The sequence below is a fragment of the Streptomyces sp. B15 genome (assembly GCF_018070605.1).
GTDB classification, from domain to species: Bacteria; Actinomycetota; Actinomycetes; order Streptomycetales; family Streptomycetaceae; genus Streptomyces; species Streptomyces smyrnaeus.
On the sequence record NZ_JAGPXJ010000004.1, the window covers coordinates 1 to 56,049 of the forward strand.

51 protein-coding genes and 2 pseudogenes (1 of these 53 only partly in view) are annotated in these 56,049 nt (G+C 71.1%); 32 read left to right on the forward strand and 21 right to left on the reverse strand.

What is annotated here, in order from left to right; genetic code table 11:
- Positions 1-235: 235 nt before the first annotated feature.
- Together KBY19_RS03395 and KBY19_RS03400 are read right to left on the reverse strand one after the other, a co-directional pair.
- The gene (locus KBY19_RS03395; protein WP_180289804.1) at positions 236-403 is read right to left on the reverse strand and encodes a hypothetical protein; all 168 of its coding nucleotides are present in this window, start codon (positions 401-403) and stop codon (positions 236-238) included.
- 112 nt (positions 404-515) lie between these two features.
- Entirely contained in the window at positions 516-3,170 is a 2,655-nt protein-coding gene (locus KBY19_RS03400; RefSeq protein ID WP_210965117.1) for a polysaccharide lyase family 8 super-sandwich domain-containing protein, read from the reverse strand.
- 289 nt (positions 3,171-3,459) lie between these two features.
- Here KBY19_RS03400 and KBY19_RS03405 point away from each other — a divergent pair, with 289 nt between their 5' ends.
- The 8 genes from KBY19_RS03405 to KBY19_RS03440 all read left to right on the forward strand — a co-directional run bounded on the left by KBY19_RS03405 (position 3,460) and on the right by KBY19_RS03440 (position 11,715).
- Positions 3,460-3,810, forward strand: coding sequence for an NADH-quinone oxidoreductase subunit A (locus tag KBY19_RS03405; protein WP_099886894.1), 351 nt, complete (start codon positions 3,460-3,462; stop codon positions 3,808-3,810).
- Entirely contained in the window at positions 3,801-5,021 is a 1,221-nt protein-coding gene (locus tag KBY19_RS03410) for a hypothetical protein (RefSeq protein WP_210965118.1), read from the forward strand. Before KBY19_RS03405 ends, KBY19_RS03410 begins: the two co-directional genes overlap by 10 nt.
- Positions 5,014-5,943, forward strand: a complete 930-nt coding sequence (locus tag KBY19_RS03415; protein ID WP_099885188.1) for an NADH-quinone oxidoreductase subunit H — start codon at positions 5,014-5,016, stop codon at positions 5,941-5,943. The genes KBY19_RS03410 and KBY19_RS03415 overlap by 8 nt, the downstream gene beginning before the upstream one ends.
- An 89-nt stretch (positions 5,944-6,032) precedes the next feature.
- Positions 6,033-6,593, forward strand: coding sequence for an NADH-quinone oxidoreductase subunit J (locus KBY19_RS03420; protein WP_099886895.1), 561 nt, complete (start codon positions 6,033-6,035; stop codon positions 6,591-6,593).
- Positions 6,590-6,895 (forward strand): NADH-quinone oxidoreductase subunit K, encoded by a 306-nt coding sequence (locus KBY19_RS03425; protein ID WP_099885189.1) that lies wholly within the window; start codon positions 6,590-6,592, stop codon positions 6,893-6,895. The genes KBY19_RS03420 and KBY19_RS03425 overlap by 4 nt, the downstream gene beginning before the upstream one ends.
- The gene (locus KBY19_RS03430; RefSeq protein WP_210965119.1) at positions 6,892-8,787 is read left to right on the forward strand and encodes an NADH-quinone oxidoreductase subunit L; all 1,896 of its coding nucleotides are present in this window, start codon (positions 6,892-6,894) and stop codon (positions 8,785-8,787) included. Before KBY19_RS03425 ends, KBY19_RS03430 begins: the two co-directional genes overlap by 4 nt.
- 7 nt (positions 8,788-8,794) lie before the next feature.
- Entirely contained in the window at positions 8,795-10,300 is a 1,506-nt protein-coding gene (locus KBY19_RS03435; RefSeq protein ID WP_210965120.1) for a NuoM family protein, read from the forward strand.
- Positions 10,297-11,715 carry an NADH-quinone oxidoreductase subunit N gene (locus tag KBY19_RS03440; protein ID WP_210965121.1) on the forward strand — a complete coding sequence of 473 codons (1,419 nt, stop codon included), beginning with the start codon at positions 10,297-10,299 and terminating at the stop codon, positions 11,713-11,715. Before KBY19_RS03435 ends, KBY19_RS03440 begins: the two co-directional genes overlap by 4 nt.
- A 22-nt stretch (positions 11,716-11,737) precedes the next feature.
- Here the strand turns inward: KBY19_RS03440 and KBY19_RS03445 are convergent, their stop codons facing one another.
- The 4 genes from KBY19_RS03445 to KBY19_RS03460 form a co-directional block, all read right to left on the reverse strand.
- Entirely contained in the window at positions 11,738-12,145 is a 408-nt protein-coding gene (locus KBY19_RS03445; protein ID WP_210965122.1) for an SRPBCC family protein, read from the reverse strand.
- Positions 12,146-12,210: 65 nt separating this feature from the next.
- On the reverse strand, positions 12,211-12,429 hold the full coding sequence (locus KBY19_RS03450) for a DUF397 domain-containing protein (RefSeq protein WP_210965123.1): 219 nt from the start codon (positions 12,427-12,429) through the stop codon (positions 12,211-12,213).
- Entirely contained in the window at positions 12,422-12,634 is a 213-nt protein-coding gene (locus KBY19_RS03455; protein WP_185018496.1) for a DUF397 domain-containing protein, read from the reverse strand. The genes KBY19_RS03450 and KBY19_RS03455 overlap by 8 nt, the downstream gene beginning before the upstream one ends.
- Positions 12,631-13,473, reverse strand: a complete 843-nt coding sequence (locus KBY19_RS03460; protein WP_185018497.1) for a helix-turn-helix transcriptional regulator — start codon at positions 13,471-13,473, stop codon at positions 12,631-12,633. The genes KBY19_RS03455 and KBY19_RS03460 overlap by 4 nt, the downstream gene beginning before the upstream one ends.
- Before the next feature lie 126 nt (positions 13,474-13,599).
- On the opposite strand from KBY19_RS03460, the gene KBY19_RS03465 reads away from it, so the two are divergent.
- Positions 13,600-13,845: a hypothetical protein gene (locus KBY19_RS03465; protein ID WP_210965124.1), complete on the forward strand. Its 246-nt coding sequence runs from the start codon at positions 13,600-13,602 to the stop codon at positions 13,843-13,845.
- Positions 13,842-14,060 (forward strand): hypothetical protein, encoded by a 219-nt coding sequence (locus KBY19_RS03470; protein WP_210965125.1) that lies wholly within the window; start codon positions 13,842-13,844, stop codon positions 14,058-14,060. Before KBY19_RS03465 ends, KBY19_RS03470 begins: the two co-directional genes overlap by 4 nt.
- 23 nt (positions 14,061-14,083) lie before the next feature.
- On the opposite strand, the gene KBY19_RS37155 is transcribed toward KBY19_RS03470, so the two are convergent.
- Positions 14,084-14,218, reverse strand: a complete 135-nt coding sequence (locus KBY19_RS37155) for a hypothetical protein (protein WP_280635082.1) — start codon at positions 14,216-14,218, stop codon at positions 14,084-14,086.
- Positions 14,219-14,319: 101 nt separating this feature from the next.
- On the opposite strand from KBY19_RS37155, the gene KBY19_RS03475 reads away from it, so the two are divergent.
- Together KBY19_RS03475 and KBY19_RS03480 are read left to right on the forward strand one after the other, a co-directional pair.
- On the forward strand, positions 14,320-14,610 hold the full coding sequence (locus KBY19_RS03475; RefSeq protein WP_099885195.1) for a hypothetical protein: 291 nt from the start codon (positions 14,320-14,322) through the stop codon (positions 14,608-14,610).
- Between the two features lie 180 nt (positions 14,611-14,790).
- The gene (locus KBY19_RS03480) at positions 14,791-15,309 is read left to right on the forward strand and encodes a hypothetical protein (RefSeq protein WP_210965126.1); all 519 of its coding nucleotides are present in this window, start codon (positions 14,791-14,793) and stop codon (positions 15,307-15,309) included.
- 120 nt (positions 15,310-15,429) lie between these two features.
- On the opposite strand, the gene KBY19_RS03485 is transcribed toward KBY19_RS03480, so the two are convergent.
- On the reverse strand, positions 15,430-16,623 hold the full coding sequence (locus tag KBY19_RS03485) for an aldose epimerase family protein (protein WP_185018500.1): 1,194 nt from the start codon (positions 16,621-16,623) through the stop codon (positions 15,430-15,432).
- 300 nt (positions 16,624-16,923) lie between these two features.
- On the opposite strand from KBY19_RS03485, the gene KBY19_RS03490 reads away from it, so the two are divergent.
- Positions 16,924-17,757: an SAM-dependent methyltransferase gene (locus tag KBY19_RS03490; RefSeq protein WP_210965127.1), complete on the forward strand. Its 834-nt coding sequence runs from the start codon at positions 16,924-16,926 to the stop codon at positions 17,755-17,757.
- Positions 17,758-17,802: 45 nt separating this feature from the next.
- Here the strand turns inward: KBY19_RS03490 and KBY19_RS03495 are convergent, their stop codons facing one another.
- Entirely contained in the window at positions 17,803-18,159 is a 357-nt protein-coding gene (locus KBY19_RS03495; protein WP_099885199.1) for a hypothetical protein, read from the reverse strand.
- Between the two features lie 146 nt (positions 18,160-18,305).
- Positions 18,306-20,111, reverse strand: coding sequence for a thiamine pyrophosphate-requiring protein (locus KBY19_RS03500; protein WP_099885200.1), 1,806 nt, complete (start codon positions 20,109-20,111; stop codon positions 18,306-18,308).
- A gap of 190 nt (positions 20,112-20,301) precedes the next feature.
- Between KBY19_RS03500 and KBY19_RS03505 the strand changes: the two genes are divergently transcribed.
- The 6 genes and pseudogenes from KBY19_RS03505 (at position 20,302) to KBY19_RS03520 (ending at position 27,157) form a co-directional block, all read left to right on the forward strand.
- Positions 20,302-21,459 carry an enolase C-terminal domain-like protein gene (locus KBY19_RS03505; RefSeq protein ID WP_307842266.1) on the forward strand — a complete coding sequence of 386 codons (1,158 nt, stop codon included), beginning with the start codon at positions 20,302-20,304 and terminating at the stop codon, positions 21,457-21,459.
- 67 nt (positions 21,460-21,526) lie between these two features.
- Positions 21,527-23,506: pseudogene (locus KBY19_RS36150) on the forward strand (FAD-linked oxidase C-terminal domain-containing protein); the annotation flags it as partial.
- A gap of 442 nt (positions 23,507-23,948) precedes the next feature.
- Positions 23,949-24,047, forward strand: a pseudogene (locus tag KBY19_RS37420) (hypothetical protein); the annotation flags it as partial.
- 519 nt (positions 24,048-24,566) lie between these two features.
- On the forward strand, positions 24,567-24,746 hold the full coding sequence (locus tag KBY19_RS37425; protein WP_307843431.1) for a hypothetical protein: 180 nt from the start codon (positions 24,567-24,569) through the stop codon (positions 24,744-24,746).
- A gap of 306 nt (positions 24,747-25,052) precedes the next feature.
- Positions 25,053-26,771, forward strand: coding sequence for a cytochrome c oxidase subunit I (gene ctaD / locus KBY19_RS03515; RefSeq protein WP_185018503.1), 1,719 nt, complete (start codon positions 25,053-25,055; stop codon positions 26,769-26,771).
- Positions 26,768-27,157, forward strand: a complete 390-nt coding sequence (locus KBY19_RS03520; RefSeq protein ID WP_210965128.1) for a cytochrome c oxidase subunit 4 — start codon at positions 26,768-26,770, stop codon at positions 27,155-27,157. The genes ctaD and KBY19_RS03520 overlap by 4 nt, the downstream gene beginning before the upstream one ends.
- Here the strand turns inward: KBY19_RS03520 and KBY19_RS03525 are convergent.
- On the reverse strand, positions 27,102-28,799 hold the full coding sequence (locus KBY19_RS03525; protein WP_099885204.1) for a ubiquinol-cytochrome c reductase cytochrome b subunit: 1,698 nt from the start codon (positions 28,797-28,799) through the stop codon (positions 27,102-27,104). The genes KBY19_RS03520 and KBY19_RS03525 overlap by 56 nt on opposite strands.
- Before the next feature lie 203 nt (positions 28,800-29,002).
- Positions 29,003-29,419: a CBS domain-containing protein gene (locus tag KBY19_RS03530; RefSeq protein WP_099885205.1), complete on the reverse strand. Its 417-nt coding sequence runs from the start codon at positions 29,417-29,419 to the stop codon at positions 29,003-29,005.
- Positions 29,420-29,701: 282 nt separating this feature from the next.
- Between KBY19_RS03530 and KBY19_RS03535 the strand changes: the two genes are divergently transcribed.
- The 3 genes from KBY19_RS03535 (at position 29,702) to KBY19_RS03545 (ending at position 33,949) form a co-directional block, all read left to right on the forward strand.
- On the forward strand, positions 29,702-30,532 hold the full coding sequence (locus KBY19_RS03535; protein WP_247690566.1) for a Rieske (2Fe-2S) protein: 831 nt from the start codon (positions 29,702-29,704) through the stop codon (positions 30,530-30,532).
- Between the two features lie 151 nt (positions 30,533-30,683).
- Complete coding sequence (locus tag KBY19_RS03540; RefSeq protein ID WP_210965129.1) at positions 30,684-32,951, forward strand: catalase; 2,268 nt, start codon at positions 30,684-30,686, stop codon at positions 32,949-32,951.
- 95 nt (positions 32,952-33,046) lie between these two features.
- Entirely contained in the window at positions 33,047-33,949 is a 903-nt protein-coding gene (locus tag KBY19_RS03545; RefSeq protein ID WP_099885208.1) for an SDR family oxidoreductase, read from the forward strand.
- 29 nt (positions 33,950-33,978) lie between these two features.
- Here KBY19_RS03545 and KBY19_RS36160 read toward each other — a convergent pair whose 3' ends face one another.
- Together KBY19_RS36160 and KBY19_RS03555 are read right to left on the reverse strand one after the other, a co-directional pair.
- Entirely contained in the window at positions 33,979-34,293 is a 315-nt protein-coding gene (locus KBY19_RS36160) for a CDGSH iron-sulfur domain-containing protein (RefSeq protein ID WP_307842264.1), read from the reverse strand.
- Positions 34,274-34,906, reverse strand: coding sequence for a HemK2/MTQ2 family protein methyltransferase (locus tag KBY19_RS03555; protein ID WP_307842263.1), 633 nt, complete (start codon positions 34,904-34,906; stop codon positions 34,274-34,276). Before KBY19_RS03555 ends, KBY19_RS36160 begins: the two co-directional genes overlap by 20 nt.
- Positions 34,907-35,098: 192 nt before the next feature.
- Between KBY19_RS03555 and KBY19_RS03560 the strand changes: the two genes are divergently transcribed.
- From KBY19_RS03560 to KBY19_RS03600, 9 genes are all read left to right on the forward strand, one after another.
- Positions 35,099-35,665 carry a hemerythrin domain-containing protein gene (locus KBY19_RS03560; RefSeq protein ID WP_185018506.1) on the forward strand — a complete coding sequence of 189 codons (567 nt, stop codon included), beginning with the start codon at positions 35,099-35,101 and terminating at the stop codon, positions 35,663-35,665.
- Between the two features lie 117 nt (positions 35,666-35,782).
- A complete protein-coding gene (locus KBY19_RS03565) occupies positions 35,783-37,438 on the forward strand; it encodes a hypothetical protein (RefSeq protein ID WP_210965130.1) in 1,656 nt (551 codons plus the stop codon).
- On the forward strand, positions 37,410-38,015 hold the full coding sequence (locus KBY19_RS03570; RefSeq protein ID WP_099885211.1) for a hemerythrin domain-containing protein: 606 nt from the start codon (positions 37,410-37,412) through the stop codon (positions 38,013-38,015). Before KBY19_RS03565 ends, KBY19_RS03570 begins: the two co-directional genes overlap by 29 nt.
- Complete coding sequence (locus KBY19_RS03575; RefSeq protein WP_099885212.1) at positions 38,012-39,103, forward strand: hydrogenase expression protein HypE; 1,092 nt, start codon at positions 38,012-38,014, stop codon at positions 39,101-39,103. Before KBY19_RS03570 ends, KBY19_RS03575 begins: the two co-directional genes overlap by 4 nt.
- 51 nt (positions 39,104-39,154) lie before the next feature.
- Positions 39,155-40,969 carry a nickel-dependent hydrogenase large subunit gene (locus KBY19_RS03580; protein ID WP_099885213.1) on the forward strand — a complete coding sequence of 605 codons (1,815 nt, stop codon included), beginning with the start codon at positions 39,155-39,157 and terminating at the stop codon, positions 40,967-40,969.
- Positions 40,962-41,510, forward strand: coding sequence for a NifU family protein (locus tag KBY19_RS03585; protein ID WP_099886898.1), 549 nt, complete (start codon positions 40,962-40,964; stop codon positions 41,508-41,510). Before KBY19_RS03580 ends, KBY19_RS03585 begins: the two co-directional genes overlap by 8 nt.
- Positions 41,507-42,115 carry a DUF5947 family protein gene (locus tag KBY19_RS03590; protein ID WP_099885214.1) on the forward strand — a complete coding sequence of 203 codons (609 nt, stop codon included), beginning with the start codon at positions 41,507-41,509 and terminating at the stop codon, positions 42,113-42,115. The genes KBY19_RS03585 and KBY19_RS03590 overlap by 4 nt, the downstream gene beginning before the upstream one ends.
- 22 nt (positions 42,116-42,137) lie before the next feature.
- A complete protein-coding gene (locus tag KBY19_RS03595) occupies positions 42,138-42,344 on the forward strand; it encodes a hypothetical protein (protein WP_099885215.1) in 207 nt (68 codons plus the stop codon).
- Between the two features lie 10 nt (positions 42,345-42,354).
- Positions 42,355-42,675 (forward strand): hypothetical protein, encoded by a 321-nt coding sequence (locus tag KBY19_RS03600; RefSeq protein ID WP_099885216.1) that lies wholly within the window; start codon positions 42,355-42,357, stop codon positions 42,673-42,675.
- A 3-nt stretch (positions 42,676-42,678) separates the two neighbouring features.
- On the opposite strand, the gene KBY19_RS03605 is transcribed toward KBY19_RS03600, so the two are convergent.
- Positions 42,679-43,815 (reverse strand): YihY/virulence factor BrkB family protein, encoded by a 1,137-nt coding sequence (locus KBY19_RS03605; protein WP_210965131.1) that lies wholly within the window; start codon positions 43,813-43,815, stop codon positions 42,679-42,681.
- Positions 43,816-44,074: 259 nt separating this feature from the next.
- Positions 44,075-44,512, reverse strand: coding sequence for an SPW repeat protein (locus KBY19_RS03610; protein WP_099885217.1), 438 nt, complete (start codon positions 44,510-44,512; stop codon positions 44,075-44,077).
- A 332-nt stretch (positions 44,513-44,844) separates the two neighbouring features.
- Here KBY19_RS03610 and KBY19_RS03615 point away from each other — a divergent pair, with 332 nt between their 5' ends.
- Positions 44,845-45,111 (forward strand): WXG100 family type VII secretion target, encoded by a 267-nt coding sequence (locus tag KBY19_RS03615; RefSeq protein ID WP_099885218.1) that lies wholly within the window; start codon positions 44,845-44,847, stop codon positions 45,109-45,111.
- Between the two features lie 120 nt (positions 45,112-45,231).
- Here KBY19_RS03615 and KBY19_RS37160 read toward each other — a convergent pair whose 3' ends face one another.
- The 5 genes from KBY19_RS37160 to KBY19_RS03640 all read right to left on the reverse strand — a co-directional run.
- Entirely contained in the window at positions 45,232-49,632 is a 4,401-nt protein-coding gene (locus KBY19_RS37160) for an FtsK/SpoIIIE domain-containing protein (protein ID WP_210965132.1), read from the reverse strand.
- 21 nt (positions 49,633-49,653) lie between these two features.
- Positions 49,654-49,902 carry a hypothetical protein gene (locus tag KBY19_RS03625; RefSeq protein WP_210955161.1) on the reverse strand — a complete coding sequence of 83 codons (249 nt, stop codon included), beginning with the start codon at positions 49,900-49,902 and terminating at the stop codon, positions 49,654-49,656.
- Positions 49,903-49,916: 14 nt separating this feature from the next.
- Positions 49,917-51,932: a hypothetical protein gene (locus tag KBY19_RS03630; RefSeq protein ID WP_210965133.1), complete on the reverse strand. Its 2,016-nt coding sequence runs from the start codon at positions 51,930-51,932 to the stop codon at positions 49,917-49,919.
- 156 nt (positions 51,933-52,088) lie between these two features.
- A complete protein-coding gene (locus KBY19_RS03635; RefSeq protein ID WP_185018512.1) occupies positions 52,089-53,630 on the reverse strand; it encodes a serine/threonine-protein kinase in 1,542 nt (513 codons plus the stop codon).
- Positions 53,627-56,049, reverse strand: partial view of a DUF3488 and transglutaminase-like domain-containing protein gene (locus tag KBY19_RS03640; RefSeq protein WP_247690559.1) — the 3' portion only. Its footprint extends 184 nt past the window's final position; the window shows 2,423 of its 2,607 coding nt (coding positions 185-2,607); the start codon falls outside the window, past its right edge; it ends in the stop codon at positions 53,627-53,629. The genes KBY19_RS03635 and KBY19_RS03640 overlap by 4 nt, the downstream gene beginning before the upstream one ends.

The following is a 56,049-nucleotide window of genomic DNA, read 5'->3' on the forward strand; positions in this document are numbered from 1 at the left end:
TTGTTCCTCCTTCGCCGAGCCGACCGGGCCCTGGGCCAAGCCCGAAACCGCGCAAACCCCACCTGAAACCGCACCCCGCAGGGGCGCGGGGAACGGCGCGCTCAGCCACAAACCACCGGCACCCGGCAACGCCACAAAGCCACAACGGCGCGAAGCCGTCAGGCGCCGGTGACACCGTCCTGACGGCCGAGCGGCTACGGAAGGTGCACTCGGGCGGCTGACCGGGCGTCGCCTCTCAGCCGGCGTCCTCCTCGCGCTCCCCCTCGGCCTGGGAAGGCGTGGTGCGCGGGCAGTCCGGGTGCTCGGCCTTGCGGCGCTCGTCGGGCAGCATGGAGCGGGTCTCGGCGAAGCCGTTGTCGCGCTCGCCCTCGGCCTGGGACGGCATGGGGGTCTGGTCACTCATCGTCATGCTCCTCTCGCTCACCGCGGCGGGGCGCGGCACCGCGCGGCCCCTCGGTCCGCCGGGTACCCCGCGCGGCGAGCCGTCTAGCGTCCGGCGCGCGGTGAGCGGAGCTTCAACGCAGAGTGACTGTGAAGGTGCGCCCGTACGCGTGGTGGGTGCGGACACGCAGCAGGGTGCCGCCGGCGGTGTGGCCGACCCGGATGCCGGGATCGGAGGAGACGGGACGCAGTCGGCGACCCCGCACCAGCAGCGTGAGCCGGTCGCGGCGCATGGTGGGATCGGAGACGGCCACGGTCACCCGGCGCCCGCCCCTCTCGCGGCGGACGAGCACCGAGGCCGGGCCGTCGATCCGGAGACCCGCGACCGTCTGCCGGCCCCGGGCGAAGGAGTTGACCGCCAGCAGGTCAAGGCCGGTGTGGCGGACGGCCTGGAGGCGGGTGGTGTTGGCGAGGACGGAGAGGGGCCCGCCGTCGGCGCCGTATCCGCGCAGGGCCCGTTCGGTGGCGTGCGGGACGAGTGCGTAGGCGAGGGAGCGCGGCTCGGTGCCCGCGTCCTGCCGGAAGGCGGTGTGGAAGACCTGCCGGGTGACGGCGGTGTCCGGGTTGGCGGTGCGCACGACCCGGCGGCTGCGGGTGACGGTCTCCAGCCCGACGGTCACGGGGTGGCGGTCGGCGCCGGGCGAGCGGAGGAAGAGGTAGCCGACGGCCGTGCCCCGGCTCTCGTTCGCGTACCGCAGCCAGCGCAACCGCGCGGTACCGCCGCGCGGCGCGTCGCCGTCCGCCGCCTCGCCGCGCGGCCACGCGCCGCCCGACCACGCGCCGCCCCCGTGCCGCTCCCCGCTGATGAGGAGCCTGTCGTCGGGGTCGGCGGTGCGGGCGTCCACGGTGGTGGTCACCGGCCGGCCGTGTCCCTCCCCGCCCCGGTCCCCGACGCCCGCCGCCAGCACCACGATCTCCTCGTCCAGCAGGAACCAGGACTTGGTGGCCGTCGCGTTCCGGTACACCGCGAAGTCCTCGGGCAGCCGGTCGCGTTCGGCGTACGCCACATCGTCGGACTGCACCATCGCGGCGGCCCCGTACGCGTCGAGCACGGCGCCGCCCGAGTGGTGGTCGGTGCCGCGCGGGAAGTACACATAGGTGTTCTGCGACTCGGACGAGGCCGTGAAGTGCAGCGGATGGTCCGGGTTGTCGTAGTACGGCTTCCCGTACAGCTCCGGGATCGTCTTCCGTCGCTCCTCGGGCGCCGTGACACCGGCGAGTCCGTAGGGCGGGACGGTGGTGAAGTAGTCGACGCCGAAGGCCTGCCGCTGGTCCTCGCCGGCCAGATAGAGATAGTAGGCGCCGTCGCCCTGGAACCAGGGCAGCAGATTCTCGCCGTTCATGTACTCGTACTTGCTGATCCGCTCCGAGCTGCGGGCGAGCGCGAAGGCGTGGCCCGGGCGGCGGTGCACCGTCCGGTCCATGGCGTTGAAGGCGGTGCAGCGGGCCGCCGGGTTGAGGTCCGCGGCCGGTACCGAGCCGTCCGCCATGATCTCCGCATGGCGCACCACCGTGAGCGGTGACGCGAAGCGGGCCGGATCCGGGGGCGCGGCCGAGGCCGCGTCCAGGTGTTTGACGTAGCTCTTGAGCGCGGCGGCCCGCTCGTCGTCCGCGTAGGCCGACAGATCGGTGACGGCCTCGGCGACCGCGGCGCTGTCGGCGTAGCCGCTGCCCGTGCGCGAGACGGCCCGGCCTTTGACGATCTCCATCATCCAGCCCTCGAAGATGACGGGTGCGAAACCGTCGGTCACCCACCGGTGCACCACCGGCACCAGCGCACCGGTGTCGGCGTACCCGGTCCCGTCCAGGAACTTCAGCACCTGTACGGCACGGGCCAGCAGGCCCTTGCCGTACGACCCCGTGTAGGCGACCGAGGCGTGCTGGATGAAGGAGCCGTCCGCGTAGTGCCCGTCGGTGACGCCGTGCCGCAGTTGGTACGGGTCGATGGTCGCGTAGACCGTGAGCTGGTCCTCCAGGGCCTTGCGGATCCGGGCCCCGTCGTCCAGCAGGGCGCCCTGCAGGATGCGGTTGGTGGTGATGTCGGCCAGGTTGGCGCCGGTGTGGAACCGCGAGTCGAGGTCGACGTCTCCGTCCTTGCCGTTGCGCAGATACGCGTCCATGGAGGCGACGTAGCGGCGGGTCAGCTCGGGCTGTTCGTCGGCGACCTCGGCGGCGAGCAGCAGGAGGGTGGCGGTGACGCTGGTGGAGATGCCGATCTCCCAGTGGTGCCAGTTGCCGTAGTAGCCCTGCGACTGGTCGCCGTAGTAGCGCTCGTGGAGTCGGACCAGCCCGTCGACGACCCGGCGCCGGGTGGCCGGGTCGTTCGGTGGGCCGCTCGGGGGGAGCCCCGGAGTGCGGGAGGCGAGGGCGATCTCGTACAGCCGCCGGAAGGTCGTGTTGAGGTTGGCGTCGCTGGTGCCGAGCGGCAGTCCGCTGAACAACTCGTTCTCGCCCGCGGCAGCCATGTCCGCCAGATGACCGCGCGCTGTTCGGGCGACCGCCGCCAGCTTCGCCGCCGTCTCGGGACGGGAGTTGGACTCGGCCGTCCCGGCGAGCACGGCACGGGCGTTGCCGAGCAGCCGCTCGACCCCGGTGCCGGTGCCCGCGCCGGTGTCGCGGAGTCGGCCCGGTGGGGCGCCCGACGCGGAGGACGCCTCCGAGGCGGGAATCACCGCTGCCAGCCCGGCAGCGGACAGGAGGGACAACACATGTCTACGCGTGATCTCCATGGGGCCTCCCCGGGAGAGCCGGACCGACGTGGCGCAGCCGAACACGCAGTCAAACAGCAGCCGGGGACCCCGACAAGCGTCCGCGCACCACAGATCGTCGCTCGTTCGTCGCGGGCGTGGCGTGCGGTCCAGCCGGTCCGGCAGCGGGCACCCTCGAGAAGCCGAGGTGGGAATCGGGGCGATTGAGTATGCCCCCTAGGGGTACGCCGGGCCACCAGCGGCACGAAAGGAAGTGAGCAACGAGCATGGCGGTACGGCACGAACGGCGTACGGAAGCGGCGAGGATCCGATGAACGGGACCACCGCTGCCCTGGCGCTGCTGGGGGTCGCTCTGCTCGGGGTCGGCACGGTGTACGGGGCCGCCCGGGCGCTGCGGAGCACGTCCGAGCCGCTGCCCGCCGGTCCGTTCGAGTCAGGAGTGGAACCGAGCGAGCACGCGGTCAGCCGCTTCCATGTCCGCTGGTACACGATCACGATGCTCTTCCTCGCCTTCGACATGGAGATGGTGTTCATGTATCCGTGGACGCGCGTCATCTCCGCCATGGGACCGGGCGCGGTGACGGAGATGTTCGTCTTCCTCGCGGTGCTTGTCGCCGGTGTGCTGTACGCCTGGCGGGAGGGCGCGCTGCGATGGACCTGACAGCTGGTGTGCTGCGGGCCGTGGCCGCCCGGCCGCATGTGCTGCTGGTGGCCACGCCGGGAGGAACGGCGGCCCGGCTGGCCGCCGAGCGCCGTCTGCGGCTCGACGACCTGCCACTCGCCCGCACTCCGGCCGTGGCCGACATCCTGCTGGTCGCCGGTCCCGACCGCCCCGGCCTGCGGCCCGCCGTCGACCGCCTGTGGGAGCACCTGCCCGCCCCTCGCGCCCGAGCACATGCCGCCACCCCCGACGCGATCGGCCCCGCACTGGACCGCTGCCGCACAGATCTCACCCGCCCCTCCCGAGCCCACGCCGGGCACTCCTCCGACGGCAACGGCAACGGCAACGGCGCCCGCACCGGCGACCACAGGAACCATGACGTGGACCACCACGGCGGCCACGGCGGGATGGAGATGCCCGCAGGGTTGCCCATGGCCGGGACCGGGCCGGATCGGGACGGGCTGGAGCTGGACCAACTGCATGTCGCCTTGGGGCCGTTCCTCATCGACTGGCCCACCGGATTGACCGTCCGGCTGACGCTGCAGGGGGATGTGATCCAGCGGGCCGAGCTGGAGGAGCCGGCGGAGCAGCTCGGTGACGGCGGGGACGTGCCGTTCTGGGCGGAGCCGTGGGCGCTGGCTGCCGAGGGGGAGCGGATCGGCACCGGGCAGGCGGCCCGGCGCCGGGCGGCTGCCCATCTGGACAGTCTGGGGCGGCTGCTGGCGGTCGCGGGGTGGGCCGGTGAGGCGACGACGGCCCGGCGGCTGCGGGACGCCCTGCTCGACGGCGTGCCGGGTGCCGCCCTGCGGCCCGGGGTGCGGCGGTTCGCGCGCCGGGTCGGCCGGTCCCGGACGCTTTACTGGCTGACCCGCAGGCTGGGCCCGCTGGCCGGGAGCCGGGCACGGGCGGCCGGGGTCGGCGGCCCTGCCGCGCGGGCCGACGGGGATGTCCCGGCCCGCTACCGCACCTGGCTGGCGGACGTCGTTCGGGACGTGGACCGGCTGGCGGAGACGGCGCCGCTGCCTGCGGACGAGGAGGGCCCGCGCGGTCGGCCTGCCGGCGGGGAATGGCCGTCGGCAGCACTGGCGCGGCTGCTGCCCGACCTGTTGGAGGGCGCCGAGCTGGCGGCGGCCCGCTTGATCGTGGCCAGCCTCGATCCGGACCCGGACGAACTGGCCGCTGCCGCACGGGGGGTGACGGCGCGTGACTGAGACGGCGAGCTGGTGGTCGCTGCCGGCGGCGCCCGCACTGCTGCTCACCGGGGCGGTGCTGGCCGTCGCCGGGGACGCGCTGTTCGCCGCGCGGGACGCCGGTCGGCCGCGCACTGTCGCGGCTGCGGTGCGTCCGCTGCTGGAGGTGGTGCGGCTGCTGGCGGCGCAGCCGCGCCGGATGCCTGCCCCGGACCGACTGCTGTGGCGGTCGGGCGTGGTGACCGTACCGGTGGCGGCGGTGCTGTCGGTGCTGGTGGTCCCGTTCGGGCACCGGGCGGTCGCCGATCTGTCGGTGGGTGTCGTGTGGTTCAACGCCATGGAGGTGTTGACCTGGGCGGGCCTGTGGCTGGCGGGTTGGGGTCCGAACGCGGCGTTCTCCCTGATCGGCGGCTACCGCTTCGTCGCTCAGGGGCTCGCCTACGAGCTGCCGCTGATGTTCGCGCTGATCTCCGCCGCGACCGGGGCCCAGTCGCTGCGGGTGGGCGAGATCGCCGAGGCGCAGCAAGGGTTGTGGTTCGCCGTGTGGATGCCTGTGGCCTTCGTCGTCTATCTGGCGGGGGTGCTGGCGTTCAGTTTCCTGGGGCCCTTCGGCTATCCGGCCGGCCGGGACATCGCCTCCGGGGTGCTCGGTGAGACCTCGGGCGTCGACCGGCTGCTGTTGCAGGCGGGGCGATGGCTGTGGCTCACCTCCGGTGCCGCCATGGCGGTGCCGCTGTTCCTGGGCGGCGGGGCGGGTCCCGGCCTGCCGGCGTGGGCGTGGTCGGCCCTCAAGACGCTGCTGGTCCTCGCCCTCCTGGTGTGGGTGCTGCGGCGGCTGCCGGTGCTGCGTGCGGACCGGTACGTGGAGCTGGCCTGGGTCGTCCTCGTCCCGCTGAGCATCCTGCAGGCGCTGGTCCCCGCGCTGGTCGTACTGAACCGCTGAGGACGGACAACCGGACGGCGAGAGACGACCGACCGGCGACAGACAACCGACCGACGAGAGACAACCGCGGGAGGCAGAGCGTGGACACGGTGCAGTTGGCGGTGCTTGCGGCGCTGGGTGTGCTCGCCCTGGCCGGTGGCGTACTGGTCTTCACCTGCAACTCGATGGCCCGGGTCACCTTCGCCCTTATGGGCTCCCTGTGCTGCGTCGGGGGCGTGGTGACGGTGCTCGGGCTGCCGTATCTGGGCGTGGTGATCGTGCTGATGATGGTCATGGAGATGGTCGTCATGGCCGTTTTCATGATCGCTTACATGATGAACCCGGCGGGGCTGATGCCGATGTCGATGCTGCACAACAAGCGTGGCTCGCTCGTCGTCAGCGGTGCGGTCTTCGTCGCGCTGGTCACGGCGGTCTTCGTGACGCCCTGGCCGGCCAAGGTGGGCGAGCCGCCGGCGGACACCACCTTCCAGGTCGGCAAGGCGCTGATGGGCGAGCAGATGCTGACGATGGTGGTCCTCGGCTTCGTGCTGCTGGCCACCATGGTCGGCGCCACCGTGCTGGCCACCCATCGCGGCCGCTACGACCGCTTCGGCGACGACCTCGACCAGCGCCCCGCCCGGGACCCGGTACGAGGAGGGGTGGGAAGGTGACCTTCCAACTCGTACTCGTCCTGGCGGCCGGGCTCTTCTCCGTCGGGCTGTTCGGTGCGCTGTCCCAGCAGTCCATCGTCATGATCATGATGGGCATCGAGTTGATGATCGGCGGGATCATCGTCGCCGCGGCCGCGTTCTGGCACTTCCTCGCCCCGGCCACCGCCGGTGGGCAGGTGATCGTCGTCGCGGCGGTGGTGGCGATGGCGGTGGAGATGGCCATGGGCTTCGCCGTCACCACCGCGATCTACCGCGCCCGCCAGGTCGACATGACCGACATGGCCGAGGACCTGAAGGGATGAGCGCACTGCTGTGGGCGCTGATCGCCCTTCCGCTCGGCGCCGGGACCGTGCTGGGGTTGGGCGGGCGGCGAGTGAACGCCGTCGCCCCCCTCGCCGCCACGGCGGTCGCCGCGGTCACCCTCGGGCTGGCCGTGGCCGTCGCCCTGGCCCGCCCCGGCGCGGAGGCCCCGCTGTTCACCGGTGTACGGGCGGGGCTGCGGGTGAACGGGCTGTCGGCCGTCATGGTCGTCACCGTCGCCGCCGTCACCACCGCCGTACTGGCCTTCTCGACGGCCGAGTTGGGCAGGGACGAGAACCGGGGGCGCTTCTACGGCGTCATGCTGCTGTTCGCCGGTGCCATGCTCGTCACCGTCACCGCCACGACGCTGCCCTTTCTGCTGATGGCCTGGGAGTTGATGGGCGCCACCAGCTGGGCGCTGATCGGCTACTGGTGGCGGCAGCCGCACCGGGCGGGCGCCGCGGACACCGCGTTCCTGACCACCCGCGCCGCCGATCTCGGCCTGTATCTGGCGGCGGGCGCGGCCATGGCGGGTGGCGTCGGCTCCCTGCGGCTGGACGCGCTGCCCCACACGGGTGGGGCGTGGCTGCACGTGGTGAGTGCCGGTGTCGTCGTGGCCGCGCTGGGCAAGTCGGCGCAGCTGCCGTTCTCGTTCTGGCTGTCACGGGCGATGGAGGGCCCGAGCCCGGTCTCCGCGCTGCTGCACTCGGCCACCATGGTCGCCGCCGGCGCCTATCTGCTGCTGCGGCTGCATCCGCTGCTGACCGCGACGGACTGGGCGGGGCCGCTGGTGGCCTGGACCGGCGCCGTCAGCGCACTGGCGCTGGGCCTCGTCGCCGTCGCCCAGCGCGACCTCAAACAGCTGCTGGCCGCCTCCACCTCCGCGCAGTTGGGCTTCATGGTGCTCGCCGCGGGCAGCCGGGGCGTGGCGGCCGGCACCGTGCAACTGGTCGCGCACGCCGCCGTGAAGTCCGGGCTGTTCCTGGTCGCCGGGGCCTGGCTGACGGTACTGGGCACCGAGCAACTGCCCGCGCTCAGGGGGGCGGCCCGCGGTCGTCCGCTGGTCGGCGCGGCCTTCACCGTGGGCGCGCTGACGCTGGCGGGGCTGCCGCCGCTGTCGCTGTGGGCGGCCAAGGACGAAGTCCTGGCCGCCGCCCGCGCCGAGAGCCCGGGCCTGTACGCGGTCGGCCTGGCGGCGGGGGCCGTCTCGGCCGTCTACAGCGTCAAGGCGCTGTGGTACGTCACCCGGCCGCTGCCCGCCGGACCGGCCGCCGGGCACGGCGCCGAGCAGAGCGCCGGGCGCGGCACCGCACAGCGCGGCACCGGGCACCTCGCCCGCTGGGCCCACCTGCCGCTGTGGGTCCTCACCGTCGCCGCTGCCGTGCTGGGGGTGCTGGCCCTGCCCGGCCCGGCCGACTGGCTGCGCACGCTTCTGGGTGCGCGGGGCGAGCCGTCACCGCACCCGTGGGAGGCAGGGGTCTCCGCTGTGCTCGCCCTCGGCACGGTGGCCGCCACCTGGTGGTGGCTGTCCCGTACGCCGCGTACCGAGCGGGCGGCGGCTCCGTGGGCCCAGGACTGGCTGCATCTCGAACGGACCGCGCACGCGCTGCTCGTCCGGCCCGTCATGGGGCTTGCCCGCGCGCTGGCCGCCTTCGACGACCGGGTGGTGGACGGCGCCGTACGGCAGCTCGCACGGGGCGGGTCGGCCCTGTCCCGGCTGGCGGGCCGCGTCGACGACGGCGGGCTGGACGCCGCTGTGGGTGCCGTCGCGTCCGGGGCACGCCGTCTCGGTTCCTGGGCCCGGCGCCCGCAGACCGGGCTGCTGCACCAGTACTACGCCCAAGCAGTCGTCGGTTTCGCACTGCTGACCCTGATCGTGCTGTTGGTGAGGTGATCCACCCGTGCTGACCGTTGTCGCCTTCCTGCCTCTGCTGGCTTGCGCCGTACTCGCTCTGCTGCCGCGTACGGTCGGCGACCGGGCCTGCGTCCTGGTGTGGATCGGCACGGCCGCCGTCGACCTCGCCCTCGTCGTCGCACTCTGGGCCGGCTTCGACCCGCACGGCGGTATGCAGTACGAGCAGCGGGTGCGCTGGATGCCCGGCGCGGGAGTGAGCTACCACGTCGGCGTGGACGGGCTGTCGCTGCCGCTGGTCGCGATGGTCTGCGTGCTCTTCCTGGCGGTGGCCGTCTACTCGCTGCGCGAGACGCGCCGGGTGCGTGCCGCCGCGTGTCTGTTCCTGTTCCTGCAGACCGTCAGCGTCGGCCTGTTCGTCGCCCTCGACCTGATCCTGTTCTTCGTCTTCTTCGATCTGTCCATCGTTGGCATGTACTTCGTCATCGCGGGCTGGGGCCACGGGGAACGCGCCCGCGCGGCGGCGCTGAAGTTCTTCCTCTACACCTTCACCGGCTCCCTCGCCCTGCTGCTCGGCTTCATCGGCCTGTACCTGGCGGCCGACCCGCACACCTTCGACCTCGTGGAGCTGACCCGTAGCAACCCGCTGGCCGGACAGGGCCTGTACGCCGGGCTGGTGCTGCTGGCCGTCGGTGTCGGACTGGCCGTCAAGACGCCGACCGTGCCCCTGCACACCTGGTTGCCTCCGGCCCACACCGACGCGCCGGCCGCGGGCTCGGCGATCCTCGCCGGGGTGCTGCTGAAGATGGGCACCTACGGCTTCGTGCGCATCGCCATGCCGCTGCTGCCGGGCAGCTGGCGCCAGTACGCGCTGGTGTTCGTCGTCGTCGGCGTGGTCTCCGTGGTGTACGGCGCGCTGGTCGCCCTGGCCCAGACCGACTTCAAACGCATGATCGCCTACACCTCGGTCAACCACATGGGGTACGTCGTCCTCGCCGTCGGCGCCGCCGGAACCCTGGCCGGCTCCGACGCACAAGCGCGCTCCCTCGCGGTCACCGGAGCCGTCGTCCAGATGGTCAGCCACGGCCTGCTGACGGGTGCCCTGTTCCTGCTCACCGGTGTGCTGTACGACCGGGGCAGCACCTACGCGATCGGCTCCTACTCCGGACTGGCCGCACACACCCCGCGCTTCGCCGCCGCCACCGGGGTCGCCGCGTTCGCCAGCCTCGGTCTTCCCGGCTTCTCCGGCTTCATCGCCGAGTTCCAGATCTTCACCGGCAGTCTCGCCTCCCAGACCACCGCGACCGCCATCGCGCTGCTGGGCATCCTGTTGACCGCTGCGCTGTTCCTGCGGGCCCTGCGCGCAATCTTCCTCGGCCCGCCGCGCCTGCCGGCCGGTATCCCCACGACCGGCGTCGTCGACCTGCGCCCCAGTGAGGCGGCGGCCACCGTTCCGCTGCTGGGCCTGGCCCTGGTCATCGGAGTCGTCCCGCGGTTCCTGCTGGACGTGGTCGAACCGGCCGGCCGCGCCGTGACCCAGCTGGTGGCCCGATGAACGAGAACGTCGCCGCCCTCATCCCCGAGACAGCACTGGTCGCCGCCGCCGTCTGCGGTCTGCTCGCCGGGAGCTGGCTGCCACGCCGCCGCCAGTGGGCCATCGCGGTGCTCGCCGCAGCGGCGTGCGTGACCGGGCTGGTGGCCACCGCACTCACCATGGCAACCGGCCGCGAACAGGCCGTCTTCTCCCACACCTTCGTCATCGACACCGCCACGGACGCCGGACGGCTGACGGTGCTGTCCGCGCTGCTGCTGATCGTGGCGATGTCCTCGGACGCCGTACGCGGCCACAAGCGCGAGACCGAGTTCCACGTCCTGCTGCTGCTGACCGGCGCCGGCACCCTGGTCATGATCGGCGCCAACGACCTGCTGACGCTGTTCGCCGGCTATCTGCTCGCCAGCCTTCCCGGCTACGTCCTGGCCGCCTTCGCCAAGGACGCCGCAGGCACCGAAGCCGCCTTGAAGTACTACCTGTTCGGTGCCCTGCTGGGCACCACCATGCTCGCCGGTATCGCGCTGCTGTACGGCGCGGGCGGCGCCACCCTCTACGGGCAGCTGCGCATCGGGCTGCCCACCGCCGGCTACGGCCTGGTCGCCGTCGGCCTCGTCGCCGTACTGGCCGGACTGCTCTTCAAGATCGGTGCGGTACCCGCGCACTTCTGGGTGCCCGATGTCACGCAGGGCGCCACCGCACCGGTCGCCGCCTATGTCACCACGCTGCCCAAGATCGGCGGGCTCATCGCCGGCTACCGGCTGCTGCACCAGGCGCTGCCGCTGAGCGAGGTGAACTGGCCCCTGCTGCTGGCCGTCCTCGCGGCCGTCTCCATGACTTGGGGCAACCTGGCGGCGTTCTTCCAGACCAGCGCCGAACGGCTGCTCGCCTACTCCACCATCAGCCAGGTCGGCTATCTGCTGATGGCCCTCTCCGTCGCCACCCGGAGCGACCTCGCGCAGCGGAGCCTGCTGTTCTACCTGGCCGCCTACGCGCTGACCAACCTCGGCGCGTTCGCGGTGGTCACCGCCCTGCCGGGCGCCCGCTCGCTGGAGGACTACCGCGGACTGGCCCGGCACCGGCCCGGCCTCGCCGCCGTCCTCCTGGTCTGTCTGCTGGGCCTGGTGGGCACCCCGCCGACCGGCGTCTTCCTCGGCAAGCTCGAAGTCTTCAGCGCCGCCGTGGACGGCGGCTGCACCTGGCTCGCCGCTCTGGCCGTCGCCAACACCGTCGCCTCGCTCTTCTACTATCTGCGCTGGCTGGCGCCGGTGTTCCGGCCGCCCGGGGATACCCCCGACCGCCATGCCCTGGCGGGTACTTTGACGGCCTGTACGGCCTACACCGCCGGCGCCGCGTCTTTGCTCCTCGGACTGGTGGGTGGCGCCGTCCTGCCCCTTATGACGGGACCGCTGCTGCGGTGACGCCGAGGGTGACGCCGAGCGTTCAGGCGCGCTCCACCAGCTCCTTGAGCCGGGCCAGGTCGGCGGCGACCATGCCCGCGTCACGCTCGAAGTCGGCGTCGCTCATCCCCGGCCGCCGGCGCAGGGTGAACACCACCTCGCTCCCCGCCCCGTCAGCGATGACCCGGACCGGGTTGTAGACGGTCTCCCCGGAGGGCAGGGTGACGTCATGGTCGAGTACCCCCCACTCGTTCCGGGGAGCGGGATCGACCACGACTCGTCCCATGGGGGAGGAGTCCGCCACCCACCGACCGCCGCTCTTCTCGATGGAGCCGCCCAGACCCTGGGCCCACGCCGGAAGGTTGGCGGGGTCGGCAGCGTAGGCGTAGACCTCCGCGACGGGACGGTCGATATGGACGCTCAGGTGTCGGGATTCCTTGCTGTCGTTCATGACGGCGACGTTAATCGCTGCCCGGCGCCACCATCTTGAACGAATCGGACCTCCCCCGGCGTGTCTCAGCCCCGCCCGAAGCCGTCCGCCCGCGCGTGCGCGATGAATGCCTGCCAGGCGTGGGGAGCGACGAGGAGTGCAGGGCCGTGGGGGTTCTTGGAGTCCCGGACGGGGAGGGAGGGGCCGGGGTGGCCGACGGCCACCTCCAGGCAGTTGCCGCCGTTCTGGCCGCTGTAGCTGCTCTTGCGCCATGACTTGCAGGGGAGGCTGCTTGCGTTAGTCATGGGTGAGTGCCTTCAGCTGAGTGATGAACGCTTGCCAGGCGTGGGGAGCGACGAGGAGTGCAGGGCCGTGGGGATTCTTGGAGTCGCGGACGGGGAGGGCGGGGCCCCGGTAATCGGTAGCGACTTCGAGGCAGTCGCCGCCGTTATTGCCGCTATAGCTGCTTTTGCGCCAGGTGGTGCAAGGAAGGTTGCTTGCGCTGGTCATCGGGCTAGTTCCTTCGCTGTTGCTGCCATGAGGTCGACGGAAGCCTTGGGGGACAGGGCGTCAGCCATCAGAAGATCATAGGCTCGTCGCGTGGCCTTGACTTCCTTCGGACGTGCCAGGACATGGCCGCGGACGATGCCGTCCACATACACCACGTCAGGGCCGTCTTCCTTGTCCATTGTCAGCCCGGCGAAGGCTCCGTTGACACCCGCGTGAGCACCCGAAGTAAACGGCAGCACCTGAAGAACGATGCGGGGGTTGGCCGTATACCTGAGGAGGTGTTCGAGTTGCCGAAGCATGATGTGTGGTCCGCCGATCGGCCGCCGCAGGATGCCCTCATCGAGAACTGCCCAGATCTCCGGCGGTGACTCCTGCTCCAAGACCTGCTGCCGGGTGAGGCGTGCGGCGATCAGGTCCTGTGCATTGGGGAGGCGGGCGCCCTCAAACACAGCACGGACGTACTCTTCCGTCTGCAACAAGCCGGGCACTACCTGATTCTGGAAGCTCCAGACCTCTTTGGCCTCCTTCTCCAGCTCCACGAACGGCCGGAACCAGTCCGGGTACGCGTGCTCGATGACGATGGGCCACAGACGGGTGAAGGTCCCACTTGTGCCGAGGACGCAGTCACAGCGCTGGGCGAACTCTTCGCTCGGGACGCGGCTCGCGGACTCGATCCGCGAGATGTACGAGTGGGTGCAGAAGGTGCGCCGTCCCAGCTCGGCCTGGCTCAGTCCGGCCTCTTCTCTCCTGATCCGCAACTCGGTGCCGAAGTAGGCGAGGGTCGACACCTTGGGGTCGGCTTTCGGGTCGCCGTCGACCCGGGGGCGCTCTGCCGTCATTCCGTTCTCCGGTTCTCCGCCTCTTGACAAGCGCAGGTGCACAGCGGTTGCTCTCCACAAGGCTATGTCCGGAGCGCCACGCTGGGACCACAGAACGTGAAAGTCCCTCAAGAAAGGCGCAGTTCCATGGCAGAGAGCCGTCACGAGAACCCGACACTGGCCAAGCTCCGCGACGCGGAGGAGACATGCGAACGGCTCCGCGTCGCGCTCGTCGGGGCGGACATCGTGTTGCCCTCGCTGCGGGTGGACCTGGCCTCCTGTGTGGACGCCGCGAACAGCACCTTGCGGGGGCCGCTTCTGGAGCTGGGCGGGTGCAATCTGGCGACGGCCGAGAAGCTGGCCAAGGCGCTGTGCGCGCCGCACGCGCGTTGAGCCGTATCGGATGGCGTCGGGGCGAGGTCGTCGCCGACCTCGCCCGTCGTACGGCGGGTGTAGTTCACTCGATCGAGCAGGACGGCACGGTGCGGTTCGTACGCCCTGGCGAGCCCGCGTGGACGGCTGATCCGCAGCAGTTGCGGGCAGCCACCCGTGCCGAGGTGATGTCGTTGAAGGTGGCGACGGCGAACCACCGCTGGGGGCTCCGATGAGGTGGGCGCGGCCGCCTACCGGTTCAGCGCCGGTGTTTGCGGCGCTGCTTGATCGCCTCGCGGGCGATCCAGACGGAGGTGATGGTCCCGATCGCGATGATCACGCTGGACAGTGCTGAGATTGCCGTGAGGATGAGGGTCACGTCCCCTTTGCTCATGAAGACCCCCTACCATCGGCGCATCCACCTTTTTTAGAGGGGGGCTAGAAGGAAATCAAGAGGGGGTAGAAGAGGTCTGCGGAGGGTCGTAGGCTTACCGTATGACCGACACGCCCGCTCCCCTCCCGAAGGTGGCGCCCGGAGTGCGCGCGGCCATGGCTGCTCATATCGAAGCCGCGCTTGCCTGCCTCGACTCCATCCCCGACCCGGTCGACCGCGAGGTCACGGCCCGGGCGTTGGCCGACGACCTGCTGCCCGAAGCGGCCCGGCGCGTGAAGTCGGTACGGGGTGAGGCGGTGGTCGAGTTGCGGGAGAACATGAAGCTCCGGGAGATCGCGGAGTTGCTCGGCCTCTCGGTGCCGCGGGTCGATCAGCTCGCCAAGGGCAAGTGACCCCACCGCGCGACCGGCTGCCGTGCTGCCTGGGAGCGAGGTCGACGTGCTGTTCGGATACCTCACAATGGGTGTGTGGCCGGGGGGAAGCAGTCGGGCGGTAAACAGTCCAGGAGCGCGGTCCGAGCCTGGGGCAGGGCGTGGAGCGGGGGAGGGATCGCGGTCGGTCCGCTGTTGTGGATGTGGCTGCTGATCTGTCTGCCCCTCGCCTGGTTCTTCGGGCATCTCATCAATGACGTACCCGTGTACTCGGCCAGAGTCACGGCGGCCGGACTCGACTGGTCGGGGGAGCGGGGCACCGTCATCGTCAACCGGTCCCAGCGGGTGGTCGAGGGCGGCGGCCGGGGCGGCAGCAGCACGGTCACGCACTGCTTCGGCGACTTCGCTCCCGCGGCAGGCGGCGCGCCCCTGAAGGACATCCGCGTGCATGTGGAGGGCGGTTGCGAGGCGGGCCGCACGGTCGAGGCCCGGCTGATCCGCGCCGAGCCGGACAACTGGCTCACCGGCACCGATCAGGACCAAGCCTACGCCGGCGACGGCTGGGGCAAGGCTCTGTTCATCGTGCTCTTCATGGGGGCGTTCCTGCTGATCGTCGGGGGGCTCCCGATCAGCTGCGCCGTGCTGTTTCCCGTGCTGATCCTCAAGGGCCTGTACGACAGAGCCAGGGCCCGCGTCAGGGGGCGGACTGCCGACGGGTGACGCAGCAGTGCTGCCGGACGAGCAGCCGCGTGCGATGACGGTCACGGGGAGGGCGCGGGAGTCGGGCCGGACGGTTCGCCGTCCGGCCCCACCGGGGCTCGAACCGCTTCGGGAGCCCCCTCAGCGCCCTCCGTCCGTGCCGAAGGAGTAGACGGTGGAGGAGCGGTACGTGTGCCCGGGGCGCAGCACGGTCGACGGGAAGTCGGGCTGGTTGGGGGAGTCGGGGAAGTGCTGGGTCTCCAGGCAGAAGCCGTCCCCCGCGCGATAGACGCGGCCGGAGCTTCCCTTGAGCGTGCCGTCGAGGAAGTTGCCGCTGTAGAACTGCACTCCCGGCTCGGTGGTGGCCACCCGCATCGTGCGGCCCGAGTCGGGCTCGGTCACCGAGATCACCGGACGCGGGCGGTCGGTGCGGCCCTTGTCGAGCACGAAGTTGTGGTCGAATCCCTGGCCGCGCAGGATCTGCGGATGGCCGTCGCGAAGGTCCTTCCCGATGGGCTTCGAGCGCCGGAAGTCGAACGGTGTCCCGGCGACCCGCGCCAGCTCGCCGGTCGGGATGAGAGTGTCGTCGACCGGGGTGTAGCGGGAGGCGGCGATGCGGAGCCGGTGGCTCTCGATGCTGCCGCTGCCCTCGCCGGCGAGGTTGAAATAGGTGTGGTTGGTGAGGTTGACGACGGTGGCCTTGTCCGTCGTCGCCGTGTAGTCGATACACAGCTCACCGCGCGGCGTGAGGAGGTAGCGGACCCGGGTGCGCAGCGTGCCGGGGTAGCCCATCTCCCCGTCCTTGCTGACGTACCGCAGGGTGAGGCCGACATCGCCGCCGCTGCGGTACGGCTCGATGTCCCACACCCGCTTGTCGAAGCCCTTGGTGCCGCCGTGCAGGCTGTTGGGCCCGTCGTTGGCGGGCAGTTGGTACGTCTTCCCGTCCAGGGCGAACTTCGCACCCGCTATGCGGTTGCCGTAGCGGCCGATCAGGGCACCGAAGTACGGGCTGTCCGCCACATAGCCGTCCAGGGAGTCGAAGCCGAGCGACACGTTCGCCGTCCTGCCCCGCCGGTCGGGGAGTTCCAGGGACTGGACGATGCCGCCGTAGGAGAGGATCCGCAGCAGGATGCCGCCGTTGGCGAGCGTCCACCGGTCGACGCGGTCGCCGTTCTCCAGGGTGCCGAAGTGCTCACGGGTCGGGGGTCGGTGGCTGCCGGTCCGTGAGCCTCGGGCGGCTGTCGTGGGGGCGGCGGCCGTGGCCGCCGTCGTGGTGGCGGCTGCCGTCGCGATGCCGGTGGTTGCCGCCAGGAGGGTGCGTCTGCTCGTCGTCATCGGTGCTGTGGCTCCTCGGCCTGGGCGAATGTTCGATATTTCGTTCACCGTTCGATAACGCGGCACCAGTGAAGAGCTCCACCTTCGGGCTGTCAACACCTGCGGCGCCTGAAATCGGGTTCCGTGCAGCCCATCCGGCCGTACCGCCACCGCGCTGTCGGGACTTGGGCCATCGTTCCGAGGGGGGCTCCCTGGATTTCAAACCCCGCGTGTACGAAAGTAGTTGTCTCGAACAGGCCCGCATATGCCAGACGGGCCCGGAGAGTTCATGCTCGTTCCCCTACCCAGGAGCCGCCGCTCATGAGCCACCAGATGCCCGAGTCGACCGGAGCCAAGGCGCACTCGGCCCGGATGTACGACTACTTCCTCGGGGGCAAGACCAACTACGGTCCGGACCGCCAGGCTGCGGCACAGGCGATGGCGGCGTTCCCCAACGTGGCCACCGCGGCCCGGGAGAACCGCGAGTTCATGCACCGTGCGGTCCGCTATCTGGCCCGTGAACAGGGCATCCGGCAGTTCCTGGACATCGGCACCGGTATCCCCAGCGCCCCCAACCTGCACCAGGTCGCCCAGCGCGAGAACCCGACCTGCCGGGTCGTCTACGCCGACAGCGACCCCATCGTGCTCGCCTACGCCCGAGCGCTGATGAGCGGTACCCCCGAGGGCGCCACCGACTACATCGAAGCCGACGCGCGGGACCCCAAGCGCATCCTCGACCACGCCCGCGGCACCCTCGACTTCGACCAGCCCGTCGCCCTCTCCCTCGTCGCCCTGCTGCACTTCATCGGTGACGCGGACGATCCGCAGGGCATCGTGCGCACCCTCGTGGACGCGCTGGTACCGGGCAGCGCGCTGATCCTGTCCCACGGCACCGACGAACTCGACGTCACCCTGCGCAAGGTCGTCGACATCTACGGGGCGCAGGGCATCACCGTGCAGCTGCGCGGCACCGAGGACGTCCGCGAGTTCTTCACCGCGACAGGGCTCACCCTCGTCGAGCCCGGGATCGTCGCCACCTGCGACTGGCGCCCGGAGATGGTCGACAGTCAGGACGGCATGCGCCGCCCGCCCGGCTCCATCAGCCCCGAGGAGGTCGGCTGCTGGGCGGCGGTGGGCCTCAAGCCGACGGCGTAGCGGTCGGCCGGGAGCCGGGGCCCGTCGTGCGGCGGTGCCGCCGCCTCACAGCAGATCGACGATGCTGGGTGGGGCGAACAGATGGCGGGCCCGGTGCTCCAGGACGAAACGCTCGGGGAGATGGACCAGCTCGGGGGAGACGCACTTGGCGCACGCCGGGTCCTTGTCGGGGACCTCTTCGGTGTGCTGGGTGGCCAGGTGCTCGGCGAGGCGGATCTGGCTGGTGAGAACCGTGTCGAACGGGTCGCAGTCGAACGCCGGCCCGTACTCCTCACGAGCGGCGTTGGTCACCTCGCAGGCGTGCTTCATCGCCTTGTACAGCTCGATGCACTTCTCGCACCCCCACATCCACACGGGAGGGAGCGGCCAGGCGTCGGCGGGGTCGGCGTCCCTGTCGTCCATGGCGTTCACGGTAGCGAGGCGGCGACGACCCGTCAGTCAGACGGCTGAATTGGCGAAGGTCCGGGGGCCCACTTCCAGCCCCCGGACCGTGTCCGCCACAACCGGCCTGCTACGAGACCCGGTTGAGTTTGCACGTTTGCGTCAGGTCAGTCGTGCTTGCGGCCCGGCAGATTCTCGTAGACCTCCGTCAGCTTCTGCCGGAAGCCCCGGGTGGCGATCCCGGTACGTTCGGGATCGCGAACTGCCGCCTTGGCAGCCTTCTTGCCCTGCTCCTTCATGATGTGCGGCGGGATCGGCGCGATCTCGTTGTCCACCACGAACTCGAGGACGACCGGACGGTCGGCGGCCAGCGCCTCCTCCCAGGAGGAGGTGACCTTCTTCGGGTCGTCGCAGCGGATGCCGCGCAGCCCCGCGAGTTCGGCGTACTCGGCGTACGGGAAGTCCGGCAGATACTGGGAGCCTTCGTACTTGGGGTCGCCGCCCATGGCGCGCTGCTCCCAGGTGACCTGGTTGAGGTCCTGGTTGTTGAGGACGCAGAAGATCAGCGGCGGCGAGCCCGCCATCCGGTCCGCGTACCGCTTGACGGTGATCATCTCGTTCATGCCGTTCATCTGGAAGGCACCGTCGCCGACGAAGGCGATCACCGGCCGGTCCGGATAGGCGAAGCGCGCCGCGATGGCGTACGGGACCCCCGGGCCCATGGTGGCCAGAGTGCCGGAGAGGGATGCCTGCATTCCCTTGCGGAGCTTGATGTGGCGCGCCCACCAGTTGGTGGCCGAACCCGAGTCCGCGGTGAGGATGGCGCCGTCCGGCAGCATCGAGGAGACCTGGTGGGCGACCGCCTGCGGGTTGATCTTGCCGTCGAAGGTCTGCGAGGCCCGCTTCTCCAGCACGGTGTTCCAGGTGCGGATGTTCTCCTCGATCTTCTCGCGCCAGGAGCGGTCCTCCTTGCGCTGCAGCAGCGGGATCAGCTCCCGGAGCGTCTCCTTGGAATCGCCGACCAGGTGCGCGTCCATGGGGTAGCGGATGCCGATCATCCGGCCGTCGATGTCGATCTCGACGCCCTTGCACTGGCCCTCGTCCGGCAGCCACTCGGCATACGGGAAACTACTGCCGATCATGAACAGGGTGTCGCAGTTCATGATCATGTCGTCACTCGCCTTGCTGCCCAGCAGCCCGATCGGGCCGGTCACGAACGGCAGATCGTCCGGGACAACTTCGCGGCCCAGCAGCGCCTTGGCGACCCCGGCGCCCAGCAGCTCGGCGACCTCCACGACCTCGGCCTCGGCGTTGGCGGCGCCCTGGCCGATGAGGATGGCGACCTTTCGGCCCTCGTTGAGGATGTCGGCGGCCTTGCGCAGCTCCTCCTTGTTGGGCAGCACCCGCGGCTGGCTCCAGCCGACGCTGGAGTAGACCGAGCCGTGGGTCTTGGGCGGCGACGGCTGGGCATCCGACTCCTGGATGTCCTCGGGAATGATGACCGTGGCGACGGAACGGGTCGTCAGCGCCGTCTTGAACGCGCGGTCCATGACATGCCGCATCTGGCCCGGGTGCATCACGATCTGGCAGAACTCCGACACGTCGGAGAAGAGCTGTTCGAGCCCGACTTCCTGCTGGTAGTGGGTGCCTTGTGCGAGCCGCTTCTGCTGCCCGACGATCGCCACCACCGGCTGGTGGTCCAGTTTGGCGTCGTAGAGCCCGTTGAGCAGATGGATCGCGCCGGGCCCGGACGTGGCTGCGCAGACTCCGACCTCGCCGGTGAACTTGGCGTGCCCGCACGCCATGAACGCCGCCATCTCCTCGTGCCGGGCCTGGATGAACTCCGGGTCCCCCTTGGCGCGGTCGAAGGCGCCCAGCATGCCGTTGATGCCGTCGCCGGGGTACCCGTAGACCCGGTGCACACCCCACTCGCGGAGGCGCTGAAGAACGTAGTCGGCTACTTGCTGCGCCATTGCTACTCCCCATTCACATGGTCGACGCGACGGTCCGCAGCCGGGTCCCACGCTGCGCAGGGCTGCAAACAAGTCGCTGCTCAGCCACCGGTGCCGTTTCACGGGCCGCCGACGAGGTACCCCTGACCCCGCGCGGCCCGTGCCGCGCGGGGTGGAGGAGGACGCCGACAGCGGAAGGGGACAGCACAGGGTGACCACCGAAGGTGCAGCGCGGCAGGTGGCCGGGTCGGGCCGGGTGACCGTCGACGATCTGACCCTCCACGCCTTCCGGGTGCCCACCGACGGCCCCGACGGCGCGGAGGAGGACGGCACGCTGCGCTGGGAGGCCACCACGGCCGTCGTCGTGGAGGCACACGCCGGGCCGTTCACCGGATTGGGCTACACCTACGGTGACGACTCGATCGCCGGGTTCATCCACTCCCAGCTCGCCCCCGTCGTCCGCGGCGGCGACGTCTTCGCGCCCGCGGCCCAGTGGCACCGGATGTTCGCCGCCGTACGCAACGCGGGCAGGCCCGGGCTCGGCGCCATGGCCGTCTCCGCCGTCGACATCGCGCTGTGGGACCTCAAGGCGCGGCTGCTGGGGCTGCCGCTCCACCAGCTGCTGCCCGCCCTGCACGACCAGGTGCCCGTCTACGGCAGCGGCGGCTTCACCAACTATCCCCCGGTCCGGCTGGCCGAACAGCTCTCCGGCTGGGCGCAGCAGGGCATCCCCCGGGTCAAGCTGAAGACCTCCCGCCACCCCGAGCAGGACCCGGCCCGGCTGGCGGCGGCGCGCCAGGCCATCGGCCCGGACGTGGAGCTGTACGCCGACGCCAACGGGGCGCTGACCCGCAAGGAAGCCCTCTACTGGGCGCGGCGGCTGGCCGAGGAGTGGGACGTGCGGTGGCTGGAGGAGCCGGTCAGCTCCGAGGACACCCCGGGCCTTCGACTGCTGCGTGACCAGGGCCCGGGGCGGCTGGAGATCGCGGCGGGGGAGTACGGATTCGTCCTGGGCGATTTCACCGCACTGCTGGACGCGGGAGCCGTGGACTGTCTGCAGGCGGACGTGACGCGCTGCGGCGGTATCACCGGGCTGCTCCAGGTCGCGGGGCTGACCGCGGCGCACCGTGTGGACCTGTCGGCGCACTGCGCACCCGCCGTCTCGGCCCACGCCTTCTGCGCCGTGGAGCGGCTGCGCCATCTGGAGTACTTCCACGACCACGTGCGGGTCGAGGAACTGCTCTTCGACGGGGTGCGGCGGCCGGTCGACGGGGCGCTGCGCCCGGCGCGGGACCGGCCGGGGCTCGGCCTGGAGATGCGGTGGGCGGACGCCGAGCCGTACCGGGTCCGCGGCCGTCGGCCCGGCTGAGCATCACCGCCACCGGGCGAACGCCCGCACGAAGGGAACGACCGCACGCGACCGAAGGCGACCCGCTATGGCCAAGACGCCCGACCGCACCCGCCCCCGCACCTCACGTACCGAGGAGGTCCCCGCGAAGACCGACCCCGCGGTGGCGGGGCCGCCCCGCGCCCGTCAGGTGATCGCCGTCGGAAAGCTGGCCAGGGCGCTGGGCAAGGAGATCGAGGGCGAGGTCCGCTTCGACAGCTCCGCCAAGGGGCTCTACGCCCACGACGCCTCCAACTTCCGCCAGGTGCCGATCGGCGTGGTGGTCCCGAAGACACCTGAGGACGTCGTCGCCACCCACCGGATCTGCCGCGAGTACGGTGCCCCGATCCTCAACCGCGGCGGCGGCACCAGCCTGTCGGGGGAGACCGTCAACTACGCCGTCGTCATCGACCACTCCAAACACCTCACCCGCATCGGCGCGGTCGACGCCGAGGAGCGGCATGTCACGGTCGAGCCCGGCGTCATCAACGAGGAGCTGAACCGGCACACCGGTGCCTGGAACCTCGTCTTCGGCCCCGACCCCTCCACCCACTCCCGCTGTGTGCTCGGCGGAAACATCGGCAACAACTCCTGCGGCATCCACTCCGTGCAGTCCCAGCTGTACGGGCCGGGGCCGCGCACCTCCGACAACGTCGAGGCGCTGGAGATCGTCACCTACGGCGGCGACCGCTTCTGGGTCGGCGTCGACGAGGAGGAGGGGCTGGAGTCGATCATCGCCGCGGGCGGGCCCAAGGGCGAGATCTACGCCAAGCTGCGGGACCTGCGCGACCGGTACGCTGACGCCATCCGGGCCGGCTTCCCCTCGGTGGCCGAGATGCCCCGCCGCGTCTCCGGCTACAACCTGGACGAACTGCTGCCCGAGAACGGGTTCAACGTCGCCCGCGCCCTGGTCGGCACCGAGTCCACCTGCGCCACCGTCCTCCAGGCGCAGGTCAAGCTCACCCCGGCGCTGCTGCAGCGGACGCTGGTCGTCGTCGAGTACGAGCAGATCGCCGCCGCGGCCGAGGACGCGAACATCTGCGCCCACCAGTTCCGCCCGATCGGCCTGGAAGCCCTGGACCAGCAGCTCATCGAGGACCGAAAACTCCAGCACATGAACCTCGCCTCCCTCGAACAGCTGCCCAGGCAGGGCGGCGCCGCCTGGCTGCTCGTCGAGTTCGGCGCGGACACCAAGGAGGAAGCACACGCCCAGGCGCACCGCTTCCGGGACTGGCTGACGGGCGAGCGGGGCTACGCGGCCGACCGCATCACCACCAGCGACGAGGACGAGGAGACCGCCAAGAACCTGTGGAAGGTCCGCGAGAGCGGGCTGGGCGCCACCGCCTTCCCGCCCGACGGCGACCACTGGCCCGGCTGGGAGGACTCCGCGGTGCCACCGGCCCGGCTGGGCGAGTACGTCACGGCACTGCGCGGACTGCTCGACAAGCACGGGCTGCGCGCCGCCATGTACGGGCACTTCGCACAGGGCTGCATCCATTCCCGGATCAGCTTCGACCTGCTCAGCGCCGAGGGGATGGCCGACTACCGCGCGTTCATGGAGGAGGCCGCCGACCTCGTCTCGTCCTTCGGCGGCTCCCTCTCGGGCGAGCACGGGGACGGACAGCAGCGCGGTGAGCTGCTGGAGCGGCAGTACGGCAGCGAACTCGTCCAGGCCATGCGGGAGTTCAAGCAGATCTGGGACCCCGAGGCCAAGATGAACCCCGGCAAGGTCGTGGACGCCTACCGGCTGGACGAGGACCTGCGGCTGGGCCCCGACTTCAACCCGCCGAGGCCCGAGGTCAAGTTCGCCTACACCGAGGACGACGGCGACTTCGCCCACGCCAGCCTGCGCTGTGTGGGGATCGGCGCCTGCCGGGTGCCCGACGCGTCCCAAGGACAGACCATGTGTCCCAGCTACCAGGTCACCCGGGAGGAGAAGCACACCACCCGCGGCAGGGCCCGGCTGCTGCACGAGATGCTGCGCGGCGAGACCGTCGAGGACGGCTGGCAGTCCAAGGAGGTCTACGACGCGCTCGATCTGTGTCTGGCCTGCAAGGGCTGCACCAACGACTGCCCCGTCAACGTGGACATGCCCACCTACAAGGCCGAGTTCCTGCACCACCACTTCAAGTCGGCCCGCAGGTGGCGCCCCCGGTACGCCTACGCCTTCGGCTTCATCGACCAGGCGTCCCGCCTCGCCTCCCGGCTGCCCGAGGCCGCCAACCTGGCCACCCACGCACCGCTGCTCGGCCGGATCGCCAAGCTCGTCGCGGGCATCGACCGGCGCAGGCCGCTGCCGACCTTCGCCCCGATGACGCTTCAGCGGTGCGAAGTTCCGGCAGCGCGGCGGCACGGCCAACCCCGGCGGTCGCCCGGTCGTCCTGTTCCCCGACACCTTCAACAACTACTTCGACACGGACGTCGGCGTCGCCTGCGTCGAGGCGATCGAAGCAGCCGGCTGGTCGGTCGTCATGCCCGAGCAGCACGTGTGCTGCGGGCGCCCGCTGTACGACTACGGCTTCCTGGACGCCGCCGAACGCTATCTGCACAACGTCCTGGACACGCTCCGCCCCCACCTGCGCGCCGACACCCCCGTCGTCGGTATGGAACCCAGCTGCCTGGCCGTCTTCAAGGACGAGCTGACCAAGCTGCTCCCGCACGACAACGACGCCCGCCGGCTGGCGGCCAACGCCCTGCACTTCGCCGAGTTCTTCGACACCTACGGCATCACCCCGCCCCGGCCGGCCGGGACCGGCGCGGCCCCCGAGGACCAGGACACGGCTCCGGACACCACCGGCGCCGGCGACGCCCTGCTGTGGGGCCACTGCCACCAGCTCGCCACCGGCGGCACGGAAGCCGACCGGAAACTGCTGGACAAGCTCGGCCTCCGCACCGAGAACCTGACCGGCGGCTGCTGCGGGCTGGCCGGGTCCTGGGGCTTCGAACAGGGCAAGTACGGCATCTCCATGGACTGCGGCGAACAGGCGCTGCTGCCCGCCGTCCGCGACGCCGCCCCGGGCACGACAGTGGTGGCCAACGGGTTCTCCTGCAAGACCCAGCTGGCCGCCGCCGGTTTCGGTAGTGAACCGGTGCACCTCGCCGAACTGGTCAAGCGTGCCTACCAGGGCACCAGTGGTGCCGCCGAGCCGACCCGGAAGCCCGCGCCGGCCTGGCCCCGCCGCGCCGCGCGCCTGGCCGCACCCGCCGCCGTGGCCGCGGGGGCAGCGTTCGCCGCGGGCCGCGCCCTGCGCGTCGCCCGGGGCCGCTAGCCCGTACGGGCGACGGGCGGGCTGGTCCCGTGCGGGCACACGCTCGCCCGCACGGGGTGGTTCACAGGCAGCGGTGTTCATCTCACGCCGATCCGGTTTCGGTATCGGCGAGTGGGCTACTCCTACCTGAGCCTGAGCCCGTCCGGCGGGTCGGCCGAGCGCGCCGATCGCGGTGCTCGCAGGTTGCCGGGGCGGGGGCGCGGCCCCCGTGACCTTCCCCCGGCACGGCGACGCGTGACCACGGCGAGGGCCCGGCGGACGAGCCGACGGGCCGGCCACACTGTTCGGCCAAATCACGGAGGCGGCATGGTGCTGCGGTGGTTGACGACGACCGACCACAAGGTGATCGGCAACCTGTATCTCGTCACGTCCTTCTGCTTCTTCCTCGCCGCGGGCGCGATGGCCATGGTGATGCGGGCCGAGCTGGCCCACCCCGGGATGCAGGTCGTCTCCCAGGAGCAGTACAACCAGTTGTTCACGGTGCACGGCACCATCATGATGCTGCTGTTCGCCACGCCGCTGTTCGCCGGGTTCGCCAACGCCATCATGCCGCTGCAGATCGGTGCGCCCGATGTGGCCTTCCCACGGCTCAACGCCTTCACCTACTGGGTCTATCTGTTCGGCGGCCTCATGGTGATCGGCGGATTCCTGACGCCCAACGGCGCCGCGGACTTCGGCTGGTTCGCCTACGCGCCGCTCAACGGGCCGAAGTACAGCCCCAGTACCGGCGGTGACCTGTGGACCATGGGGCTTTCCGTGGCCGGGCTGAGCACCATCCTCGGGTCGGTCAACTTCATCACCACCATCATCTGCCTGCGCGCCCCGGGGATGACGATGTTCCGGATGCCGCTGTTCACCTGGAACGTGCTGTTCACCTCGATCCTGGCGCTGTTCGCCTTCCCCGTGCTGTCGGCGGCGCTGCTGGCGCTGGAGGCGGACCGGAAGTTCGGCAGCCACATCTTCGATCCGTCCAACGGCGGGGCGATCCTGTGGCAGCACCTGTTCTGGTTCTTCGGGCATCCGGAGGTCTACATCGTCGCGCTGCCGTTCTTCGGCATCGTCAGCGAGATTCTGCCGGTCTTCAGCCGCAAACCGCTGTTCGGCTACATCGGGCTGGTCGGCGCCACGGCCACCATCACCATGCTCTCCGCCGTGGTGTGGGCACACCACATGTTCGCCACCGGGGCCGTGCTGCTGCCGTTCTTCTCCCTGATGTCCTTCCTGATCGCCGTGCCGACAGGGGTGAAGTTCTTCAACTGGATCGGCACCATGTGGAAGGGCGCGCTCAGTTTCGAGACGCCGATGCTGTGGGCCGTCGGATTCCTCGTCACCTTCCTCCTCGGCGGGCTCAGCGGCGTGCTGATCGCCTCCCCGCCGCTGGACTTCCACGCCACCGACAGCTACTTCATCGTGGCGCATCTGCACTACGTCCTCTTCGGCACGGTCGTCTTCGCCATGTTCGGCGGCTTCTACTTCTGGTGGCCGAAGCTGACCGGGCGGATGCTGGGCGAACGCCTGGGCAAGGTGCACTTCTGGCTGACGCTCGTCGGCTTCCAGACCACGTTCCTGGTGCAGCACTGGCTCGGAGCCGAGGGCATGCCGCGCCGGTACGCCGACTATCTGCCCGCCGACGGCTTCACCGTGCTCAACACCGTCTCCTCGATCGGCGCGTTCACCCTCGGCGTCTCCACCCTGGTCTTCCTCTACAACGTCTGGTGGACGACGACACACGCCGAGCAGGTCACCGGGCACGACCCCTGGGGCTTCGGGCGCTCCCTGGAGTGGGCCACCTCCTGCCCGCCGCCCCGGCACAACTTCGTCGCACTGCCCAACATCCGCTCCGACTCGCCGGCCTTCTGGCTGCACCACCCCGAGGCACAGGAGGACGTGGCCATCGTGGCCCCGGACGCCCCGGAGAGCCCAGGAGTGCGTCCCGACGCCGACGCCGGACCACCCACCTCCGGAACGCCCGGCCTGCAGGATCCCGCCTCCAAGAACACACCGACAAAGAGGCTGCCCTCATGAAGCTCGAAGCCATTCTCTTCGCGGGCGTCGCACTCTTCTTCGCCTGCGTCACCATTCCCTACGCGCTCTACGGCGACGACCCGGCGGGCACCGCCGCAGTGCTGATCGCCTGCCTGATGGCCTCGCTGGTCTCGTTCTTCCTCATGGTGCAGTACAAGCGCCGGGGCATCCGCCCCGAGGACCGCAGGAGCGGCGAGATCCACGAACGCGGCGGGCCGATGGGCTTCTTCCCGGCGGGCAGCCCCTACCCGGTGCTGACCGCGCTCGGCGTGGCGGTGCTGGGCACCGGCACCGTCTTCGGGCTGTGGCTGGCCCTGATCGGTGCCGGTGTCACCGGCGCCGGAGTGTTCGGCTTCGTTTTCCAGTACGCGCAGACCGATCGCTGACCGAGCGGCCCGCGCGCTGCTCGGCCCGCAGCCCGGAGACCGCGGTCTGGGCGCGCTCGCGCTGGTGGTCGATGGTCCGCCACTGGCGGGCCGGTGAATCCGTGTAGTACCACCGGCTGAGGGCGGCCCGCAGCCGGGCGGAGCGGCTCGCCGCCGCGTCCACCTCCAGCGGAGGCGGGAAGCGCTGGGCCGCCAGCCGGAACTTCTCCCCCTGGGGCAGCGGTTCGTGATCGGCGCTGAAGGTGCCTTCCACCGACTGCCGCACATGGCTGGTCTCCTCGCCCTCGATGACGCGTTCGGCGTCCCGTTGCTGCAAGGACAGGCACAGCCGTTTCGTCAGCAGGTACGCCAGTGGTGGGCCCACCACGAGCAGCACGCGGAATGCCCACGTCAGCCCGTTCAAGGAGATGTCGAAGGTGAAGGCGAGGACGTCGTTGCCGCCGGCCATGAGCAGAACACCGTAGAAGGTGATTCCGGCCACGCCCAGCGCGGTGCGCACGGGGCGGTTCCTGGGCCGGTCGCACACATGCGGTGTCTCGTCCCCGCCGGTGATCCACCGCTCGAAGAACGGATACATGTACAGCACCAGGAACAGCAGCGCGGGCAGGATGACGGCGGGCACCAGCACGTTCCACATCACCGTGTGCCCGAACAGCGTCGTCTCGAACGGCGGCATCAGCCGCAGCGACCCCTCCAGGAAGCCGACATACCAGTCCGGTTGCGCGGCGGTCGAGACCTGGTGGGTCTTGTAGGGCCCGTAGTTCCAGACCGGGTTGATCTGCGCCACCGCGCCCAGGACGGCCAGCACCCCCGCGACCATGAAGAACAGCCCCGTCGAACGGGCGGCGAACTGCGGCACCATCGCATGCCCGACCACGTTCTTGTCGGTTCTCCCCGGCCCGCTCCAGTGCGTGTGCTTGAGGACGACGACGAGGATGAGGTGGACCACGATCAGCCCGACCAGCAGCCCCGGGATCAGCAGGATGTGCAGCGGATAGAGCCGGTCGATGATCTCGTGGCCGGGGTACTGACCGCCGAAGACGAACAGCGCGATGTACGTACCCACCACGGGGATGGAGAGCATGATGCCCTCCGCGATACGCAGCCCCGTGCCCGAGAGCAGGTCGTCGGGGAGCGAATAGCCGGAGAAGCCCTCGGCGAGCGCCAGGACGAAGAGCGTCAGCCCGATCACCCAGTTGACGTCCCGGGGCTTGCGGAAGGCCCCGGTGAAGAAGATCCGCAGCATGTGCAGCCCGATGGCGCCCACGAAGATCAGCGCGGCCCAGTGGTGGACCTGACGGACCAGCAGCCCGCCCCGCACCTCGAAACTGATCTTCAGCGTCGACGCGTACGCCGCCGACATCAGCTCGCCGCGCAGCGGCCGGTAGGCGCCGTGATAGCGGATCTCGGTCATGTTCGCGTCGAAGAAGAGGGTGAGGTAGACCCCCGTCAGCAACAGCACCACAAAGCTGTAGAGAGCCAGTTCCCCGAGCAGGAAGGACCAGTGCTCGGGGAACGCCTTGCGCAGCAGTGCCTTACCGCCCGCCGCCACGGGAAGTCTTTGTTCCGCGGCCTCGAAGCCGCGCTCGGCGGTCTTGCGCAGCGCGGCCCGCCGGGCGGCACGGGCCCGAGAGTGTGTCATGCGGTCGCCCTCCTTGAAGACCGCATACCTCAGTGCCCCGCCGCCCCGGGGGCAAACTTCCCGGGTAGCCCGTTGCCTCGTACGCCCCCGCCGTGGCACACCAACGGCGGCCCACCGGATCCGGACAGCCCGAACCCGCGGGCCCGAGCGGCCCGCGGGGGAGGAGCCCGGTGTGCCGAGCGACCGCGGCCGGTGCTGCCCGCTCAGTCCTCCGAGAGGGCGTCCACCAGCCGGCCCGTGTCCGTGTGCGGAAGGGAGCGGGCGACATCGGCGACCGCGACCATCCCGACGAGCTGATCGCCGTCGATCACCGGGAGACGCCGCACCTTGTGCTGCGACATGGTCTCCAGGATCTCCTCGGCGCTGTCGTCGGCGCCGATGGTGACGGCCTCCGCCTGGTTCAGGCTGCCGGCGGGGAAGGTGGCCGGATCGCGGCCGGGCCCCAGCACCTTGACCACCAGATCGCGGTCGGTGACGACGCCCTTGAGCTTGTTGTCCTTCCCGCAGATGGGCAGCGCGCCCACGCCCAGCTCGGTCATCAGTTCCGCCGCGTCCGCCGCTGTCTGGTCGGACTGCACACAGTCGGCGCCCGGGGACATGATGTCGCGTGCCGTAGTCATCTCGACTCCTCTCTGCTCAGTGGACTTCAGCCGGGTCCCCCGGCGTGCGGCGCCGAAACAGGGGGCGGGCCCGGCCAAGGGCGTGTCGGACCGGCGGCTGACGGAGTGGTGCGCGCCGCAGACCGTTTGTCCGCGGCCAGGTGTGGCAACCGGAGCGGTATGTCGTCCGAAGCGCTGAGTAACGAAAATCCGGTGAGCGACGAGCAGGAGAAACCCCCTCCGGCCGTTCGCGCCGTGGAGAACGGCCTGGACCGGCTGCCCCTCACCGGGCCGCTCGACGCGCTGGGCAGGGCCAGCGCTCTCGATCCCGCGATCAGCTCGCTGCAGAACGCCGTCAGGAAGCTCCCGCTGGGCGGACTGCGCGACGTACTGCACGGCCGATGGCTCGGCCACCCGCTGCACCCCGCACTGGTGCAGCTGCCCATCGGCGCCTGGATGTCGGCGGGAGTGCTCGACCTGCTGCCCGGCACACGCCGCGCCAGCCGGGTGCTGATCGGCACCGGGATGGTGGCCGCGCTCCCGGCCGCCTGGACGGGCGCCGCCGACTGGGCCGAGCTGCACAAGCCGCAGCTGCGCACCGGTCTCGTCCACGCGCTGGCCAACTCCGCCGCCCTGGGACTGTACGCGGCCTCGCTGACGGCCCGGATGCGCGGCCGCGAGTGCCGGGGACGGCTGCTCGGCTTCGGCGGGCTGACCGCCGCCGGACTCGGCGGGCTGATCGGCGGCCATCTGGCCTACCGGCAGGCGGCGGGCCCCAACAAGGCAGAACCGGTGCAGCACCTGGTGGAGCCGGGCTGGCACCCGGTGGGCAAGGTGGACGGCTTTCCGGTCGGCCAGGCGGCGAGCGCTTCGCTGGGCGAGGTCAAGCTGCTGGTCTACCGCGAGCCCTCCGGCGGGGTACGGGTGCTGGCCGATCGGTGCAGCCACCAGTCGGGGCCGCTGTCGGAGGGGACGGTGGCTCAAGGATGTGTCACCTGTCCGTGGCACGGCAGCACCTTCCGGCTGTCGGACGGCTGGAACGTCAGCGGTCCGGCCACGGCGCCGCAGCCCAGCTTCGAGACGCGGGTGCGGGACGACGGAGTGCTGGAGGTGTGCCTGCCGGAGGCCGACTGACGGGGCGGCATATCCGGGTGACGGCGCGTCATGACCGACGGCCGTCGCACCCTGCGGCATCAGCGGATACTTCCGACTCCTCCCGTTTCGGAGCTGGGCGGCCCGGTTACCCCTGCGGTGGTCCGTCTCTCACGCTCTTGGAGGTCCTCCCATGGCCGGCCCCACGCACGAGAACCAGCACGAAGGGGAGCCGTTCATCCCCGGCCGTCCCGCGCCCGAAGCGCCCCCCGTCGAGGAGCCGACCACTCCGCGCGAGCCCCTGCCGCCCAAGCAGGACCAGTCGGGACCCGAGGTCTACTCCGCCACCGGCGAGCACCCTGGAAACACCTCCGGGCCGGAGGCCGGGGGAGTGGACCCGGCGGTGCGGGCCCAGACGGGCAGCCGGCTGACCACGGCCCAGGGCCTGCGGCTCTACGACACCGACCACTCCCTCAAGGCCGGTGAGCGCGGACCCGTACTCCTCCAGGACCACCATCTCCGTGAGAAGATCACCCACTTCGACCACGAACGCATCCCGGAGCGGGTGGTGCACGCCCGTGGCGCCGCCGCGCACGGTGTCTTCCGCGGCTACGGCACCGCGTCGAAGATCTGCAAGGCGGCCTTCCTCGGCAAGGACGTCGAGACGCCCGTCTTCGTCCGGTTCTCCACCGTGCTCGGCTCCCGCGGCTCCGCCGACACGGTGCGCGACACCCGCGGCTTCGCGACGAAGTTCTACACCGGGCAGGGCACCTTCGACCTGGTCGGCAACAACATCCCGGTCTTCTTCATCCAGGACGCGATCAAGTTCCCCGACGTCATCCACGCCGGCAAGCCGCATCCGGACCGGGAGATCCCGCAGGCGCAGAGCGCGCACGACACCTTCTGGGACTTCGTCTCGCTGCACACCGAGGCAGCCCACCACACCATCTGGAACATGTCCGACCGCGGTCTCCCGCGCTCGTTCCGGATGATGGAGGGCTTCGGCGTCCACACCTTCCGGCTGGTCGACGAGGAGGGCCGCACCACCCTGGTGAAGTTCCACTGGAAGCCCAAGCTGGGCGTCCACTCGATGACCTGGGAAGAGGCCCAGATCACCAACGGCGTGGACCCCGACTTCCACCGCCGCGACCTGGCCGACGCCATCGAGGCGGGTGCCTTCCCGGAGTGGGAACTGGGCATCCAGACCTTCCCCGACACGCCCGAGCAGACCTTCCAGGGCGTCGACCTGCTCGACCCGACGAAGATCGTGCCCGAGGAGTGGGCGCCGGTGCAGCCCATCGGGCTGATGACGCTGACCGCCAACCCCTCCAACTTCTTCGCCGAGACCGAACAGGTCGCCTTCCACCCCGGCCACCTGGTGCCCGGCATCGACATCACGGACGACCCGCTGCTGGCCGGCCGGCTCTTCTCGTACATCGACACCCAGATCACCCGCCTCGGCGGCCCCAACTTCGCCCAGTTGCCCATCAACCGGCCGCACGCCCCGATCAACGACATGACGCGCGACGGCATGCACCAGACGGCCGTGCACCGCGGGGTGGCCCCCTACCGCCCCAACTCGCTGGACGGCGGCTGCCCCTTCCTGGCGGGGGCCGGCGAGGGCGCCTATGTGGAGGCCCCGGTCAACGTTCCGCAGTCGTCCAAGGTGCGGGCGGCCCCCGCGTCCTTCAGCGACCACACCAGCCACCCACGGCGCTTCTACCTCAGCCTCAGCCCGGTCGAGCGGGAGCACGTCATCGCCGCGTACACCTTCGAGCTGAGCAAGTGCTACGAGCAGTCCATCAAGGAACGCCAACTGCGGGCGCTCGCCGACATCGACCCGGAGCTGTGTGCCGGAGTGGCGGCCGGTCTCGGACTGCCCGCGCCCGAGCCCTCGGGCCCGCTGCCCGAGGTGGAGCCCAGCCCGGCGCTCTCCCAGCTCGGCCACACCTGGCCGACCGCCGGCCGTGTCATCGGCATCGTCGCCGACGAGAACAGCGACCTGGCCGCGCTGGCCACGCTGCGCACCACCATCGGGGACCAGGGCATGGTCCCGCTCGTCATCGCCCCGCACGGCGGCGAACTGACGGGCGAGGGCGGCTCCGTCGTCATCCAGCGGACCTTCGCCAACGCACGCTCCGTCGAGTTCGACGCCGTACTGATCGCCGGCGCGCCCGGCACCGGCAAGGACGCCTACGGAGCCCGCGACGCCAAGGCGGGCCTGCACACCGGCAGCGGCGGCATCGACCCGCGGGTCCTGCTGCTGATCTCCGAGGCGTTCCGGCACGCCAAGGCGCTGGGCGCCTGGAGCGACGGCGCCGATGTGCTCGCCGCCGCCGGGTGCCCGCAGGACGCGGCAGGCGTCGTGGTGGCCGACGACCCGCGGTCCGTCTTCGAGCGGATCACCGGGCTGCTGGCCGAGCACCGCGCCTGGGACCGCTTCCCCGCGTCCGTCGGCTGACCTCGGCGGCGGGACCGGGACAACCACCGCCCACCCCGCCCGTCGGGGTGGGCGGGCCGCGCACCGACCCGAACCGACCACCGCCAGGAGGAGAGATGAGCGCAGACGGCAACGACACCCCGGCAACCGGCGGACACCCCGCCGACAAGCACCCCAAGCCGGAGTTTCCGCAACAGGACCAGGCCCATCCGGGTGACACCGAGGCGATGGAGCCGCGCCCGGACCACGGTGAGCGCACCTACCGGGGAAGCGGCCGGCTGACCGACCGGCGCACCCTGATCACCGGCGGGGACTCGGGCATCGGACGTGCCGTCGCGCTGGCCTACGCCCGGGAGGGCGCCGACGTCGCCTTCAGCCATCTGCCGGAGGAGGAGAACGAGGCCCAGGAGACCATCCGGCTGGTGGAGGAGGCCGGCCGCCGCGCCGTGGCCGTACCCTGCGACATCCGCCAGGAGGCCGAGTGCCGCCGCCTGGTGGAGCGGGTGGCGGGAGAGTTCGGCCGGATCGACGTACTCGTCAACAACGCCGCCTACCAGATGGCGCAGTCCGGCGGGATCGACGACATCAGCACCGAGCAGTTCGACCGCGTGGTGCGCACCAACCTCTACGGCATGTTCTTCATCACCAAGCTGGCGCTCGCCCACATCCCGGAGGGCGGCTGCATCATCAACAGCACCTCCGTACAGGCGTACCAGCCCAAGCCGCATCTGCTGGACTACGCCATGACCAAGGGCGGCATCGTCACCTTCACCCAGGGCCTCGCGCAGAATCTGGCCGAGCGCGGCATCCGCGTCAACGCCGTCGCGCCGGGGCCCGTATGGACGCCGCTCATCCCCTCGACGCTCCCGGACACCTCCGAGTTCGGGGCGAAGAGCCTGCTGCAGCGGCCCGCGCAGCCCGCCGAGATGGCACCGGGCTATGTCTTCCTCGCGTCCGAGGACGCCAACTATGTGACGGCGGAGATCCTCAACGCCACCGGCGGCACCCCGCTGCCCTGACCCACAGCGGGGAGCGCATCACCTACCGGTCACCTACCGGGCTTCCGGGGGTCGGAGTCCTGGGCCCGCGCGGGCCCAGGAGCGCCGTTCGTCTCCGTCGCAGGGGAGCCGGTCGCGCCGGAGCGGGTCCGGGAGCGGCGGCGGTGGCTGGTGTCGCACCAGGGATAGGTGCGGCTGCGGCGGCAGGTGCACAAGGCTGTCATGAAGCGGTCGGAGACGACCGTGCTCCCGTCGTCGAGCCGGACCTCCACCGGCCCCTCCACCAGCACGGGCCCGCCCTGCTCCAGCGTCACACGGCGTCGTTCGCTGCGCTGCGGGTGCGGCTCATCGGGTGAGGTCGGCACGGATGACCACCAGTTCCTCGTGTCGCTGTCCGGGGGCGATCAGTTCCTGTTCCTCCAGCCACTGCGCGCGTGCGCGCAGTACGGGACCGAACGGCTGGGTACGGCGGGAGGTCACCGCCGCCTTGAGCCCGGCGTCGTGCAGCAGGTCCAGTGTCCGCTGCGGTCCGCTGAGCGCGGAGTGCACCACCAGCAGGACGCCGTTGCGGGCCAGCAGCCGGGGTGCGGCCGCGCACAGCCGGTCCAGCACCCTGCGTCCGTCCCGCCCCGCGTTCCAGGCGCGGGCCCGGCGCCCGCCGCCCCGCTCCTCGGTCGGTGCGTGCGGCACATACGGGGGATTGGCCGTCACCACGTCGAAGCGGCCCTCGGCGCGCTCCAGGAAGTCACCGCGGTGGGCCCGGACGGGCAGTCCCCGCAGTCGAGCGTTCCAGGTGGAGGCCAGTGCCGCCCGGGTGGAGACGTCCACGGCGTGTACCTCGGCGGCGCCCAGCCGCGCGCCCGTCAGGGCCACCACACCGGTGCCGGTGCACACATCCAGCATCCGGGCGCCCCGGGGGACGGCGGCATCGGTCAGCGCTTCGATCAGCAGTTCGGTATCGCCTTGCGGGGCGTACACCCCCGGCGGTCTCAGGAGCCACACGGGCCACGGAGTTCCAGGGGATGTGCCGGTTAAACACGGTTCGTCACCGAAAGACCGGTAGGTCGGCCCTGAGGTTAGCCGGGCCCGGCTCGGGGGGACCCGGTGTCCCCGAAGCTTCGGAAGCAGTCGCAGTCGCAGTCACGGGAACAGGGCACTGGAGGAGACACCATGGGACACGGCGGAACGGTCATCGAGGAACTCACCACCGACCACCGCGAGGTGGAGGAGCTCTTCGCCAAGATCGAAGCCCTCCCGCCCGGTGACGAGAAGCGCAAGAAGTACGCGGAGCAGGCCACGATCGAACTTGTGCGGCACTCCATCGCCGAGGAGGAGTACCTGTACCCGGCGGTACGCGCCCATGTGCCCGACGGGGACGAACTCGCGGACAAGGAGCTGGAGGACCACAAGGGCGCCGAGCGGCTGATGAAGGACCTGGAGGGGCTGAACGCCGACGACCCGGCCTTCGACCGGATCCTGACCAGCCTGATCCAGGAGATCCGCACCCATGTGAGTGACGAGGAGGGCAACCTCTTCCCCCGGCTCAAGGAGGTGCTGCCGCGCCTGGAGCTCACCGATCTCGGCGACAAGGTCCGGCAGGCCAAGAAGACCGCTCCCACCCGTCCGCACCCCGCCGGCCCCCATGAGCCCCCGGCCCTGAAGGCCATGGCTCCGGGTGTCGGCCTCGTCGACCGCGCCCGCGACATGCTCACCGGTCGCGGCAAGGGCCAGGAGTGAGCGGCGGCTGAGCCGACCCCTTCCGCCATCTGCGGTCACTCTCCGCCGCCGCTCGCGGTCCACCCTCCGCCACACCGGCGGCCACAGAGCGAGCAAATGTGAATAAAGGGTGCAAATATGGACGCCGGTGTGTGTGGAGGAGGCGCGGTCGCGCCGGTGGTCCGGGAGGTGCGGGTGGACGGTCCGGCTCAGGCCGCTTCGACCCAGGAGCAGCGCGGCAGGTCAGCGGCGGACGCGGACTTCGCGCGGGTGCTCGCTGTCGCCGACGCCATCTGCTACGAGGGATATCTGCTCTACCCGTACCGCCGCAGTTCACCGAAGAACCGGGTGCGCTGGCAGTTCGGCGTGCTGGTGCCGCGCGTCTGGGCCGAGGCGCACCTGGCCGAGCAGCCCGGCGTCTCGGGCGCTGCCGAGTCCTGGTACCAGCAGACCGAGTGCCTGTTCGAGTCCGCGCCCGATGCCGTACTCCGCGTCCGGGTGCGCTACCTCCAGGCCCAGCGCAAGACCGTGGAGCGGCGCACCGGTGCGGGCGACGGCTGGGAGGCCGTGGAGACCCTGGACGTGGACGGCGCGCTCCATCTGACGTTCGACGAGGCGGTACCGCGCGAGACCGACCTGGAGGTGCCGCTCACCGAGCTGCTGGCCGGTGAACGGACCTACCCGGTCGGCGCGCCAGGCGGTCTGGAGACCGCCCCGCTGACCAGCGCCGGGGGCACCGTCGGCCGAATCGTACGCCGTCGGCACCCGGTGCGCGCCCGTACCACCCTGCGGGCCGAGCGGCTCGACGGCCCCGACGGAACGTACCGCCTGACCGTCCGTACGGAGAACACCGGCGACGCTCCTTCCCCGGCGGCCTCCCGCGAAGTGGCGCTGCGCCACGCGCTCCTGGCCACCCACACCTTGCTCGGCGGCGACGGCCCGCGGTTCTGCTCCCTGATCGACCCGCCCGATTGGGCAGCGGCGCACACACGGGCCTGCCGGAACGTGCGCACCTTCCCTGTCCTGGCGGGGGAGGAGGGCACCGCGCGGACGATGTTCTCCTCACCGATCCTGCTGGGCGACCATCCGCAGATCGCCCCCGAGAGCCCGGGCGACCTGCACGACGCCGCCGAGATCGACGAGATCCTCTCGCTGCGTACGCTGCTGCTGACCGACGAGGAGAAGCGGGAGGCGCGGGCCACCGACCCGCGTGCCGCCGCCATTCTCGACCGGGTCGAGAACATGCCGCAGGAGGTCTTCGCGCAGCTGCACGGTGCGATGCGCTCCCCGGAACCGGCCCAGCTCCTCCAGCTCGCCCCGCCTCCCCGGCCCACCCGGCACGGACGGGCCGAGCCCTCGGACGCGCCCTCTGCCGAGCCCTCGGCCAAGTCCTCGGACGCGCCCTCTGCCGGGCACGCGGCCGGTGAGCGCCTCCCCTGGTGGCGGGAGGGCGGGGACGAGGGGCTGAGCCCGTCGACCGACAGCGTGCCGGTCGGCGGGGTCGAGGTGGCGCGCGGTCACCGGGTGCGGCTGTGTCCCCGGGGCCGGGGCGCCGACGCGCAGGACATGTTCCTCGTGGGGCGCACAGCCCGGGTGGAAGGCGTCTTCCACGACGTGGACGGCAGCGTGCATCTCGCCGTGTCGGTCGAGGACGACCCCGCCGCCGAACTGAACGCCTGGTACGGCCGGTTCTGCTACTTCCGCCCCGATGAGGTCCAGCCGTTGGACGGCGCCGGTACCGCTTCCCCCGACGAAGAGAGGTCCGATGGATGCCATCGAACTGTTGAAGCATGACCATCGGATGGTCGAGCAGCTGTTCCGCGACTACCGCGGGGCCGCCTCCGCACGCCAGCGCCGCGCCGTGGTCGAGACGGTGATCCGCGAACTGTCCAAGCACGCGGCGGTCGAGGAGCTGATGGTCTACCCGCTGGCCAGGAAGGTCCTGCCGGACGGACAGCAGGAGATCGACGAGCACCTTGCCGAGCACATGGGCGTGAAGAAGACGCTCCTCGCCCTGGACCAGCTCCCCACCGCCGACCGGCACAGCGACACCTACCCGGACGGGCACCGCGGTGGGGAGGGCGACGAGCAGGTCTTCGAGCAGACCGACCGGCTGATGGCCGAGCTGCAGCGGGAGATCGAGGAGCATGTGGCCGAGGAGGAGGGCCGGCTGATGCCGATGCTGCGCGAGGCCGTCGACCAGCAGACCCTCGAGGAGCTGGGCCGCGCGCTGGAGAAGGCGAAGCGCACCGCGCCCAGCAGACCGCACCCGCACGCCCCCGACACACCACCGGCGCTCGCCATGGCGGCACCGGTCGCCAACGTCTACGACCGGATGCGTGACCGGCTGCAAGGGAGGCCGAGAACATGACCATCGAAAGCGGCATCACCCGGACGAGTGAGCATCCGTCGAAAGCGGAGAAGCGGGCGGGGTTCGAGGAGATCGACATCCTCTGGATCTCGGAGGGGATGAGCTGCGACGGCGACACCGTGTCGATGACGGCCTCCGGGCAGCCCGCCATCGAGGACCTGGTGCTGGGCCTCGTCCCCGGCCTGCCGAAGGTGAACCTGCACAACAAGGTGCTCTCGCCCACCACCGGCGGTGAGGAGTTCCTGGCACCGTTCCGGGCGGCGGCCCGCGGCGAGGCCGAGCGGCCCTTCATCCTCGTCATCGAAGGCTCGATCCCCAACCAGAACATCATCGAGGGCGACGGCTACTGGACGTCCTTCGGCAACGACGAGGAGACCGGCGAGCCGCTGACCCTCAACTGGTGGCTGGACCGGCTCGCGCACCGCGCCTGGGCGGTGGTCGCGGCGGGCACCTGCGCCACGTACGGCGGTATCCACGCGATGGCGGGGAATCCCACCGGCGCCATGGGACTCGCGGACTACCTGGGCTGGGACTTCAGGTCGCAGGGCGCGCTGCCGATCGTCAATGTGCCCGGCTGCCCGATCCAGCCGGAGAACTTCATGGAGACCCTGGTCTGGGTGCTCCACCATGCGGCCGGCGCCGCCCCGCCACCGCCGCTGGACCACATGCTGCGCCCCCAGTGGCTGTTCGGGAAGACCGTGCACGAGGGCTGCGACCGGGCCGCCTATTACGAGCAGGGCGACTTCGCCAAGGACTACAACTCGCCCAAGTGCCAGGTGAAGGTGGGCTGCTGGGGCCCGGTGGTCAACTGCAACGTGCCCAAGCGCGGCTGGATGTCGGGGGTGGGCGGCTGCCCCAACGTGGGCGGCATCTGCATCGGATGCACGATGCCCGGCTTCCCCGACGCGTTCATGCCGTTCATGGACGAGCCGACCGGCGGCAGCCTCTCCTCCATCCTGATCCGCCCCTACGGCGCGTTCATCCGGCGGATGCGCGGCATCACCAACATCGCGGTGAACCAGGAGGCGAAGTGGCACCACAACCGGCCCGAACTGACCAGCGGCTACGACCCGCACTGGCGCCCCTGACATTCCAGACGGCGCCCGACACCCATCGCGACCGACAAGACAAGGACTGAGATGACGGCAACGGCGGCCCGGCCCGAGGCGGGGCGCAAGACCCCGCAAGTGGTCGACATGTCCTGGGACCCGATCACCCGGATCATCGGCAATCTCGGCATCTACACCAAGGTCGATTTCGCCAATCGCGAGGTGACCGAGTGCCGCAGCACCTCGTCGCTGTTCCGAGGCTATTCGGTGTTCATGCGGGGGAAGGACCCGCGGGACGCCGGCTTCATCACCAGCCGCATCTGCGGGATCTGCGGCGACAACCACACCACGTGCTCCAACTACGCACAGCAGATGGCCTACGGGGTCAAACCGCCGCCGCTCGCCGAGCACATCACCAACCTCGGCGAAGCCGCCGAGTACATGTTCGACCACACCATTTTCCAGGACAACATGGTGTTCGTCGACTTCTGCGAGGCGATGGTCAAGGCCACCAACCCCGGCGTGCTGGCCAAGGCGGAGCAGACCCCGGCACCGCACGGCCACATCCACGGCTATCGCACCATCGCCGACCTCATGCGCGCCTTCAACCCGTTCGAGGGAGCGGTCTACAAGGAGGCGCTGCACATCAGCCGTGTCACACGTGAGATGTTCTGCAAGATGGAAGGGCGCCACGTGCACCCCTCCACGCTGTATCCGGGCGGCGTGGGCACCATGCCGGAACCCACGACCTTCACCGACTACCTCAGCCGCTTGATGAAGATCCTCGACTTCGTCAAGAAGTCCGTCGTGATGAACGACGACGTCTTCGACTTCTTCTACGAGGCGCTGCCCGGATACGAGGAAGTCGGCCGCCGCCGCATCATGCTCGGCTGCTGGGGCGCCTGGCAGCACTACCAGACGTGCGACTACCGGTACGAGAACATGAACACCTGGGGCAAGGCGATGTACGTCACCCCCGGCATCGTCGTCGACGGCAAGCTGGTCACCAACAACCTCGTCGACATCAACCTCGGTATGCGCATCCTGCTGGGCAGCTCCTACTACGAGGACTGGGTGAACGAGGAGCCGTTCGTCACCCACGACCCGCTGGGCAACCCGGTGGACATGCGCCACCCCTGGAACCAGACGACCGTGCCCGCGCCGCAGAAACGCGACTTCGAGGACAAGTACAGCTGGGTGATGAGCCCCCGGTGGTTCGACAAGAGCACCGGCGACCACCTCGCGCTGGACACCGGCGGCGGCCCACTGGCCCGGCTGTGGTCGACGGCGCTCAACGGGCTGGTGGAGACCGACTACGTCAAGGCCACCGGGCACAGCGTGCAGATCACTCTCCCGAAGAGCAGCCGGCTTCCGGAGATGACGCTGGAGTGGCAGATTCCCAAGTGGTCGAACACCCTGGAGCGCGACCGGGCCCGCCCCTACTTCGTCGCCTACTCGGCCGCCATGGCCTTCGACTTCGTGGACCGGGCACTGAACCTGGTGCGGGCGGGCGACACCAGGATCTTCAACGACTACGAACTGCCGGACGAGGCCATCGGCTGCGGCTTCCACGAGGCGGTACGCGGTGTGCTCTCGCACCACCTGGTGATCAAGGACAAGAAGATCGCCAACTATCACCCGTACCCGCCGACCCCCTGGAACGCCAGTCCGCAGGACAGCTACGGCAACCTGGGCCCGTACGAGGACGCCGTCCAGGGCCAGCCGATCTTCGAGGAGAACGGCCCGGACGACTTCAAGGGCGTCGACATCATGCGCACCGTCCGCAGCTTCGACCCCTGCCTGCCCTGCGGTGTCCATATGTACCTCGGCAAGGGCAAGGAGCTGCAGCAGACGCACTCACCGATGTTCGGCGCCGGTGCCGGGACCGGAGCCGGTCATGGGTGACCCGCCCCGGCTGGCGGACGCGGAGGTCGAACAGCGCCTGGCCCGCCTCGACGAACTCCTCGAACGGGTGGAGAAGGTGGCCGGGCCGACCGCCGACGCCGCCCGCGCGGCCGTACGAGGGCTGACGGAACTCTACGGCGAGGCGCTGGCGCGGGTCGGCGACCTCGCCGGGCCCGAGCTGGTCCGCCGACTGACCGGCGATCAGCTGCTCCATCACCTCCTCGTCCTGCACGGACTGCACCCCGACCCGGTCGAGCGCCGGGTCGCCACCGCCGTCGAAACCATCGCGGAGGTGCTGCGCCGCCGCGGCGCCACGATCGAACTCGTCGGTATCGACGGACCGGTGGCCACCGTCCGGCTCACCACCAAGGGGTGCGGTGCCTCCTCCTCCGGGATCGAGGAAGCGGTGCGCGAGGCGGTACTGGCCGCGGCGCCCGAACTGGCCGAGGTCCGCGCGGCCCCGCAGGAGGCGGCTGCCCCCGCCTTCGTACCGCTGGAGTCGCTGCTGCCCGCCACCGCACCGGCCGGGGGGCCGCAATGACCGCCGGCGGGCTGGCCCGCGTCATCCGCGAGGCCACCGACCAGCCCGGCGAGCACGCCGTGGGCAAGGACGCCGAACGCTGCGACCTGTGCGGCGACCCGGTGTCCGAAGGCCACCGGCACCTGCTGGACACCGCGGAGGAACAGGTGCTGTGCGTCTGCCGGCCGTGCTCGCTGCTGTTCGTACGCGACGGCGCCGGTCAAGGGCACTATCTGCTGATCGGGCACCGGCGACGGAGACTGGCCCCGGTCCCCACCGAGCCGCTGGGCGTCCCGGTCGGGCTCGCCTTCTTCGTACCGCGCGCCGACGGGAGCGTACGCGCCCACTACCCCAGCCCCGCCGGTGCGACCCGGTGGGAGATCGCCCCCGAGGCCTGGCGGGCGACCGTCGCACGCTGCCCCGACCTGGCAACCCTGACGGCCGACGTCGAGGCACTGCTCGTCAACACCGTCCAGGGCCGCTCCCAGCACTGGATCGTCCCGATCGACGACTGCTTCCGCATGGTGGCCGTCGTCCGGCGGGAGTGGCAGGGCCTCTCCGGCGGCAGCCGGGTGTGGCCCGAGATCGACCGGTTCTTCGCCGAGCTGACCGAGCAGCGAGGGTGACGCGACCAACAAGGAGGACGCCATGGGCCGTATCCGCATCGGAAAACCTCACGTGAAGCCGGACACCCCTTCCCATGTGTGGGGCATGCACCAGGGCAACAAGGGCCTCTACAACCGCCAGCCTGGCCACCACAAGGACGGCACCGCGGACGCCCGGCGCTCGACCGGCATCCACTGGAAGAAGCACAACTCCATCATGAAGATCATGCCCAACATCTCGCCCGGCTGAGGAGCGCACCATGCAGCGAGGCCTCCCGTCCCGACGCCTCACCCCACCGTTCACCCCACCGTCCCGTTCCCGGCGTTCGGCGGCGCCCTTCCGGCGTCCCACCGCCACCCTCCCGCGTTACACCAAGCCTTCCCGACCGCCCGTCACCAAGGCGGCGCAGCACGCTCCGGGCTCCGGTCCGTGCCGGGCCAAGCGGATTCTCGTCGGCCAGCTCGCCGTGCTCGGCACCCTCGGCCTGGCGATGTTCCTCCGGGAGCTGCCCGGTCTCCGGCGTGAGATCCGGATCTGGCGGATGATCGGCTTCGGAGCCGGGTCCCGCCACCCCAGGTGAGACTCAGCCCCCGCCCGGCCGGCCGGGCGGGGGCTGTCCGTCGGCCGGCGGCTGCTGCTGCCCGGGTGACTCCGCATCGGGCGATTCGTCCGCAGGCGGCCCGCCCTCCTCGGCGGTGACCTCCTCGGGCGGGTCCTCCCTGGGCGGGGCGCCCGCGGGCGGTCGCTGGTCGAACTCCACGGTGACGGTCTCGAAGCCCTTGAAGGTCTCCGTCGTGGCGTAGGAGGTGTACGCCTTCCGGTCGGCCCAACTGAGCCACACCCGGTCGGTGAACGGCGTCAGCAGGCTGCGGGGCCACAGCCGATGAGCCCGCACCACGCTCACCTCGGCCGCCACCACGAAGATCAACGCGCCCAAATAGATCCAGCCGAGGAGACCGAGCACGATCCCGAACATCCCGTACGTCAGGCTCGCCCCGCGCAGCACGTTCGTGGCGTAGTACCCGCCGGCCCACTGCAGCAGCTGCCAGGCGCAGGCACCGCCGACGGACTCCGCCCACAGCCGTCGCAGCGCCACCTGATGATGGGTGAGGAAGCTGTAGGTGGCCAGCAGCAGCCCGGCGTTGACGGCTACCGCCACCAGGGTGATCGTCGCGCGGAGCCAGGTGCCCAGATCGGTGCCGAACGCCCGGGACTCCGCGGTCGCCAGCGACAGCAGCAGTGTCACGCACAGCCCGCCCGCCACCGTCATCAAGAACAGCATCCCCTTCAGCCGCGATGTGAAGGGGTCGTGCCGCTGGTACCGGGGCACCGCCCACATCTTGTTGAGGCTGTACTGCGCGGCCTGCGCGGCCCCCAGGCTGCCGTAGAGACTGCCGGCGACACCGACCGCGAGGGCGATGCCGTTGCTGCTGAAGGCGTGGATACGCCCCCGGAGCTGGTTCCCGAGCACCGGGAACTCGCCGAGCACCGAGTTCAGCAGCCGCCGCTGCAGTTCCGGGTTGTCCTCCAGGAAGAAGCCGAGCCCCGAGACGAACAGCAGCAGCACGGGGAAGATCGACAGAAAGGTGTAGTAGGTGAGCAGGGCGACCAGATAGAGGGCCTGGTCGTCGAAGACCTTGTAGACGACGGCGAGGGGCAGACCCGCCCAGCGGTGCCGCTGCTGAAAGGCGTCGATCCGCTGCGCCGTGCCCATGCCCATGGCCCGTCGGACGCCTCCTCGACTGCTCGTAGTGCGTCGCTGTCCGTGTGCCGCTTGTCGCCGCGGGTGTGTCCTTGTGCTTCCAGCCAACCCCAGTCCGGGCCGGGGTGCACCCGCTCGCGGCCATCCGGCGGGCCGCGTGGGGGCCGCCGCGCAGCCGAAACGGGCGGCGCGGCCGTTCGCGGGCCGCTCCGCCCGTCCTCACGCGCGGGGTGAACGCGCGTGTTCCTGCTGGGCGTCGCGTGTCAGGTGCTGGGAGTCATGATTTCCGCTTGCCCATGGCCGCCAACCCCATGACCGCGAGTCCGCAGAGTGCTGCCACACCTCCAGCGATCACATTGTTGACCACGATCTGTGCCGTGCTGGGAGCGTCGTTGATCACCCAGTGCGAGATGATCACCCAGGCTCCGAGCAGCGGCGCGGTCCAGCCCAGCAGATGCGTCCGCTCGTAGGCGGAACCGAATCCGAGGGCGAGCACCGCGAAGGCCAGCCCCACGATGAGGTTGCTCACCGTCAGGGCGGTCGACCCGTTGAACCCGACCACCCACGGCGAGATCGCGATGTAGAGACCCGTGAGGAAGGTCAGCCCCTCCACGAGCTGAGCGGTCGGAGTGGATCCGGCCTTCTCGTACCGGGCACGCATCTCCACCAGGTCCGGGTGGTGCTCGATGGTGCTGCCGGTCGTAGGCGCTGCCATGGTCGTCCTCCTTCCTAGGAACGCTCGGGGCGGACATGCGAGGTCGTCCACCACCTACCCCGAGTGACCCTGGAAAGGGAAAAATCACCTCAATAGGTGTGATTTAGATCACAATGCACTAAAGGGAACTTTGGCTACTTTCGGTAATGAGGCGGGGAGGGTGAAACGGCCTCACAGGGGCCGCCCGGAGCGCGGCGCCTGGCGGATCCACGGCCCTTCCCGGCGGGTACAAGGCTGTTGACCGGCTGTGACACGAACAGGTCCAGCACGGACGTGAAGTGCGTTACCGTGCTGCCAGACGCGTCAAAACCGGATAACGGGGAGGATTCCTTATGGGAATGAACGGTGCCGACCTTGAGCGACTGCGGGAGCTGGCCAGCAAGTTCGACGGTGACGCGAACCAGCTCCAGGGGCTGATCACCAGCCTGCAGAGCGCCTGCAACGACAGCGGCGGGTACTGGACCGGTGGCAAGGCACAGCAGTTCCGCAGCGAGTGGGAGGGGCTGAAGCCGACGTTCGACAGGTTCGTGGAGACGCTCCGGGACGCGGGAACCGCCGCCCGGACCAACGCGGACAACATCGACCAGGTCACCAACTGACCCGACGCCGAAGCCGGCCCATCACCCGGCGGGCCGCACCCGATCCGGCTGCGGCCCGCCGGCTCGTGCGCGCCCCCGCCGTCCGCCGTCGGGGTGCCCCGCCGACCACGGGGCACCCCCTCACTCGTCGGTGACCGCCTGCACCGGAGTCATCTCGCCGCTGAGCACCAGCAGTCCGCGACCCGCCACATTGGAGGCGGTGGCGCGGGGCAGCCGGATGCTGAACAGCTCCCCCTCCGAGTTGTTCTGCGGCGAGAGCAGCAGGCCGCTGCGGGCGCGGCGGGCCTCCCGGAGGAAACCGCGGTACTGCGAGGTCAGCGAGTCCGTGGTGCCGGCCGCCACCAGCCCGTGGCCGCCGTCCACCCCACTGCGCACCACCGACTCCAACACGGAGTCCAGCGGGGTGTCGTACACCAACTCGGCGTCGTCCACGACCACCGCATAGCGAGCGCCGTCGGCACCCGCGCGATCCAGCAGCTCCTTCAACTGCGCCGCGTCCGCCATCTCCCGCAGCGCGCCCAGCACTCCCGGTTCACCCTCCAGCTCGCGCAGCGGGGAGCGCTTGGGCGTGACGACGATCAGGGGCAGGCCCGCGCGCAGCAACGACCGTGCCGCCGCGCACACCGCCGTCGAGCGCCCGGACTTGGGCGGACCGGCGATGACGAAGCCGGGGCCGTGCTGGGAGAGATCCACACCGAGCGGGCCGAGTTCGTCGCCGCCCACGCCCACCAGCGCCCACAGCGGGGACGGCGGCGTGAACTCCGGGTCCAGCGCCAGCGCCTCCCGGGCCGTGGCGCGCCCCGGGAGCGCGTCCACCCGCATCGGGCGCAGCGCGCGGGGCGGACGGCCGTGCACCGCGGCAGCCCGCTCGGCGATCCGCCGGATCGCACTCACCTGCGCCTGTCCGGAGGGATCGGCGTCCAGCAGCGCTGTCTGACTCTCCAGCAAGCCGTCGTCGCCCGGCCGGAGCGCGCGGCCCGGCGGAAGGTGCGAGGGGATGTCCCGGGCGGTCATACCAGCCGTGCTGTAGTCGTTGGAGTCGGCCAGCCGCAGGACGAGCCGATCGCCGAAGGACGAGGAGACCACGCCCGACAGACCGCTGCGCCCCGCGGACATCACCACCCGCAGACCGACGGACGGACCCTCGCGGAACAGCTGCGCCATGGCGTCGGTGAGCTTGCCGTAGTCGTACGACTCGAATGCGGCGGTGTAGCTCTCCCAGCCGTCCAGCAGCAGCACCAGCCATGGCAGCCGCTCGTCGGGAGTGGCGGCGGAAGCGCGCTGTTCGGCGACGTTCGCGGCACCGGCCCGGGCCAGGATCTGCTGGCGGCGGGCGATCTCCGCCTGGAGCCTGGCCAGCAGCCGGGTGAGCCGGTCGGTCTGGTCGCGGGTGACGACGGCGCCGCAGTGCGGGAGCACGGAGAGCGGCACCAGCGCGTTGGAGCCGCAGTCCACTCCGTACAGATGGACGTCGGCGGGGGAGGCGAGGTCGGCCAGGGAGCCGGCGATCGTCCGCAGCGCCGTCGAACGGCCCGAGCGCGGCCCGCCGACCAGCAGCAGATGGTCCCCGTCCACCAGGTCCAGGACCAGCGGCTCGCGGGCCTGCCGTGCCGGTACGTCGGTGACACCGAACACGGCGGGCGGGACGTCGCCCCGGCGCTCGACCGCGGGCCGCGGCACCTCGTCGAGCGTCACCAGGTCGGTCAGCGGCTCCAGCCAGGGCCGGTAGGGCTCCTCGCACCCGAGGGCGGTGGCGCTCGCGCGTACGGCCTCCACCAGCAGCGCCAGGTCCGTGAGCGGGTCGTCGTCCTGGCCGCCCGGCGGCTTGGGCCGCGTGGGTGCGGGGCGGCCCAGATCCGACCACTCCACCGGCACCGCCCACGGCTGCGTGGTCACCTCGGCCGCCGTCTGCGGCCGCCGCCCGCCGACCCGGCCGGACTGGAACGGCAGCAGCGAGGAGGCACCCAGCCGCACCAGCGCACGCCCCGGTGTGCTCTTGGCGATGTACGCGGAGTCGGGCGCGTCGATGACGTCCTGGCTCTCGGCGTTGTCGGTCACCCGCAGCGCGATCCGCAGATTGGTGTTGGCACGGATCTCGGGCGAGACCACACCGCTGGGCCGCTGGGTGGCGAGAATGAGGTGAATGCCCAACGACCGGCCCCGCTGGGCGATGTTGACCAGCCCGGTGACGAAGTCCGGCAGCTCACGGGCCATCGAGGCGAACTCGTCGACGACGATCAGCAGCCGGGGCAGCGGCGCCAGCGACGGGTCGCGCCGGGCAGCCCGCTCGTAGGCCTCGATGTCCTTGGCGCCCAGCGGCTCCAGGATCCGCTCGCGGCGGCGCACCTCCGCGTCGAGCGAGACCAGCGCCCGCTTCACCAGATGGGAGTCGAGGTCAGTCACCATGCCGACGGTGTGCGGCAGTTGCTCGCAGCCCTTGAAGGCGGCCCCGCCCTTGTAGTCGACCAGCACGAAGTTCATCGCGTCCGGCCGGTTGGCCACGGCCAAGGACGCCACCAGCGTCTGCAGCAGCTCCGACTTGCCGGACCCGGTGGTGCCGGCGACCAGCCCGTGCGGCCCGTCGCGCACCAGATCGATGGTGAACGGGCCGTCGAACGAGGCGCCGACCACGGCGCCGGTCGAGCGCCCGCCCGCCGCCCAGCGCGCCGTGATCACGGCGGCCGACGGAGGCTCCAGCTCCAGCAGATCCAGCAGCCGGCAGGCGTCCGGCAGGGCACCGGTCTCCTTCTCGCTCACATCGCGGACCGGTGCCATGGCGCGGGCCACCGCCTCGCACCAGGCGGGCGGCACACAGTCCGGCCGTACCGACTGCACCGGGGTCTCGCCGAACTGCGACACCTGCAACAGCCCGAAGTGGTCCTCCTCCACCAGCGCCCGGCACTCCTCGGGCAGCAGCCCGCGGTCGGCGTCCAGACACACCAGATGGATGCCGAAGCGGGGTCCCTCGCGCAGCAGTTGGGTCAGCCCCGGCAGGGCACGCAGCCTGCGGGAGCCGTCCAGCACCACGAGGACGGACGGGCCGCGCCACACCTCGTCCGAGCCCGGCCGGCTCTCCCCGGCGTTCTCCTGACGGGCGCCCAGCAGCGCCAGCAGCTCGCTGATCCGGCGCGCCACGCTCTCCGTCTCGGTGCCCAGCAGCGCCACCGCGCCGTGTCCCTCCCGGCCGCGGGCGTGCGGCAGCCATCGCACCCACTCCCAGCACTCGCTGCCCGAAGGGTCGGTCAGCACACAGATGCTGAGATCCGCCGGGCTGTGCAGCACCGACGCCTGCGCGACGAGCCAGCGGCCGATGGCGCGGGGCAGTTCGCCTCGCCCGGCGACGCCGAGAATGCCGTGGGTGCGCAGCGGGACGCTCACCGGGACGTCGCTCAGCATCCGCGGCTCGGTACGGCGGTGCTCCTGCTGATTCGGGTCGCTCACCTCCACCTCGGAGGGCAGCGTGCCGGTGCCGACCCGGAGCCGGCCGTAGTCGTCGTCCTCCAGCCGCCGTTCCCACAGCCGCTGTCCGGGGCCGGTGGCGACGAGGTACAGCTCGGCCGGGTCGGGGCAGGCCAGTCGGCGCGCCGCTGTCTCCTCGGCCATCGCCTTGCGCGCCTGGTACTCGATGGAGACCTTGTGCTGCTCGTACTCGCGACGCTTGCGGCGGTGCGATGTCCTGCCGTGCCGGCGGTCGTAGAAGTGGTTGGCGACGAGAGTGACCGGGGTGAGCACCGCCATGATCAGATAGATGGCGCTGCCCAACAGCACCACCATGGCGACGGCGGCCAGCATCGGTGCCAGCGCGACGGCCCACGGCAGGGGCCGGGTCTCGGACTGCTTGGGTTTGGGCGGCAGCTGGAACTGCGTCTTGTGGGCGGAGGGCTTGATCCGCGGGGGCCGGTTGTAGTCCAGCCCCGTACCGTCCTGCGAGGGCTTGAGCGCGGCGTCCGGGAAGGTGGGCTCGCGCAGCTCGAACAGCGAGTGCCCGGCGGCGACGACACCCCGCTGCCGCCAGATCGCGGGCTGCTCCAGCTGCCGGCCGTCCATCGTGACGCTGCTGCCGAAGGCGGGGGTGAGCGTCACCGTGCCGTCGACGGCCACATCGATCTCGCACGCGGAGCTGGGCAGGGTGCTGTCCGCCGGCCGTACCCACGCCTCCGGGCCGCTGCCGAGGACGGCGACGCCCGGACCCAGCCGGTGGACCCGCCCGGCGTCGGGGCCGCCCACGACCCGAACCTCCACGGTGCCCTGGGCCTCCGGCCGCGGACCGGCGCCCGGCGCCCCCACCAAGACCGTGGCGCCGTCCCGGACGGGGGAGTCGGCCACCGGAAGGGCCGGGGCGAGCGGGTATCCGTTGACGAACAGCGCGGGCGCCTCGCCCGCGTCGCCCGGGGTGCCGCCGCCCAGGTGCCGGACGATTTCCCGGGCGACGGACCCGACGGCGGCGTCGGGCTCCACATCCACCAGCAGATCGGCGCTCCGCCCGCCCGCGCCGTCGACGGCGGTCAGCCGCAGTTCCATAGGAGCCCCCCGTCGCCGTTGCTACTTCGGCTCATTCTCTTCGGCCTTGGTGATGAGAGCCTGTTCCTCCGCCGGGTAGGACTCGAACAGGTAGTTCAGCGAACTCATACGGCCGTTGAAGTCGCCGGCCCAGGTGTCCGCAGCGGTGCCCGCCCAGGTGTCGGCGCCCATCAGATTGGTCACTTTCTGCACGGCGATCCGGATGTTGTCCACCGCCGTCCCGATCTTCGCCATGTCCTGCCTGCACAGATCGGCATCCGACATGCCCATGGCTGTCCCCCTCGCTAGTTGGCGCTGTTTCCGCGTTCGAAGGCGTCGCGCATCTCGTCGTCGAAGTCGTCCAACTGGCCGCCTTGCTGCCGCGCGACCTGCTGCCACCAGCTGTTGAAGTCCGTCAGATCGTTCGCGTCCTGGAGGGTGATCTGACCGTTCGCCCATTCCGGGTGGTCCGCAGGAGGCTCGATCTGACCGCTGGTGACCAGGCCCTGCAGCAGCGGAAGCCGCATGGAGGACTGGTCGTCGTAGAACTTCGAGCCTGCCGCGTCCTGGTACTTCTGGGCGTTGTCCGTCGAGAAACTGTCCTTCACCGCGGGCAGGCCCGCCGTGATGGCCGTCTGGACCCACTCGGCTTGGACCGGCAGTCCCGGAATGGCGGTGATGGCACCACCGACTGAGTCCACCCACAGCACCGTTTTCTTGTTCGCCTCGTCTTTCAGCTTCTCCGCATTCAGGCCCACCTGGTGGGCGCCGGCGGTCACCACACCCTGCAGCTCGGCCAGGTTGTTCAGATAGGTCTGCGCATCGGGGCTGTCCATGCCTCCGGCGGCCGTCAGCGAGATCTGCGAGTTGACGGCGTTGACCAGATGCCCGGCGTCGCCGTGGTTCTGCGCGATCATGCTGATGAAGTCCAGCGCCGTTTGATGGCCCACGATCAGCATGCCCTGGTTGTCCGAGCCGGTCGCCGGGGTCGCCGCCTGGTCCGCCGGCATGCCGTGGGACTGGGCGAAGTCGGGTACATATGTGGCGAACACCTGCGCGAGGGCGTGGGTGATCTGGCCGGACACCGGATACTGCGACTTGTCGTAGTCGCTCTTGCCCTTCTCGTCGCCGTACTCGGCCGCGCCCGCGTTGATGACGTTGGCCGCCGCCTCCGCCGACTCCGCCGGATGGCCGGTCCGGTCCGAGGTGGCGGCGGTGATCACGGCGGCGGGCCACTGCGCCTCGTTGAACGACTGGGGGCCCGGCGTGTGCCACTTGTCGTCGACCAGGATCCCGGCGTACTTCGCGCCGTCGGCACCGGTCAGCAGCCGGCGGGACGCGTCCGGGTTCTCGCTGACCCGCTGCATGAGGATGACCGAGGGGTCGTTGGTGGCGATGGCCTGGATGCGTTCGGCGGCGTCGTCGGCGCCCACCGTGAGGTAGGAGACGTCCAGACCCAGGCTGTCGTACCAGGGGTTGTCCGATTCGACGTAACCGCCGGGCACATAACTGGTGCCGGCGATGAAGGGCTCGGAGTAGTTGGGGCGCATCTGCTGCTCCGCGCGCCAGTCCAGCATCGCGCCGCCGACCGTGGACAACACGTTCGGGTCCCACTTGTCGCCCTTCGGGCCGTACTGGAAGAGCATGCCGACGGACCACATGTCGCCGTTCGGCGGGTCCGTCAGTTTCTGCAGGTAGTTGGCGGGGAGCTGGATCTCCCCCTGTTCGGCGAGACTGGTCGCGGACTGCACGGCCAGCCCGAATCTGGCGAGGATCTCCTGCGAGTCCTGGGAGAGCACGGTGCTGCCGTGGGTGCCGTCCTGGCCGTGCAGGAACCGCGCCGCGCGCACCGAGGCGTCCAGGCCGCCCGCGTTCATGAACGCCTCGAGGTACTCGGGGTCGTCGGCGTGGTCGGCCAGTGACTGCGACAGGTACTGGATGGTGGTGCGCGACTGCGGATTCTCGGGGTCGTTCAACGCCTCCAGCAGGCTCAGGGCCTCCCGCTGCCCCTGCGCCGTGACGTCGATCTTCGAGACGTCCCACTCGATGTTGACCCAGTCGGAGTGCGGGCTGCCCTGGTTGACGAACCGGGGCTGCAGGAACAGGCCGTACGCCAGGTCGGCCCGCAGCGCCATGTTGGTCGCGTCCTCGCCGACCTGAGTCGTCTGCTGCGTCAGGACGGACTGGCTGAGTGTTCCTCCCCACTTCGAGAACAGATCACGGATGGTGGTGCCTTCCGTGTCGAGCGCGTCCGCCAAGCCCTGCAGCGCATTGGCCAACTCGCGCAGCCGAAGAGGATCGACTCCGGTGAACTCACCCATTCCGCTTGCTCCCCCCGATGCCGGCCGACGGCGCGGTACGCGCTCCGCCATATGCCGGACAGTTGATCAGCACAGCATTCTCCCTGCTCCACGACGCGAAGCAGAAGCTGTGTTCCTCCATTGTGACGTCCGCCTGTGACATTCCCGCCTTCCCGCTCAGCCGCCTTGTTCCCCCCGGTCGCACACCGACTCGGCCGAGGCCAGCCCCACACTGCCGTCGGCCGTCTGCACCAACGAGGTGACCACGTAGCAGGAGCCGGCCTTCACGGGCGGGGAGGAGAAGACGACACTCGGCTCGTCCGCGTTGGTGTTCTTCACCTTCACCGTCTCGCCGTCCGGCGACTGGGCGGTGACGGCGTAGCCGTAGACGGCCTGCGGCTTCTTCGGCTTGCTCCAGGCGACCTGGACCTGCCGGCCGACCCGGGTGACCTTCACCTCCTGGGCCTGGAAGTCCGGGACCTGCCCCTTGGGCAGCGGATGCGCCGACTGGGCGGGCTTCTTCGGCGGCTTCGCGGCACGGTCGGGCCCGGCCTCGTTCGCGGCGCGCACCAGGAACAGGGCCACCCCCGCGCCACCCGCCAACAGCAGCGCTCCGCATGCGGCGAGGATCCGGTTGCGGGTGCGACGCCGCCGGGCGACGGCCTCCGCGGAGTCCGGGTCGTCGTCCGTCTCGGGCGGCGGCTGGGTGAGGGCGTCGTCGGCCGGGTCCCAGCCCGGCAGCGGGGGCTCGGGCCCGGCCTCCGGCTGCAGATCCGGGACACGCGAGGCGCAGGAGACCGGCAGAAGCATCCGCAGCACGCGGTGCACCTCCGTCAGCGGTGGGCGCCCCTCCGCGTGCGGTGCCGTCATCCGGTGCAGCAGCGCGTACAGCGGCTCGGGTACATCCGACCTCGGGGGCCGGGGCAGCCCGCCGGCCAGCACCGCCTCGTACGGGGCGGAGCCGCCCGCGCGCACCGCCGCGGCCTGGGCGGGCTCGCCCGCCAGCAGCGCGTACAGCGTGGCCCCCAGCGCGTACACATCCGCTGCGGGCCCCGGGGCCTCCCAGCCGAACAGTTCCCGCGCCGCGTACGCCTGGTCGAAGACGGCACCCAGCGACGGGACGGCCCGCTGGAGCACACGGCCGAGCGCGTGCCCGGTGAGCAACGCACCGCCCTGCGCGTCGAAGAGGACGGTCGCCGGGCGCACATCCAGGTGCAGCACCCCGCGACGGTGCGAGGAGTGCAGTGCCAGGGCCAGCCGTACGCCGATCACCAGCACGTCCTCGACCGGGAACGGGCCGGAGGCGGTCAGCCGGTCCTGCGCCGAGCCGCCCGGACACCACTCCTCCACCACGTACAGCTGTTGCGTGCCGGTGGAGCCGGCGTCCATGACGGTGACGGCGCACGGGTGCCTGGCGGCCGCTCCCGCTGCCAGCAGCTCGGAGTGCGCGGCCAGACGGCGCGCCGGGTCCTCCACCGCAACGGGCAGCACCTTGACGGCCACCTCCCGGCCGCTCGACACCTCCTGGCACAGCACGACGGTGCCGCGCGCTCCGGCACCCAGGACGCGCTGCGGCCGGTAGCCGTCGGGCAGCGCCGGCGGTGCGGCGGGTGCGGAGGCGGTCGGGGCGGCGGGCGCGGCGGGCGCGGCGGGCGGCACGACCGGCCCCCCGGCCGCGCCGCCCGCCGCGCCGGGGCCCCAGCTCGGGTTGGCTTTCACCGGTGTGCTCCTGATCGGCTGTGACGAATCAACGTACGGGGCCGCAGCGCCCGCTTCACCCGCTCCCGGCGCGGAACCGTCCGCGCGACGACCTCCTCGATCGCGTCGCAGTGCCGCCAAGCGGCGTCCGCGGTGCCTTCGTCGGGCGTACGGCCCCCGTAGCCGACCTCGTTGACCAGCCGGGCGAGGGCGGGCAGTTGCTCGCTGGCGCTGCCGCCGACACGCTCGACGCCGAAGGCCGCGACCTCGGTCGCGGTGTGCGCCGCGGTGGCCGGCAGCCCGATCTCGGTGAGCCGGTCGACGATCTGCTGCCAGGCGCCCAGCACCCGCCGACCGGGATCTCGCGCGCCGCGGCGCCGACTGCGGGTGCGGTACGGGGCCCAGGCCGCGTAGCCGCAGTAGGCCAGCAGCCCCAGTGCCACCGCCAGCGGTGCGAACACCCACGCGGGCAGCCCGCCGCCGTCGGCCGGTGCGGCCCGGCCGTCGCCGTCCTTGCCCCCGCCCTGCTGCTGGGGAGGCACGGAGGGCCGGGGCTGCTCGGCGATGTCGCGATCGGCCTTCTCACGCTCCTTGGGCTGCCCGGCGGGCGGTACGGACGAGCCGTCCTGCGACGTCTGACCGGGCGTCGGGTAGAACGGCACCCAGCCGACGCCCTTGAACCGGACCTCGGGCCAGGCCAGCGCGTCCCGCCCGGTCAGCTGGCGGGTACCGCCGTCCCCGCCGGAGCCCCGCCCCGCGGCGTCCTTGTCGCCGGCGCCGTCCGCGCGGAAGCCGACCGCGACCCGCGTCGGCAGCCCCAGCGTCCGCGCCATCACGGCGAAGGAGGCGGCGAACTGCTCCGAGGTGCCGTGCTTGCCCGTGGTGAGGAAGAACTCCAGGTTGCGGTAGCCGTGCCCGGGAACCGACTTGGGGTCGAAGCGGTAGTGCTCGCGCAGCCAACCGGCCAGCTTGTGCGCCTGCTCGTACGGATAGCTGCTGCCGGCCGTGGCGGTGGCCGCCAGTTTCGAAAACGTCTCGACGGCCTTGATCGGCTTGCCGACCGCGTCGGTACGCGGCAGCGAGGTGTAGGCGGATCCGTCCGGAACGGCCGCGTACCGAAGCCGCTCGGCGTCGTACACCGGCGCCTGCGAGACGGCGGTGTACGACAGCCCGCGATGGGACCGGGCGCCGGTGGCGCCGCCCTTGCCGAGGGCCAGCACACCGCTGGCGGGATCGACGGCGAGCTGTCTGGTCTCCCCGCTGTCTCCGCTGTCTCCGCTGTCTCCGCTGTCTCCGCCGTCCCCGCCGTCCCCGCCGAACCCGTCGCCCTGGCCGCCGTTTCGGTTGCCGTCGCCCTCGGTGCCCTCGTCGGTGATCTTCACCGACGAGGGCCGGTCCACCGCGGGAAGCCAGATGCCCGGCAGATTCTGGATGGTCACCCGCTGCTCCACCCGCCGGTGGCGACCGGGATCGGTGCCCGGCTGCGGAGGCACGCGGCCGCCGGAGCGCTCCAGTTCGGCGCCGGACGTCCACTTCACGCCGTCGTAGCGGTCCAGCACGGCGAGCCGCCAGTTCCGGTCGGCTGCCGTGCTCCGCGCGGTGAACAGCCGGGTCTGCGGCTGCTGCAGCCAGGCGGCCACCTGGTCGAGAGGGCTGGTGGACTGCGGGTGGACGGTCGGCGGGCGCACGTCCTGGCGCAGGTCCAACGGCTCGCGCGCGGAGAGCCCCGGCAGCCGCGGCCCGAGGAGCGCGGCAGCCAGCGCGAGCACCGCGACCAGCGGCAACCCCGTGCCCAGCACCCGGACGGTGCCGCGCCGGGACGCCCGCGACCGCAGCAGCACCAGCAGCGCCGCGCAGACCACCAGGCCCACGGCGGGCAGGGTGTTCGAGCCGGGCCCGGTCACCCCCAGCACCAGCGGGAAGCCGAACGCCGGCACGCAGGGCAGCGCGGGCAGCAGCGGCGAACGCGTCCGCAGCGCCAGCTCGGTGGCGGCGAGCGTGGCCAGCCACATCACCGCGTGCGGCAGCACCAGGAAGTCGGGTCCGGACGGCGCGGGCAGGATCGTGGTGAGGATCGCGTGCGGGGAGTCCAGCAGGGCCGACCAGATGTCGGTGACCGCACCGCCCGAGGCGAGCCCGCCCGCGGCGTCGCGGAAGAGCGTCACCCGCACCGCGACCAGCCACACCACGGCACCCAGCACCAGCGACGGCCACAGGGGCGCGGGGCGCCCCTTGCGGCTCTGCGCGAGGAACAGCCCGGCCGCCACGGCCATCGGCACCAGCACGGCGACCGCCAGCACGGGTAGGAGCGGCCCCGGCCGGAACACCCGGTGGAAGCCCAGCCCCGCACTGGCCAGCAGCCCGGCGACGGGCAGCAGCGACCACAAACGGCGACGGCGCGAGAGCTGACGCGGCGCGGCCGGCGCCGTCGTCACCCGGC

What these genes read in the sequence shown, in the direction of transcription:
- KBY19_RS03395 (WP_180289804.1), bottom strand. Translation starts at nt 403, where the DNA reads ATGAGTGACCAGACCCCCATGCCGTCCCAGGCCGAGGGCGAGCGCGAC.
- KBY19_RS03400 (WP_210965117.1), bottom strand. Translation starts at nt 3,170, where the DNA reads ATGGAGATCACGCGTAGACATGTGTTGTCCCTCCTGTCCGCTGCCGGG.
- KBY19_RS03405 (WP_099886894.1), top strand. Translation starts at nt 3,460, where the DNA reads ATGAACGGGACCACCGCTGCCCTGGCGCTGCTGGGGGTCGCTCTGCTC.
- KBY19_RS03410 (WP_210965118.1), top strand. Translation starts at nt 3,801, where the DNA reads ATGGACCTGACAGCTGGTGTGCTGCGGGCCGTGGCCGCCCGGCCGCAT.
- KBY19_RS03430 (WP_210965119.1), top strand. Translation starts at nt 6,892, where the DNA reads ATGAGCGCACTGCTGTGGGCGCTGATCGCCCTTCCGCTCGGCGCCGGG.
- KBY19_RS03440 (WP_210965121.1), top strand. Translation starts at nt 10,297, where the DNA reads ATGAACGAGAACGTCGCCGCCCTCATCCCCGAGACAGCACTGGTCGCC.
- KBY19_RS03445 (WP_210965122.1), bottom strand. Translation starts at nt 12,145, where the DNA reads ATGAACGACAGCAAGGAATCCCGACACCTGAGCGTCCATATCGACCGT.
- KBY19_RS03450 (WP_210965123.1), bottom strand. Translation starts at nt 12,429, where the DNA reads ATGACTAACGCAAGCAGCCTCCCCTGCAAGTCATGGCGCAAGAGCAGC.
- KBY19_RS03455 (WP_185018496.1), bottom strand. Translation starts at nt 12,634, where the DNA reads ATGACCAGCGCAAGCAACCTTCCTTGCACCACCTGGCGCAAAAGCAGC.
- KBY19_RS03460 (WP_185018497.1), bottom strand. Translation starts at nt 13,473, where the DNA reads ATGACGGCAGAGCGCCCCCGGGTCGACGGCGACCCGAAAGCCGACCCC.
- KBY19_RS03465 (WP_210965124.1), top strand. Translation starts at nt 13,600, where the DNA reads ATGGCAGAGAGCCGTCACGAGAACCCGACACTGGCCAAGCTCCGCGAC.
- KBY19_RS37155 (WP_280635082.1), bottom strand. Translation starts at nt 14,218, where the DNA reads ATGAGCAAAGGGGACGTGACCCTCATCCTCACGGCAATCTCAGCACTG.
- KBY19_RS03475 (WP_099885195.1), top strand. Translation starts at nt 14,320, where the DNA reads ATGACCGACACGCCCGCTCCCCTCCCGAAGGTGGCGCCCGGAGTGCGC.
- KBY19_RS03480 (WP_210965126.1), top strand. Translation starts at nt 14,791, where the DNA reads ATGTGGCTGCTGATCTGTCTGCCCCTCGCCTGGTTCTTCGGGCATCTC.
- KBY19_RS03485 (WP_185018500.1), bottom strand. Translation starts at nt 16,623, where the DNA reads ATGACGACGAGCAGACGCACCCTCCTGGCGGCAACCACCGGCATCGCG.
- KBY19_RS03490 (WP_210965127.1), top strand. Translation starts at nt 16,924, where the DNA reads ATGAGCCACCAGATGCCCGAGTCGACCGGAGCCAAGGCGCACTCGGCC.
- KBY19_RS03495 (WP_099885199.1), bottom strand. Translation starts at nt 18,159, where the DNA reads ATGGACGACAGGGACGCCGACCCCGCCGACGCCTGGCCGCTCCCTCCC.
- KBY19_RS03500 (WP_099885200.1), bottom strand. Translation starts at nt 20,111, where the DNA reads ATGGCGCAGCAAGTAGCCGACTACGTTCTTCAGCGCCTCCGCGAGTGG.
- ctaD (WP_185018503.1), top strand. Translation starts at nt 25,053, where the DNA reads ATGGTGCTGCGGTGGTTGACGACGACCGACCACAAGGTGATCGGCAAC.
- KBY19_RS03520 (WP_210965128.1), top strand. Translation starts at nt 26,768, where the DNA reads ATGAAGCTCGAAGCCATTCTCTTCGCGGGCGTCGCACTCTTCTTCGCC.
- KBY19_RS03525 (WP_099885204.1), bottom strand. Translation starts at nt 28,799, where the DNA reads ATGACACACTCTCGGGCCCGTGCCGCCCGGCGGGCCGCGCTGCGCAAG.
- KBY19_RS03530 (WP_099885205.1), bottom strand. Translation starts at nt 29,419, where the DNA reads ATGACTACGGCACGCGACATCATGTCCCCGGGCGCCGACTGTGTGCAG.
- KBY19_RS03540 (WP_210965129.1), top strand. Translation starts at nt 30,684, where the DNA reads ATGGCCGGCCCCACGCACGAGAACCAGCACGAAGGGGAGCCGTTCATC.
- KBY19_RS03545 (WP_099885208.1), top strand. Translation starts at nt 33,047, where the DNA reads ATGAGCGCAGACGGCAACGACACCCCGGCAACCGGCGGACACCCCGCC.
- KBY19_RS03560 (WP_185018506.1), top strand. Translation starts at nt 35,099, where the DNA reads ATGGGACACGGCGGAACGGTCATCGAGGAACTCACCACCGACCACCGC.
- KBY19_RS03565 (WP_210965130.1), top strand. Translation starts at nt 35,783, where the DNA reads ATGGACGCCGGTGTGTGTGGAGGAGGCGCGGTCGCGCCGGTGGTCCGG.
- KBY19_RS03570 (WP_099885211.1), top strand. Translation starts at nt 37,410, where the DNA reads ATGGATGCCATCGAACTGTTGAAGCATGACCATCGGATGGTCGAGCAG.
- KBY19_RS03575 (WP_099885212.1), top strand. Translation starts at nt 38,012, where the DNA reads ATGACCATCGAAAGCGGCATCACCCGGACGAGTGAGCATCCGTCGAAA.
- KBY19_RS03580 (WP_099885213.1), top strand. Translation starts at nt 39,155, where the DNA reads ATGACGGCAACGGCGGCCCGGCCCGAGGCGGGGCGCAAGACCCCGCAA.
- KBY19_RS03585 (WP_099886898.1), top strand. Translation starts at nt 40,962, where the DNA reads ATGGGTGACCCGCCCCGGCTGGCGGACGCGGAGGTCGAACAGCGCCTG.
- KBY19_RS03590 (WP_099885214.1), top strand. Translation starts at nt 41,507, where the DNA reads ATGACCGCCGGCGGGCTGGCCCGCGTCATCCGCGAGGCCACCGACCAG.
- KBY19_RS03595 (WP_099885215.1), top strand. Translation starts at nt 42,138, where the DNA reads ATGGGCCGTATCCGCATCGGAAAACCTCACGTGAAGCCGGACACCCCT.
- KBY19_RS03600 (WP_099885216.1), top strand. Translation starts at nt 42,355, where the DNA reads ATGCAGCGAGGCCTCCCGTCCCGACGCCTCACCCCACCGTTCACCCCA.
- KBY19_RS03605 (WP_210965131.1), bottom strand. Translation starts at nt 43,815, where the DNA reads ATGGGCATGGGCACGGCGCAGCGGATCGACGCCTTTCAGCAGCGGCAC.
- KBY19_RS03610 (WP_099885217.1), bottom strand. Translation starts at nt 44,512, where the DNA reads ATGGCAGCGCCTACGACCGGCAGCACCATCGAGCACCACCCGGACCTG.
- KBY19_RS03615 (WP_099885218.1), top strand. Translation starts at nt 44,845, where the DNA reads ATGGGAATGAACGGTGCCGACCTTGAGCGACTGCGGGAGCTGGCCAGC.
- KBY19_RS37160 (WP_210965132.1), bottom strand. Translation starts at nt 49,632, where the DNA reads ATGGAACTGCGGCTGACCGCCGTCGACGGCGCGGGCGGGCGGAGCGCC.
- KBY19_RS03625 (WP_210955161.1), bottom strand. Translation starts at nt 49,902, where the DNA reads ATGGGCATGTCGGATGCCGATCTGTGCAGGCAGGACATGGCGAAGATC.
- KBY19_RS03630 (WP_210965133.1), bottom strand. Translation starts at nt 51,932, where the DNA reads ATGGGTGAGTTCACCGGAGTCGATCCTCTTCGGCTGCGCGAGTTGGCC.